The 57,671-nt window shown below is 41.8% G+C and carries 50 protein-coding genes (1 of these 50 running past the window's edge); 41 read left to right on the forward strand and 9 right to left on the reverse strand.

The features are described 5' to 3' along the window. From AB5Y61_RS07170 to AB5Y61_RS07235, 14 genes are all read left to right on the forward strand, one after another. Positions 1 to 256, forward strand: a 256-nt coding sequence (locus AB5Y61_RS07170; protein WP_368403674.1) for a DUF3290 family protein, incomplete at its 5' end; no start/stop codon positions are given. Further along, complete coding sequence (locus AB5Y61_RS07175) at positions 253 to 885, forward strand: DUF421 domain-containing protein (RefSeq protein ID WP_368403675.1); 633 nt, start codon at positions 253 to 255, stop codon at positions 883 to 885. The genes AB5Y61_RS07170 and AB5Y61_RS07175, both read left to right, overlap by 4 nt. A gap of 140 nt (positions 886 to 1,025) precedes the next feature. Further along, complete coding sequence (gene pbp2b, locus AB5Y61_RS07180; protein ID WP_368403676.1) at positions 1,026 to 3,077, forward strand: penicillin-binding protein PBP2B; 2,052 nt, start codon at positions 1,026 to 1,028, stop codon at positions 3,075 to 3,077. A 10-nt stretch (positions 3,078 to 3,087) separates the two neighbouring features. Continuing rightward, positions 3,088 to 3,684, forward strand: a complete 597-nt coding sequence (gene recR / locus AB5Y61_RS07185) for a recombination mediator RecR (protein ID WP_003002450.1) — start codon at positions 3,088 to 3,090, stop codon at positions 3,682 to 3,684. A 76-nt stretch (positions 3,685 to 3,760) separates the two neighbouring features. Then, the gene (locus AB5Y61_RS07190) at positions 3,761 to 4,807 is read left to right on the forward strand and encodes a D-alanine--D-alanine ligase (protein WP_368403677.1); all 1,047 of its coding nucleotides are present in this window, start codon (positions 3,761 to 3,763) and stop codon (positions 4,805 to 4,807) included. 277 nt (positions 4,808 to 5,084) lie between these two features. Beyond that, positions 5,085 to 6,452 carry a UDP-N-acetylmuramoyl-tripeptide--D-alanyl-D-alanine ligase gene (locus tag AB5Y61_RS07195; protein ID WP_368403678.1) on the forward strand — a complete coding sequence of 456 codons (1,368 nt, stop codon included), beginning with the start codon at positions 5,085 to 5,087 and terminating at the stop codon, positions 6,450 to 6,452. A gap of 56 nt (positions 6,453 to 6,508) precedes the next feature. After that, positions 6,509 to 7,204, forward strand: coding sequence for a YwaF family protein (locus AB5Y61_RS07200; RefSeq protein WP_024055152.1), 696 nt, complete (start codon positions 6,509 to 6,511; stop codon positions 7,202 to 7,204). A gap of 28 nt (positions 7,205 to 7,232) precedes the next feature. Continuing rightward, positions 7,233 to 7,919, forward strand: coding sequence for a TMEM164-related integral membrane acyltransferase (locus tag AB5Y61_RS07205; RefSeq protein WP_368403679.1), 687 nt, complete (start codon positions 7,233 to 7,235; stop codon positions 7,917 to 7,919). 13 nt (positions 7,920 to 7,932) lie between these two features. Beyond that, positions 7,933 to 8,613, forward strand: coding sequence for a TMEM164-related integral membrane acyltransferase (locus AB5Y61_RS07210; protein WP_368403680.1), 681 nt, complete (start codon positions 7,933 to 7,935; stop codon positions 8,611 to 8,613). 183 nt (positions 8,614 to 8,796) lie between these two features. Next, positions 8,797 to 10,344, forward strand: coding sequence for a peptide chain release factor 3 (locus tag AB5Y61_RS07215; RefSeq protein ID WP_023917622.1), 1,548 nt, complete (start codon positions 8,797 to 8,799; stop codon positions 10,342 to 10,344). Between the two features lie 77 nt (positions 10,345 to 10,421). Further along, the gene (locus AB5Y61_RS07220; protein WP_004219989.1) at positions 10,422 to 10,802 is read left to right on the forward strand and encodes a PH domain-containing protein; all 381 of its coding nucleotides are present in this window, start codon (positions 10,422 to 10,424) and stop codon (positions 10,800 to 10,802) included. Between the two features lie 41 nt (positions 10,803 to 10,843). Then, positions 10,844 to 11,752, forward strand: coding sequence for a magnesium transporter CorA family protein (locus AB5Y61_RS07225; RefSeq protein WP_368403681.1), 909 nt, complete (start codon positions 10,844 to 10,846; stop codon positions 11,750 to 11,752). Positions 11,753 to 12,557: 805 nt separating this feature from the next. Beyond that, positions 12,558 to 14,129: a DEAD/DEAH box helicase gene (locus AB5Y61_RS07230; protein WP_368403682.1), complete on the forward strand. Its 1,572-nt coding sequence runs from the start codon at positions 12,558 to 12,560 to the stop codon at positions 14,127 to 14,129. 354 nt (positions 14,130 to 14,483) lie between these two features. After that, positions 14,484 to 15,377, forward strand: coding sequence for an aldose 1-epimerase family protein (locus tag AB5Y61_RS07235; RefSeq protein ID WP_368403683.1), 894 nt, complete (start codon positions 14,484 to 14,486; stop codon positions 15,375 to 15,377). 16 nt (positions 15,378 to 15,393) lie between these two features. On the opposite strand, the gene AB5Y61_RS07240 is transcribed toward AB5Y61_RS07235, so the two are convergent. The 3 genes from AB5Y61_RS07240 to AB5Y61_RS07250 all read right to left on the reverse strand — a co-directional run bounded on the left by AB5Y61_RS07240 (position 15,394) and on the right by AB5Y61_RS07250 (position 18,814). After that, positions 15,394 to 15,657 carry a GIY-YIG nuclease family protein gene (locus AB5Y61_RS07240; RefSeq protein ID WP_049472126.1) on the reverse strand — a complete coding sequence of 88 codons (264 nt, stop codon included), beginning with the start codon at positions 15,655 to 15,657 and terminating at the stop codon, positions 15,394 to 15,396. After that, a complete protein-coding gene (locus AB5Y61_RS07245; RefSeq protein WP_021152863.1) occupies positions 15,647 to 16,393 on the reverse strand; it encodes a tRNA1(Val) (adenine(37)-N6)-methyltransferase in 747 nt (248 codons plus the stop codon). The genes AB5Y61_RS07240 and AB5Y61_RS07245 overlap by 11 nt, the downstream gene beginning before the upstream one ends. 81 nt (positions 16,394 to 16,474) lie before the next feature. Next, a complete protein-coding gene (locus AB5Y61_RS07250; RefSeq protein ID WP_368403684.1) occupies positions 16,475 to 18,814 on the reverse strand; it encodes a cation-translocating P-type ATPase in 2,340 nt (779 codons plus the stop codon). Positions 18,815 to 18,987: 173 nt separating this feature from the next. Here AB5Y61_RS07250 and AB5Y61_RS07255 point away from each other — a divergent pair, with 173 nt between their 5' ends. The 14 genes from AB5Y61_RS07255 to AB5Y61_RS07320 all read left to right on the forward strand — a co-directional run bounded on the left by AB5Y61_RS07255 (position 18,988) and on the right by AB5Y61_RS07320 (position 35,405). Next, on the forward strand, positions 18,988 to 19,734 hold the full coding sequence (locus tag AB5Y61_RS07255) for a lysophospholipid acyltransferase family protein (protein ID WP_003006324.1): 747 nt from the start codon (positions 18,988 to 18,990) through the stop codon (positions 19,732 to 19,734). A 65-nt stretch (positions 19,735 to 19,799) separates the two neighbouring features. Then, positions 19,800 to 20,468, forward strand: a complete 669-nt coding sequence (locus AB5Y61_RS07260) for a helix-hairpin-helix domain-containing protein (RefSeq protein WP_368403685.1) — start codon at positions 19,800 to 19,802, stop codon at positions 20,466 to 20,468. Next, positions 20,449 to 22,695, forward strand: coding sequence for a DNA internalization-related competence protein ComEC/Rec2 (locus AB5Y61_RS07265; protein WP_368403686.1), 2,247 nt, complete (start codon positions 20,449 to 20,451; stop codon positions 22,693 to 22,695). Before AB5Y61_RS07260 ends, AB5Y61_RS07265 begins: the two co-directional genes overlap by 20 nt. 75 nt (positions 22,696 to 22,770) lie before the next feature. Next, the gene (locus AB5Y61_RS07270) at positions 22,771 to 23,373 is read left to right on the forward strand and encodes a DUF805 domain-containing protein (RefSeq protein ID WP_368403687.1); all 603 of its coding nucleotides are present in this window, start codon (positions 22,771 to 22,773) and stop codon (positions 23,371 to 23,373) included. Between the two features lie 23 nt (positions 23,374 to 23,396). Then, on the forward strand, positions 23,397 to 24,431 hold the full coding sequence (holA, locus tag AB5Y61_RS07275) for a DNA polymerase III subunit delta (protein WP_368403688.1): 1,035 nt from the start codon (positions 23,397 to 23,399) through the stop codon (positions 24,429 to 24,431). A gap of 88 nt (positions 24,432 to 24,519) precedes the next feature. Then, entirely contained in the window at positions 24,520 to 25,125 is a 606-nt protein-coding gene (gene sodA / locus AB5Y61_RS07280; protein WP_061455362.1) for a superoxide dismutase SodA, read from the forward strand. A gap of 210 nt (positions 25,126 to 25,335) precedes the next feature. Further along, the gene (locus tag AB5Y61_RS07285) at positions 25,336 to 26,808 is read left to right on the forward strand and encodes a helicase HerA-like domain-containing protein (RefSeq protein ID WP_368403689.1); all 1,473 of its coding nucleotides are present in this window, start codon (positions 25,336 to 25,338) and stop codon (positions 26,806 to 26,808) included. Between the two features lie 98 nt (positions 26,809 to 26,906). Beyond that, complete coding sequence (locus AB5Y61_RS07290; RefSeq protein ID WP_368403690.1) at positions 26,907 to 27,974, forward strand: serine hydrolase; 1,068 nt, start codon at positions 26,907 to 26,909, stop codon at positions 27,972 to 27,974. Positions 27,975 to 28,136: 162 nt separating this feature from the next. Beyond that, positions 28,137 to 28,826, forward strand: coding sequence for a Crp/Fnr family transcriptional regulator (locus AB5Y61_RS07295; protein ID WP_070595138.1), 690 nt, complete (start codon positions 28,137 to 28,139; stop codon positions 28,824 to 28,826). Between the two features lie 234 nt (positions 28,827 to 29,060). After that, entirely contained in the window at positions 29,061 to 30,290 is a 1,230-nt protein-coding gene (gene arcA / locus AB5Y61_RS07300) for an arginine deiminase (protein WP_368403691.1), read from the forward strand. Positions 30,291 to 30,373: 83 nt separating this feature from the next. Continuing rightward, positions 30,374 to 31,390 (forward strand): ornithine carbamoyltransferase, encoded by a 1,017-nt coding sequence (gene argF / locus AB5Y61_RS07305; protein ID WP_003006350.1) that lies wholly within the window; start codon positions 30,374 to 30,376, stop codon positions 31,388 to 31,390. 82 nt (positions 31,391 to 31,472) lie between these two features. Next, positions 31,473 to 32,417, forward strand: a complete 945-nt coding sequence (arcC, locus tag AB5Y61_RS07310; protein WP_368403692.1) for a carbamate kinase — start codon at positions 31,473 to 31,475, stop codon at positions 32,415 to 32,417. 124 nt (positions 32,418 to 32,541) lie between these two features. Next, positions 32,542 to 34,053, forward strand: coding sequence for a YfcC family protein (locus AB5Y61_RS07315; RefSeq protein ID WP_368403693.1), 1,512 nt, complete (start codon positions 32,542 to 32,544; stop codon positions 34,051 to 34,053). A gap of 17 nt (positions 34,054 to 34,070) precedes the next feature. Next, the gene (locus AB5Y61_RS07320) at positions 34,071 to 35,405 is read left to right on the forward strand and encodes a dipeptidase (protein ID WP_368403694.1); all 1,335 of its coding nucleotides are present in this window, start codon (positions 34,071 to 34,073) and stop codon (positions 35,403 to 35,405) included. Positions 35,406 to 35,434: 29 nt separating this feature from the next. Here the strand turns inward: AB5Y61_RS07320 and AB5Y61_RS07325 are convergent, their stop codons facing one another. The 3 genes from AB5Y61_RS07325 to AB5Y61_RS07335 are packed head-to-tail and all read right to left on the reverse strand — an operon-like array spanning position 35,435 to position 37,127. Then, positions 35,435 to 35,905, reverse strand: a complete 471-nt coding sequence (locus AB5Y61_RS07325) for an arginine repressor (RefSeq protein WP_009732532.1) — start codon at positions 35,903 to 35,905, stop codon at positions 35,435 to 35,437. An 11-nt stretch (positions 35,906 to 35,916) separates the two neighbouring features. Further along, entirely contained in the window at positions 35,917 to 36,945 is a 1,029-nt protein-coding gene (queA, locus tag AB5Y61_RS07330; RefSeq protein WP_003006367.1) for a tRNA preQ1(34) S-adenosylmethionine ribosyltransferase-isomerase QueA, read from the reverse strand. 11 nt (positions 36,946 to 36,956) lie between these two features. Then, positions 36,957 to 37,127, reverse strand: a complete 171-nt coding sequence (locus AB5Y61_RS07335; protein WP_049483678.1) for a hypothetical protein — start codon at positions 37,125 to 37,127, stop codon at positions 36,957 to 36,959. A gap of 125 nt (positions 37,128 to 37,252) precedes the next feature. Between AB5Y61_RS07335 and AB5Y61_RS07340 the strand changes: the two genes are divergently transcribed. The 10 genes from AB5Y61_RS07340 (at position 37,253) to alaS (ending at position 49,502) form a co-directional block, all read left to right on the forward strand. Further along, complete coding sequence (locus AB5Y61_RS07340; RefSeq protein ID WP_368403695.1) at positions 37,253 to 37,960, forward strand: glucosamine-6-phosphate deaminase; 708 nt, start codon at positions 37,253 to 37,255, stop codon at positions 37,958 to 37,960. Between the two features lie 188 nt (positions 37,961 to 38,148). Beyond that, complete coding sequence (locus AB5Y61_RS07345) at positions 38,149 to 39,495, forward strand: DUF1958 domain-containing protein (protein ID WP_195529523.1); 1,347 nt, start codon at positions 38,149 to 38,151, stop codon at positions 39,493 to 39,495. A gap of 71 nt (positions 39,496 to 39,566) precedes the next feature. Beyond that, positions 39,567 to 40,739: an MFS transporter gene (locus tag AB5Y61_RS07350; protein WP_368403696.1), complete on the forward strand. Its 1,173-nt coding sequence runs from the start codon at positions 39,567 to 39,569 to the stop codon at positions 40,737 to 40,739. A 167-nt stretch (positions 40,740 to 40,906) separates the two neighbouring features. Then, a complete protein-coding gene (locus AB5Y61_RS07355) occupies positions 40,907 to 41,482 on the forward strand; it encodes a hypothetical protein (RefSeq protein WP_195529521.1) in 576 nt (191 codons plus the stop codon). Positions 41,483 to 41,555: 73 nt separating this feature from the next. Beyond that, the gene (locus tag AB5Y61_RS07360) at positions 41,556 to 42,506 is read left to right on the forward strand and encodes a competence protein CoiA family protein (protein WP_195529520.1); all 951 of its coding nucleotides are present in this window, start codon (positions 41,556 to 41,558) and stop codon (positions 42,504 to 42,506) included. Between the two features lie 72 nt (positions 42,507 to 42,578). Then, positions 42,579 to 44,381, forward strand: coding sequence for an oligoendopeptidase F (gene pepF, locus AB5Y61_RS07365; protein ID WP_368403697.1), 1,803 nt, complete (start codon positions 42,579 to 42,581; stop codon positions 44,379 to 44,381). 1 nt (position 44,382) lies between these two features. Next, the gene (locus AB5Y61_RS07370) at positions 44,383 to 45,102 is read left to right on the forward strand and encodes an O-methyltransferase (RefSeq protein WP_368403698.1); all 720 of its coding nucleotides are present in this window, start codon (positions 44,383 to 44,385) and stop codon (positions 45,100 to 45,102) included. Positions 45,103 to 45,174: 72 nt separating this feature from the next. Then, on the forward strand, positions 45,175 to 46,119 hold the full coding sequence (gene prsA, locus AB5Y61_RS07375) for a peptidylprolyl isomerase PrsA (protein ID WP_368403699.1): 945 nt from the start codon (positions 45,175 to 45,177) through the stop codon (positions 46,117 to 46,119). Positions 46,120 to 46,373: 254 nt separating this feature from the next. Continuing rightward, a complete protein-coding gene (locus AB5Y61_RS07380; RefSeq protein WP_368403700.1) occupies positions 46,374 to 46,859 on the forward strand; it encodes an LURP-one-related/scramblase family protein in 486 nt (161 codons plus the stop codon). Between the two features lie 24 nt (positions 46,860 to 46,883). After that, positions 46,884 to 49,502 carry an alanine--tRNA ligase gene (alaS, locus tag AB5Y61_RS07385; protein WP_368403701.1) on the forward strand — a complete coding sequence of 873 codons (2,619 nt, stop codon included), beginning with the start codon at positions 46,884 to 46,886 and terminating at the stop codon, positions 49,500 to 49,502. A 259-nt stretch (positions 49,503 to 49,761) separates the two neighbouring features. Here alaS and nrdF read toward each other — a convergent pair whose 3' ends face one another. From nrdF to nrdH, 3 genes are all read right to left on the reverse strand, one after another. After that, entirely contained in the window at positions 49,762 to 50,721 is a 960-nt protein-coding gene (nrdF, locus tag AB5Y61_RS07390; RefSeq protein WP_037608336.1) for a class 1b ribonucleoside-diphosphate reductase subunit beta, read from the reverse strand. 123 nt (positions 50,722 to 50,844) lie between these two features. Further along, positions 50,845 to 53,004, reverse strand: a complete 2,160-nt coding sequence (gene nrdE, locus AB5Y61_RS07395; RefSeq protein ID WP_368403702.1) for a class 1b ribonucleoside-diphosphate reductase subunit alpha — start codon at positions 53,002 to 53,004, stop codon at positions 50,845 to 50,847. A 114-nt stretch (positions 53,005 to 53,118) separates the two neighbouring features. Continuing rightward, the gene (gene nrdH / locus AB5Y61_RS07400; protein ID WP_368403703.1) at positions 53,119 to 53,337 is read right to left on the reverse strand and encodes a glutaredoxin-like protein NrdH; all 219 of its coding nucleotides are present in this window, start codon (positions 53,335 to 53,337) and stop codon (positions 53,119 to 53,121) included. 476 nt (positions 53,338 to 53,813) lie between these two features. Here nrdH and AB5Y61_RS07405 point away from each other — a divergent pair, with 476 nt between their 5' ends. The 3 genes from AB5Y61_RS07405 to glgB form a co-directional block, all read left to right on the forward strand. Continuing rightward, entirely contained in the window at positions 53,814 to 54,077 is a 264-nt protein-coding gene (locus AB5Y61_RS07405; protein ID WP_003006411.1) for a phosphocarrier protein HPr, read from the forward strand. A gap of 4 nt (positions 54,078 to 54,081) precedes the next feature. Then, on the forward strand, positions 54,082 to 55,815 hold the full coding sequence (gene ptsP / locus AB5Y61_RS07410; RefSeq protein ID WP_049474827.1) for a phosphoenolpyruvate--protein phosphotransferase: 1,734 nt from the start codon (positions 54,082 to 54,084) through the stop codon (positions 55,813 to 55,815). Positions 55,816 to 56,145: 330 nt separating this feature from the next. Further along, positions 56,146 to 57,671, forward strand: partial view of a 1,4-alpha-glucan branching protein GlgB gene (gene glgB, locus AB5Y61_RS07415; protein ID WP_368403704.1) — the 5' portion only. It continues 382 nt past the right edge of the window; only the first 1,526 of its 1,908 coding nucleotides appear in the window; it begins with the start codon at positions 56,146 to 56,148; its stop codon lies off the right edge, out of view.

The raw sequence follows: 57,671 nt of genomic DNA on the forward strand, positions 1-57,671 counted from the left end.
CAGCAATTTCCAAAATAGCCTAAGTAATAATGATCAGTTCCAACGCTCACTCCATTTTATTGAGGTCATCTCAAAGGAGTTGGATGTCAAAAAAGAAGACGTCTATGTCAATACTTCAGCAGCCACAGATGGGGCGATCCTGAAGGTTGGAGAGGTTTATTACCGAGCTATCGCAGGATCTGACCCAGATAGCTACCTATTAGAAAAGATGGATCTGTATAAAACAGACGTGGAACTTGTGGAGGTGAACAAATGATAGTAAATTTTTTAAACATCTTGATTAAATTAGCTTTGGGCTTGATTTCCTTGGTATTTGTCATCAATGTGACCGGGAAAGGAAACTTAGCACCAAATTCTGCAGTAGACCAGATACAGAACTTTGTTCTTGGGGGCATTATTGGTGGGGTCATCTACAATAGCTCCATTACCATTCTTCAATACATTGTGATTCTCTTAATGTGGACTATTTTGATCTTGCTCTTAAAATGGCTCAATACCAATGTTCGTTTTATGAAGCACATGATTGATGGAAAACCAACTGTCATCATTAAAAATGGGAAACTGGATCCGGAAGCGTGTCGTTCCAAAGGACTTTTTGCTTCAGATGTTGCTTTGAAACTACGTGGACAAGGGATTTTTCAATTAAAAGATGTGAAGCGCGCTGTTATTGAACAAAATGGTCAATTGATCGTTGTCCGTGCGGGGGATGAGAATCCTAAATACCCGATTATTACGGATGGAGTGATTCAGCTTGAAATTTTGGAAACAATTGGAAAAAGTGAAGAGTGGTTGTTGGCTGAATTGGAAAAAGAAGGCTATGATAATGTTTTGGATATTTTCATTGCGGAGTATGACAAAGGAAAAATCAATGTTGTGACCTATTAAAAGAAGAGATTGGACGAGCCTGTCCAATCTTTTTTCTTTATAAAATTCCAGGAAAGGGCTCTTCCTTTTCTTGAGATACTCTGGGAAAAATAGTAAAATGGAAGGTAAGTGTTCATTAGAAAAGAAGGATAGAAAATTTCATGAAGAAGAAAATACGGAAGTTTGAGAATCATTCGATTACACGCAGACTCTACCTGCTGTTTAGTTTGATTTGCCTTCTTTTTTTGGTGCTGATTGCCCGACTTGGCTATATGCAGATCACTCACCAAGCCTACTATACGGATAAATTGGCAAAAGCTACGAAAAAGACGGTCAAACAAGGAAGTGTGCGAGGGCAAATCTATGATGCTTCTGGTAAGCCCTTGGTGGAAAATGTGGGAAAACAAGTCCTGACCTTTACGCGCGATCGTAAAATGACGGCACAAGAAATGCGAGAGACAGCTGGGAAACTCCTGCAGTATGTCGACGTAGAAAATCCTCAAGTGACTGAACGACAAGAAGTGGATTACTATCTAGCCAATACCAAGGTCTACCAAGAGGTCGTGGAACACCTACCTGAGAAAAAGAAATTTGATACCGATGGCAACCGCCTGCCGGAAGCCAAGATTTATCAAGCAGTAGTGGATAGTATCGACCCTTCAAAACTCGGCTATACAGATGATGAGAAAAAGATTATTTATCTCTATAGCCAGATGAATGCGGTAGAGAATTTTGCGACGGGGATCATTACGACACAGGCACTAGGAGCTGAGCAGATTGCGACCATCGCAGCGGACAGTCAGGACCTTCCGGGGATTGCTATCACGACCAGCTGGGACCGCAAGGTTTTGGATACTCCTTTAGCCTCTATTATTGGAAATGTATCGACTGAGCAGGCGGGACTTCCAGCAGAAGAGGTTGAGGACTATGTCAAAAAAGGCTATGCTCTCAATGACCGGGTTGGTACCTCTTATTTGGAGAAAGAATACGAAAATGTCCTTCAAGGAAAACGCAGTGAAAAAGAAATTCTCCTAGATAAAAATGGCAACATGGAGAAAGTGGTCGACGTTTCAAAAGGGGCCAAAGGAGAAAACCTCAAGCTCTCGATTGATTTGGATTTCCAAAAAGGAGTGGAAGATATCCTTCGCTCCGCCTTTAGTGCAGAGTTGCAAGCTGGAAATGCGACCTACTCTGAAGGTGTTTATGCCGTAGCTCTGGAGCCCGATACAGGGAAGGTCCTTGCCATGGCAGGGATTAAACACCAGGCTGGTAGTCAAGATCTATCAGCAGATGCGTTGGGAACAGTGACCAACGTCTTCGTTCCAGGATCTGTGGTCAAAGGAGCAACCTTGACTTCTGGATGGGAAAATGGAGCCATTTCTGGGAATCAGGTTCTGACCGATCAGCCCATTGTTTTTGCAGGATCCGCTCCTATCAATTCTTGGTTTACCCAATACGGTAGTCGTTCCATCAATGCGGTAGAAGCTTTGGAATACTCTTCTAATACATATATGGTCCAAATTGCCCTTAAGATGATGGGGCAGCCTTACACTCCAAACATGACCTTACAAGTGGATCAGGTTGAACCTGCTATGAAAAAACTGCGCTCTACTTTTGCGGAATATGGTCTTGGAACGTCAACGGGGATTGACCTTCCCAATGAATCGACCGGTTTTATTCCAAAAGACTACACAGTCGGTAATTATTTGACCAATGCCTTTGGTCAGTTTGACAACTATACGCCTATGCAATTGGCCCAGTATGCGGCAACGGTAGCGAATGATGGGAAGAGGGTGAGTCCTCATGTCGTCGAAGGCATCTATGACAATAATGATCAAGGGGGGCTTGGTCAGTTGAAAAAAGCGATCGAAACCAAGGAGCTCAATCAGGTCCATATCTCTGCTGAGGACATGGCTTTGATCAAGCAAGGATTCTACCAGGTTGCCAATGGTACGAGTGGGTTGACGACAGGGAAAACTGTTGGTCAAGGTGCCAGTGTCTCCATTAGTGCCAAGACAGGTACGGCCGAAACCACAATCGATGGAGGCAAACAAGCCATTAATACCAATGTGGTGGCTTATGCACCGTCAAACAATCCAAAGATTGCAGTAGCAGTGGTTTTTCCACATAATACCAATCTACAAGCGACGGTCAGTCATTCCATTACGCGTGACATTATTAATTTATACAATCAGAAACACCCCATGAATTAGAGAGGAAACTATGCTTTATCCAGCACCTATTGCAAAATTAATTGACAGCTATTCGAAGTTGCCAGGAATTGGGATCAAAACAGCGACTCGTCTGGCTTTTTACACCATTGGTATGTCAGATGATGATGTGAATGAATTTGCTAAGAACTTACTCAATGCCAAGCGTGAGCTAGGGTATTGCAGTATTTGTGGCAATTTGACTGATGAAGAAACCTGCGAGATTTGTCGAGATGAAACGAGGGATCCATCTCTCATTCTTGTTGTAGAAGATAGCCGGGATGTATCTGCTATGGAAAATATCCAGGAATACCACGGTCGCTATCATGTCTTGCACGGCTTGATCTCGCCCATGAATGGCGTGGGACCTGATGACATCAATCTCAAGAGTTTGATTAGTCGCTTGATGGATGGAACAGTCACAGAGGTCATTGTTGCGACCAATGCGACGGCAGACGGGGAAGCGACATCTATGTATATCTCGCGTGTGCTCAAACCAGCAGGGATCAAAGTGACCCGTTTGGCACGGGGATTGGCAGTTGGAGCCGATATCGAGTATGCGGACGAAGTGACCTTGCTTCGCGCGATTGAAAATCGGACAGAATTATAAGAGAAGTTCTTTCGAAAGGGCTATCATTGTGGTATACTATCAAGTAAGAAATCAAGGGAACAATTAGGGAGAAACTATGAGTAAACAAGACTTAATCCTGTTGTATGGTGGACGTAGTGCAGAACGTGAAGTATCTGTTCTTTCAGCAGAAAGCGTGATGCGCGCGATTGATTACCAAGCATTTTCGGTTCAAACCTACTTTATTACGCAGTCAGGAGACTTCATCCAGACGCAAGCTTTTGAAGAAAAACCAGCAGATGATGAGAAATTGATGACCAATGATACAGTGGACTGGTCTAAAAAAGTGGCACCATCTGCGATTTACAAGGAAGGAGCAGTAGTCTTTCCAGTTCTTCATGGACCAATGGGAGAAGATGGTTCTATTCAAGGCTTCTTAGAAGTCTTGAAGATGCCTTATGTCGGCTGTGGCATCCTAGCTTCCAGTGTGGCCATGGACAAGATCACGACCAAACGGGTCTTGGAGTCTGCAGGAATTCCACAAGTTCCTTATGTAGCTGTAGTGGAAGGCGATGACGTGGATGAGAAAATTGCTACAATTGAAGCGACTCTCTCTTATCCGGTTTTCACCAAACCATCCAATATGGGTTCTAGCGTCGGCATTTCAAAAGCTGAAAACCAAACAGAGCTTCGGACTGCTCTCGAACTGGCCTTCAAATACGATAGCCGTGTCTTGGTAGAACAAGGGGTCAATGCGCGTGAGATCGAAGTTGGGCTCCTTGGAAACTATGATGTAAAAAGTACCTTGCCAGGTGAAGTTGTGAAAGATGTGGCCTTCTATGATTACGACGCCAAATACATTGACAATAAAATTACCATGGCCATTCCAGCTCAATTGGACCCTGAGGTTGTGGAAACCATGCGGACCAACGCAGAAAAAGCCTTTCGTGCGATCGGTGGTCTAGGCTTAGCTCGTTGTGATTTCTTCTATACGGATAAAGGAGAGATCTTCTTAAATGAGCTCAATACCATGCCAGGCTTTACCCAATGGTCTATGTATCCCTTGCTTTGGGACAATATGGGTCTCAACTATACAGATTTGATCACCAAGTTAGTAGAGCTCGGAAAAGAAGTCTTCCAAAAACACGAAGCGCATTTGTTGTAAGAAAAGAGAGAGTGGGACAGAAATCGGCAATTCGTTAGAATTCGATTTCGTCGTCCCACCTCCGCACAGTTGAGTAGGGCTGTAAAAGCTGATGAAATCAGCGTAGTAGAGCCCACTCAACCACTGCGTCTTGCTCGACAATCCTAAAACAATCAAGAGGCTAGGACTTCTGTCCCAGCCACTTTTTTTGTGGTCTAGAATATGGTATAATGAGAAGAATTTGAAACGAGCGTCAAGACCTTTGAGGATGACGCTACGGAGAACTGAGGAGTCGGATATGAATCTCACATTACATGAAGTTGCTCATCTAGTACATGCAAAAAATGATATCAGCCAATATGAAGATGTGGCCCTCGTCAAGCCTGAATTTGACAGCCGTTTGATTGGGCCTGGTGACCTTTTTGTTCCGTTAAAGGGAGCGCGTGATGGTCATGATTTCATCGAGACCGCTTTTGAAAATGGAGCCGTAGCCACTTTTTCAGAGAAAGTGATCGAAGGCCACCCTTATATTTTGGTGGAAGATGTTTTGAGCGCATTTCAAACATTGGCTGCAGCCTATCTTCAAAAGACAAAAGTGGATGTTTTTGCTGTGACAGGGTCAAATGGTAAAACAACCACAAAAGATATGTTGACACAGCTTTTGTCCACCACCTACCTAACCTATAAAACACAGGGGAACTATAATAATGAAATTGGTCTTCCTTATACGGTTCTCCATATGCCAGAAGGGACAGACAAACTCGTCCTTGAAATGGGGCAAGACCATCTAGGAGATATCCATCTCTTGTCAGAACTGGCGCATCCCAAGGCTGCTATTGTCACCTTAATTGGGGAAGCCCATTTGGAATTTTTCAAAGATCGAAGCGAGATCGCAAAAGGAAAACTCCAAATTGCGGATGGCATGCCAGAAGGTGGCCTTCTGGTGGTTCCAGCTGATCCGATCGTGAATGCCTACCTCCCTGAAAAACAAAAATTGGTCCGCTTTGGTCCAGACGAGGAGATTTTTATTACCGAGTTGGTAGAGCGAAAGGATAGCTTAACTTTCCGCGCTAATTTCTTAGAAGAAGCGATTGATCTACCAGTAACAGGAAAATACAATGCGACCAATGCCATGATTGCAGCTTATGTTGCCCTGCAAGAAGGAGTGAGCGAAGCGGCGATTCGTGATAGTTTTGCTACCTTGCAATTGACGCGCAACCGCACGGAATGGAAAAAGGCTAGTAACGGAGCGGATATCCTATCCGACGTCTACAATGCTAATCCGACGGCTATGCGCTTGATTTTAGAAACTTTCTCGACTATTCCTGCGAATCCAAATGGCCGAAAAATAGCCGTCCTTGCAGATATGAAAGAACTAGGGGAGCAATCTGTAGATCTGCACAACCAAATGATCCTCAGCCTCTCGCCGGATGTCTTGGATACGGTTATTTTCTATGGGCAAGACATTGCGGGCTTGGCCCAATTAGCGAGTCAGATGTTTCCACTCGGACATGTCTATTATTTCAAAAAAACAGTTGAGGAAGACCAGTTTGAGGACCTGGTCAAACAAGTCAAGGAAAGCTTAAAAGAGCAGGACCAAATCCTCATCAAGGGAAGCAATTCCATGAATCTAGCCAAATTGGTAGAGGAATTAGAAAAAGCCTAGCAAATGTGAAGGAAGTTCTACAAAAATAGGCTACTATAAACTAAAGGAATAGAAAAATGACACTTTGGGATTTATTGTTTACGAACCAAAAATCAGCCCCGCCTGAGTTTGGACTCTGGTATGTTTTCCTACCAGCTTCCTTGTTGGTGGTTGGCTACTTTTCCATCAAATATGCACAGTCTAAAAGCTACCAACGCTTTTGGTATTGGGCACAATTGATTCAAGTCTTGACCATCAATGCTTGGTATATTCTCGCCCACATGCCTTTGACAGACAATTTACCTTTTTATCATTGTCGCTTGGCTATGCTTGCGATCCTCTTTGCTCCTAGAGGGACCTATATCAAGCAATATTTTGCCTTGTTGGGTGTTCTAGGATCCATTGCGGCTTTGGTTTATCCGGCCTTTGATCCCTTCCCATTCCCTCATATTACTGTACTCAACCTGATTTTTAGTCACTGGGCCTTGTTTGCCAATAGTTTGATTTACCTACAGGATTTTTATCAGTCGGAAAAACAGGACACTTTACGAATTGTTAAGATCACATTTGGTATGAATGCAGTCATCTTTTTGGTTAATCTTTTGACCAGAGGAGATTACGGCTTCTTACGACGTCCACCAATCATTGGAGACCACGGTGCTCTTTTGAACTACCTCTTGGTCAGCATCGTGATGGTGGCTGGTATTTGCTTGGTCAACCAGCGCTACAAATACAAGATGGTTGAAGAGACTGTCGTTTCGCGTTCGGAATAGAAAAAAGAGTAGATGAGGGAAAGAAATCATGGCACTTTGGGACTTATTTTTCACTAGTCAACCAACCTCCCCTCCTCAATTGGGGGCCTGGTATTTCTTATTGCCGACTTCTTTGGTAGTGGTGGGAGTTCTGTCCGTTCGATTTGCTCACTCCAAAAGCTACCAAACTTTTTGGTATTGGGGGCAGTTGATCCAGTTGCTCATCATCAACTCTTGGTATTTAGCAGCTCGCTTGCCTTTTTCAGAGAGTCTTCCCTTCTATCATAGCCGGATGGCCATGTGGATTATCCTTTTGGCCCCCAAGGGAAACTTCAAGCAATATTTTGCCCTCGTGGGAGTCTTTGGCTCCATCATGGCCTTGGTTCATCCTGTTTTTTATCCCTACCCTTTTCCTCACGTTTCCTCGATCAACAATGTCTTTGGTCACTGGGCCCTCTTGGCCAACTGCCTAATCTATCTGGTTCAATCCTACCAGGTGGAAGAAGGGGCTGTTTGGAAGATCTGTCAGATGACTTTTGGAGTCAATGCCATTATTGTTCTAGCCAACCTTGTAACGGGCGGAAACTATGGCTTTCTGCGTTGCCCTCCTGTGTTAGGTGACCATGGCCTTGTGCTCAATTATTTGATCGTGACAGTCCTCATGACGGGGACACTGATCCTCATCAATACGATCGTTCAGTACAGTAAGAAAAGAAGAATACCTGAATCGGTTTAAATAAGGAGACTTTATGCATCATTTTTTCACTACAGAATCAACAGCACCACCAGCAATCTCAGCACTTTGGTATAGTGTGATGGTCTTGTTAATTGTGACAGCGATCGTGATGTCACTTCGCTATTATCAGAATGAGCAATTTCGCAAATGCTTTCAATACTTACAGGGCTTCCAGTTAATTTGCTTGTATCTTTGGTATTTTGCCTACCACATTCCTTGGTCCAACAGTTTACCTTTTTATCACTGTCGCTTGGCCATGTTTGCGGTCTTGTTTTTACCAGACAGATGGAAAAGCAAACAGTTCTTTGCCTTGATGGGAGTGAGTGGAGCCATCTTTGCTTTGGGCTATCCAGTCTTTGACCCCTACACTTTCCCTCATATTACGAGCTTTTCTTTCCTCCTCGGACATTACTGTCTCCTGATCAATTCCTTGATTTACCTCTTGAGATGGTATGATCGAAACATCTTAAAAAACAGTCAGATTGTTCTCTATACCTTTGTTTTAGATTTATTCCTGGTTGGAGTCAATCAATTGACGGGAGGTAATTATGGTTTGATGGCCCGCCCTCCGATTATGAGAGGGGATAAAGTGTGGCTCAACTACCTGGTTGTATCTAGTATTTTAGCCCTTGCTTTATTACTCTTTAATCAGATCTTCAGTCGCAGAAGTGAGCGGGTGAAAGTGAGAAAATAACCATGATTGAAGAAGACTAGAATCTACGGATTTTAGTCTTTTTTTGCTTCCCCAAAAAGATCCATCATTGAAAAAAGTGCCTCTTTTCGCTATAATAGAAAAGATAGAGAAATTGAGGAGAGATCCGATGTAAAGATGAATTTGTAAATTTGTCAGAAAATAAAAAGAGAAAGAATTAGGAACATGAACGTACAAGAAGAAATTAAAAAACGCCGTACCTTTGCCATTATCTCCCACCCGGATGCTGGTAAAACGACGATTACAGAGCAGTTGCTCTACTTTGGGGGAGAGATTCGGGAAGCCGGTACCGTAAAAGGGAAAAAAACAGGAAACTTTGCCAAGTCTGACTGGATGGATATCGAGAAGCAACGTGGGATTTCGGTAACCTCATCTGTTATGCAGTTCGACTATGATGGCAAACGGGTCAATATCCTTGATACGCCAGGGCACGAGGACTTCTCAGAAGATACTTATCGGACCTTGATGGCGGTGGACGCTGCCGTCATGGTAGTAGACTCTGCCAAGGGGATTGAGGCCCAAACCAAGAAATTGTTTGAGGTTGTCAAACACCGCGGGATTCCTGTCTTTACCTTTATGAATAAGCTGGACCGTGACGGTCGTGAGCCACTGGACCTCTTACAAGAATTGGAAGAAGTCTTGGGAATCGCCAGTTACCCAATGAACTGGCCGATTGGGATGGGGAAAGCCTTTGAGGGACTCTATGACCTTTATAACCAACGTTTGGAACTCTATAAAGGAGACGAGCGTTTTGCTAGTCTAGAAGATGGAGACAAGCTCTTTGCCAACAACCCCTTCTACGAGCAAGTGAAAGACGACATCGAACTCTTGCAAGAGGCTGGAAATGAATTTTCAGAAGAAGCCATCCTTGCGGGTGAATTGACTCCCGTCTTCTTCGGCTCAGCCTTAACCAATTTTGGAGTACAGACTTTCTTGGAAACCTTCCTCAAGTTTGCTCCGGAGCCACACGGCCACAAGAAGACAGATGGCGAACTTGTCGATCCTTATGACAAGGATTTCTCAGGCTTTGTCTTTAAAATCCAAGCCAATATGGATCCTCGTCACCGCGACCGGATCGCCTTTGTGCGGATCGTATCTGGCGAATTTGAGCGTGGCATGAGCGTCAACCTGCCTCGTACCGGTAAGGGCGCTAAGTTATCTAACGTGACTCAATTTATGGCCGAAAGCCGTGAAAATGTCAGCAATGCTGTAGCAGGAGACATCATCGGGGTTTACGATACAGGGACTTATCAGGTTGGAGATACTTTGACAGTGGGCAAAAACAAGTTTGAATTTGAACCACTGCCAACCTTTACGCCTGAAATCTTCATGAAAGTGTCAGCTAAGAACGTCATGAAGCAAAAATCCTTCCACAAAGGGATTGAGCAATTGGTGCAAGAAGGAGCTATTCAGCTCTATACCAACTACCAAACAGGTGAATACATGCTTGGTGCTGTTGGTCAACTTCAGTTTGAAGTCTTTAAGCACCGGATGGAAAATGAATACAATGCCGAAGTGGTCATGAGCCCAATGGGTAAAAAGACCGTTCGCTGGATCAAACCAGAAGACTTAGATGAGCGCATGTCTTCAAGCCGAAATATCTTGGCGAAGGACCGCTTTGACCAACCTGTCTTCCTCTTTGAAAACGACTTTGCCCTCCGCTGGTTTGCGGATAAGTATCCAGATGTTGAGCTGGAAGAAAAGATGGGATAAGGAACGATTCAAAACCGATCCATAACAAAAAATAAGAAAACGAAAATCTATCCGTTTTCGCTTTTAAAGGAGAAATGATGGGATTATTAAGTGGTTTGATGGGCAATGCCTCTCAAAAGAATGTTGATAAAGTAGAAAGAGATCTGGAAGATATCTTGGTGCCGGGAGAGCAAGTCACACTTGCTTTTAGCTTGATTCGTGATTTAATCGTCTTTACAGAATTTCGTTTGATCTTGGTGGATAAGCAAGGAGTAACAGGAAAGAAAACGTCCTACAAATCCCTTCCTTATCGCTCGATCTCTCGATTTTCAGTAGAAACTTCCGGTCATTTTGATTTGGATGCCGAATTAAAAATCTGGGTCTCTTCAGCAGTGGAACCTTCAGAAGTTTTACAATTCAAGAGTGACAGCAGCGTCATTGAAATCCAGCAAGCATTAGCCAGTGCAGTTTTTAAATAAAAAAATCATTTTGATAGAGAACAGTTGAGAAAGGAGACGGAATGTTTATCGATAAACAATTGGGTCAAGATCGGAAATGGATCAATATCGACTCGGATTTGATTGCTGAAAACTCATATCTTTATAAAAAATACGAGATTGACAAAGAAACCATTGAGTACGCGATGGATAAGAACGAACGTGCCCATATGGATTACAATCGAGAAAACGGTACGATCACCTTTATCTACAATGTATTGGATTTAGAAAAGGACAAGGAATACTACGAAACCATTCCTATGACCTTTATCGTTCAAGATACGCGACTCGTGACCATCAGTAACCAGGTCAATGCCTATATCATTGAACAAATGGTTCGCTATTTGGAAAGCCATGAGGAGTTGTCGATCTATAAGTTGCTTTTTGCAGGTCTTGAAATGATCAGTAATGCTTATTATCCGATTATTGATCGCTTAGATAAGCATAAAGATGAACTCAATCGTTTGCTTCGAAAGACAACGACGACCAAGAATCTCTATGCCCTCTCTGACCTAGAGACCGGTATGGTCTATCTAGTTGCTGCTGCCAAGCAAAATCGGATGTTGCTGGAACATATTAAAGCGCATGCCATTTATCGCAGGATGAATGATGTTGAAAAAGAACAGTTTGATGATGCTATGATTGAAGCGCGTCAGTTGGTTTCAATGACCGAGTTGATTTCCAATGTCTTGCAGCAGTTGTCTGGATCATACAATAATATCCTAAACAATAACCTGAATGACAACTTGACTACCCTAACCATCTTTGAAGCCTTGTTGGCTGTTTTAGCTGTGATCACCGGTTTCTTTGGAATGAATATCCCTCTTCCTATGACAGAGGATCCCAATGCTTGGATTTATGTATCGGTATGTAGCTTTATATTATGGCTCCTTTTGGCAAAGGTCATGCGGTGGATTGTGAAAAAAAGATAAAAAAAGAGGCTTGGAGAAATCCGAGCCTCTTCGTATCTAGAATAATCTGAGAAATAGGAACCATCTAGACACCTGCCCTCCTCTCCAAAGAAGGGGCAGTGTGAATAGTTCATCGACTGTACAAAATCTTCTTGGAAATAGTAGGAGTAGATTTAATAGTACTGAGTGGTTCTAAATAAATCAGAACGTAGAATAAACCGTTGAATCAGATAAAATGATCCTATTTCTTTATACAGAAATATTTTAGATACTACCTGTATTATACATATTTATTTGTAAAAACGCAAGATAAGAGTTACCAAAAAATAAAAGTTTTTCCGAAGTTTTTATACTCCTATGATGAAGTATATGAAATGGTTACAAGAAGAAAACCAGTCCTGGCTAGCTTTAGGGGCGCTTTTATAATCTTAAGCTATCTAAGATTTTTTCCTAAAAAATAAAATTAGTCTCCTGTGACTATCATTTACCTCTTCATTGTGTTATACTAGATAAGTTGCAAACTTGTATGAGAGAAATGGTAGGGAGGCAGAACAGATGGAAGGCTTTTGTTCAAAAGAAGACTCCCGCAAGTAGGATCATGTTGCCTATTTGTTTGAAAAAACGATTCTAGTCAACAACATCCGTTAGGACGCAAAACATTTTTCTCTAAAGAAAATGTAGTCTCAAACAGACAAACTGATTTTTTCTTTAGATGAGTCTTGCGACAGGTAACCGGGAAGGTGACTTCCTATGCAATCAGTGCGTTTTCGCATTGAAAGAAGTTTGATAAAGTGGCTTCGCACCACTTTTTAGAAAGAAGAAAGAATTGAAATTCAATGAATTTAACTTATCTGCTGAATTATTAGCAGAAATTGAAAAAGCTGGCTTTGTAGAAGCAAGCCCCATCCAAGAACAAACCATTCCGTTGGCTCTTGAAGGAAAAGATGTCATCGGTCAAGCGCAAACAGGGACTGGTAAAACAGCCGCTTTCGGTCTTCCAACTTTGGAGAAGATCGATGTCGATAACACAGTAATCCAAGCCCTTGTTATTGCTCCGACGCGTGAGTTGGCGGTTCAAAGTCAGGAAGAACTCTTCCGCTTTGGACGCAGCAAGGGTGTCAAAGTCCGCTCTGTCTATGGTGGATCAAGCATTGAAAAGCAAATCAAAGCCTTGAAGTCAGGCGCTCATATCGTTGTGGGAACACCTGGCCGTTTGCTAGATTTGATCAAGCGCAAGGCCTTGAAACTCGATCATATTGAAACCTTGATCTTGGATGAAGCAGATGAAATGCTCAACATGGGCTTTTTGGAAGATATCGAAGCTATCATTAGCCGTGTTCCAGAAACACGTCAAACCTTGCTCTTTTCAGCAACGATGCCAGAAGCCATCAAACGCATTGGTGTTCAGTTTATGAAAGAACCCGAACACGTTAAGATCGCAGCCAAAGAATTGACCACCGACTTGGTCGATCAATACTATATCCGTGTCAAAGAGGGCGAAAAGTTTGATACCATGACCCGCTTGATGGATGTCGAGCAACCGGAGCTTGCCATTGTCTTTGGTCGGACTAAACGTCGGGTCGATGAATTGACGCGTGGCTTGAAGATCCGTGGTTTCCGAGCAGAAGGGATTCACGGAGATTTGGATCAAAACAAACGTCTCCGTGTCCTTCGTGACTTTAAAAATGGGAACTTGGACGTCTTGGTGGCAACGGACGTTGCGGCACGTGGGTTGGACATTTCAGGTGTGACCCATGTCTACAACTACGATATTCCACAAGATCCAGAAAGCTATGTTCACCGGATCGGACGGACAGGTCGTGCTGGGAAAACAGGGCAATCCATTACCTTTGTTTCGCCAAATGAAATGGGCTATTTGCAAATCATTGAGAACTTGACCAAAAAGCGGATGAAGGGAATGAAACCTGCAACAGCAGCAGAAGCCTTCCAAGCGAAAAAACAAGTAGCGCTGAAGAAAATTGAGCGAGACTTTGAGGATGAAACCATCCGGACTAACTTTGAGAAGTTTGGTAAAGATGCTCGCAAATTGGCTGCAGAATTCACTCCTGAAGAATTGGCTATGTATATCTTGAGCTTGACCGTTCAAGATCCAGATAGTCTTCCAGAAGTTGAGATTGCGCGTGAAAAACCATTGCCATTTAAACCATCCGGTGGTGGCTTTGGTGGGAAAGGCAAAGGCGGCCGTGGAAATGGCCGTCGTGGAGACCAACGCCGTGATCGAAATCGCAGAGATGACCGTGAAGGTGGACGCCGTGATTTCAAACGCAAGTCAAATAAAAATAGCCGAGACTTTGAGGGCAAAGGTAATAAACGTCCTCATCGCACTTCCAATGAAAAGAAAAATGGCTTTGTCATCCGCAATAAAGGGGATAAATAAATTCTAAAGACGGTCTAGCAATAGGCCGTCTTTTTAATGAAAATCAAAAATACAAGGGTTAACTAGTTGTTAACCCTTGTATATTTATAAGGAGACCTAAATGATTACTGACTCTTTTAGAAAAAATGTATCATGATAAAGAGCATCCTAAAAAAGTCAGAAAACAGAAAGAACGGATTCCTAAAATGGAATATTTCTGTTAACATATTAAGTTTACAATTATTTCTAAGCTTTGTCAAGGTTTTTTTCTTATTTTTTTTAAAAATTTTTAACGAAAAAGATAAAAATTGACAATCTTAGCTAAAAGGTTATAATGAATATGGTAACTATATTAATTATAAAGAGGTGGCATCCATGGTGATTGCATTAAAAAATAATGATCTAGAAGTGCACTTTAAGACATTTGGAGGGGAATTGAGCTCCATTCGAAGTAAAGAAGGCATAGAATATCTCTGGCAAGGGGATCCAGAGTATTGGTCAGGACAAGCGCCGGTTCTGTTTCCGATTTGCGGGAGCGTTCGTAATGGCCAAGTGCAGTATCATCTGAAAGATGGAGTGAAGACAGGTCAGCTGCCAAGACACGGTCTCATTAGGAAGAGAGAGTTTGAACTCAAAGAACAAACAGACCATCGTCTTGTCTTTGAAATCACCTCAAACGACGAGAGCTTGCAAAATTATCCCTACCATTTTCGAGTGGAAATCGTTTATGAACTACAAGGGAAAGAAATCACCATCACCTATCGCGTGCAAAATCTAGAGTCGGATCAAGTCATGCCTTATTTCATTGGAGGGCATCCAGCCTTCAATTGTCCTCTTTTAGCAGATGAAGACTATGAAGACTACGAGTTGATTTTTGAAAAAGAAGAAACCTGCAGCGTCCCTCTCTTGTTCACAGAAACTGGATTGGTCGATCGCCTGCAGCGGACGCCATTTTTCGATCATAAGCGTAGCCTACCTTTGCGCCATGAACTGTTTGAAAAAGACGCCATTATTTTAGATCAATTAGCCTCTAAATTTGTGAAGCTTATCTCGAAAAAATCTGGTAAAGGTTTAAAATTTGACTTTGCAGATTTTGAGAATCTAGTCCTTTGGTCTACCAATAACAAGGGTCCTTTCATTGCCTTAGAGCCTTGGACGGGTATTTCTACATCTGCAGAAGAGGACGATTTCTTCGAAGACAAAAAAGGTGTGATCCAGTTGGCTCCTCAAGAGACACGGAGTCACCAATACCGTATCACCATTTTGTAAATGAAAAACCGTTGGACTATGGAGTCCGACGGTTCTTTTTGATATAGTTTAGTTTTGCTTGGCGGGATTTCTTTTTAAAGAGAGCTTCGGCAGACATCGCAGAGGGTTTATCTGGATAGGATTCTTTGTAAAGAAGTTTAACGGGAAGGCGAGCCCGTGTGTATTTGGCTCCTTTTCCAGCATTGTGAGTCTTCAGGCGTTTTTCGACATCAGTGGTATAGCCAGTGTAGAGAGAGCCATCCGCACACTCTAAAACATACATGTAAGCCTTAGTTTCCATAGTAGATCTCATGAATCTCGTCTGTATAGCTGCCATCTTCATTGTGAATAAAGAGAGGAGGTAGAATTTTTAAACCATCCAGTGAGCCATCCTTGATCGCCTCAATCAATAACATATTCGCCTCTTTGGTCACTTTTGGATAGACAAACTGGATCCGCTTAGGTGCAAGATTGTAGCGCTTCATGGTTTCGATGATATCTAAAAAGCGATCTGGACGATGAACCATCGCTAAGCGACCATTTGATTTGAGAACCCGCTGGGCCACATGGCAAATCTCATCTAAGTTGGTCGTAATTTCATGCCGGGCTAAGAGGTAGTGTTCACTCTCATTGAGATTGGAATGCTCATCCACCTTGAAATAAGGAGGATTGCAGAGGATAATATCCACCTTACTCCCCTTGATATGTTGGGGGAGATGCTTGAGGTCATCGGTGATCATGGACATTTGCTGGTTCAAGCCATTGAGGGCAATCGAGCGGGTAGCCATATCCGCCAGACGTTCCTGAATTTCGACACCAATAATCTGAGCTTCTGTCCGAGTGCTCGCAAAGAGTCCCACAGCCCCATTTCCAGCGCAGAGATCCACGATCAATCCTCGCTTGGGCAATTTTGGAAAACGCGAGAGCAGGACGCTATCCACGGAGTAACTAAAAACTTCCCGATTTTGTATGATTTTTACATCACTTGAAAAGAGTTGGTTGACGCGCTCGCCGTCTTTTAATTCGATATCTGTCATGGCTCTATTATAGCATGAAAAGAGTCTTGGGAAAAGGTGGGCAGAACAGAAAAAGTTGAGAGTTTTTACTCTCAACTTTTTTTAATCAAATTCATATTTTTGGAGAATCGTTGTGAGGATAAAGACTCCTGTAAAGATGGCCATCAATGCCAGATAAACTGGGAAAGTAGTGGCTGTAAGGAGGGAAATCTCGATCAAGTTTTTCAATACGACCGCAGATGCGTAGAATCCTACAACAGAGAAGAGAATGAGGAGGGCCCGCCAGATATTTAGTGGAAGGCAAGCACGGATGACGGATAGGAAACCGATGGATCCAAGTAAGTAATAGGATACAGTAGACATATCGGCTGCAGACCAACCATGGCTTGCTCCCCAAAGGCGAATGAACAAGACACTAAAGACGACCATCAAGGCGCTTGGTAAGGCTAACAGAAGGGAACGTCTTAAGAAGTGTTTTTCAACCGGTTTGATATTGCGTTCAAAGGTCAACACAAATGGTGGGAACCCTTCGACGAATTGGTCAATCAAGGTGATTTGAATAGGGATGAATGGAAAAACCAGCAAATAATTGACATTGAAGAAAAGGGCACTGGCGATACAGATAATAGACAAGAGGAAGGAATAGATCGTTTTGATGAAGAAAATCGGAGCGATTCGTCCAATGTTATTGACCACACGACGACCTTCGAATAGAATTTCTGGAACATCATTAAAGTCAGAGTTCAAAAGAACGATATTGGCAATTTGACGGGTTGCAGGATCTCCTTCAGCCATTACGATGGAGCAGTCTGCTTCACGAAGAGCGAGGATATCATTGACCCCGTCTCCAGTCATAGCTGTCGTTCGACCAGCTGCTTTCAAGGTTTGAATGAGCAGTTTCTTTTGGTGAGGGGATACGCGTCCAAAGATGGCTGTTTCCTCTGCTTGATCCACTAATTGATCATCAGAAATTTTGGAACAATCGATGTAGTTTTCGTAGTTTTTGAAGCCCGCTTGTTGAGCGATATAAGAGACCGTCACAGGGTTGTCACCAGAGATGATCTTAAGATCCACGCCTTCAGAGCGAAGATACTCGAGGGTATCAGAAGCCCCTTCACGAATGGGGTCTGTAATCTCAATAACGGCAATTCCTTCAAGATTTTCAGGCAGTTTCAATTCCTGCATGCTGATCTGTTCTGAACTGTGTGCTAAGACGAGAACGCGCGATCCACGGCCTTGTGCTTCGACGACAGCAGTTGGATTTTCTTGAAGGAGCATTTCAGGAGCACCGAGAAAGACGGTGCCAAGATTGGAGAGGTGCATGGCTCCCCATTTCCGATCACTTGAGAAAGGAATAATGTTTTCTGCAGTATAAGCATGCTCCAACTCCCCATAAGCCTTGCGAATAGCTTGAGCAGTAGGATTGGTGTCCTCACTATTTTGCATGTAAGCAGAGAGGATGACCTGGATCGTTTCCTCAGAAAAATGTTCGGATAAGCTATGGAGAGCTTCGACTGTCATCTTCCCTTGAGTGATGGTCCCGGTCTTATCTAGACACAAGGTATCCACACGCGCCAGGGTTTCGACGGAATACATTTCTTGAACAAGGACCTTGCGCATGCCGAGCTTAATAACCGCCGTCAAAAGAGACGTAACCGTCAGTAGGGCAATTCCTTTTGGCAACATTCCCAAGAGAGCTGTGGAAGAATTCACGACAGAATCCTTGATCGGTAGCATCTTGATCAACAATGCTTCAAAGAAGAGGGCAAGGCCAAATGGGATGATAATTTTCCCAGTAAAGCTAGAGATTTTCGCTAAGTTATAAAGAATACGCGAATTGATAGGCTTCAAGGTTTTGGCTTCCATCATCAGTTTGTTGGCATAGTTGTTTGCCCCAACTCGCTTGACACGGGCATAGACTTGACCACTGGCAATATAACTACCAGAAAGCAGTTCATCACCAACTTCTTTTAAGACCAGGTCACTCTCACCAGTCAGCATAGCCTCATTGGCTTCTGCAATACCGGACATGACTTCGGCATCACTAGGGATCTGCTCACCCGAAGACAGAAGCATTAAATCACCTAGAACAAGCTTTTCTGGTGGAATCGCATCTTTTTCCCCATCTCGAATGACAGTCACTAGCTCACGACTCATGAGGTTGAGTTTATCAATCATCCGCTTGGCGCGCATCTCGGTCATGATCCCTGTAATGGCATTGAAGCAAATGACTGCGAAAAAGATCATATTGCTCCAGGCCTGTACAGCAGCCAAGGCTAAGGCAATCACAAAGTTTAAGGTATTAAACAAGGTGAAGACGTTGCGCTTGATGATTTGCCAGGTACTGGTACTTGTATTCGTTGTAAAATCATTGGTTTGTCCGCGATCCATTTTCTTACGGACTTCACTGAGGGACAAGCCCTTTAAATCATTCGTTTCCATAGACAATATGATATCATTTTTTTGAGAAAAAGACTATCTAGAATCGGTCCGCTGAGTCAATTTTTATCTAAAAAAGGTTTGCGGTCAAAATCAGGATACGGTATAATAAGAAAGAACCTTTTACAGGATGGAATATCTTGTAAAGATTAATGAAATGGATTTGAGGAACAACTATGTTTTACACCTATTTACGGGGCCTTGTTGCCTTTATTCTTTGGGTTTTAAATGGGAATGCCCATTACCATCATAAGGACAATATTCCAGATCGGGAAGAGAACTACATCTTGGTATCCCCTCACCGGACTTGGTGGGATCCGGTCTATATGGCCTTCGCGACCAAGCCAAAGCAATTTATCTTTATGGCAAAAAAAGAGCTCTTTACCAATCGTATTTTTGGCTGGTGGATTCGCATGTGTGGTGCTTTTCCGATCGACCGTGAAAATCCGGGAGCAGAAGCTATTAAGTATCCTGTCAATATGCTGAAAAAGAGCAACCGTTCCTTGATTATGTTTCCAAGTGGAAGCCGTCATTCTCAAGACGTCAAAGGCGGTGTTGCCATCATTGCCAAAATGGCTAAGGTCCGTATCATGCCAGTGACATATACTGGTCCAAGAGACTTGAAAGGGTTGGCAACGGGTGAACGCATTGATATGAACTTTGGACATCCGATTGATATTTCGGATATTAAAAAGATGAATGACGAAGGAGTGGCAGAAGTTGCCCGTCGTATTCAAGAGGAGTTTGACCGTTTGGATGCGGAAGCGCAAGCGATCAACACTCCAACAAAACCGTTTATCTTGATTCGTTTGTTAAAAATCCTTTTGATTCCTCTTGTCTTAGTCGTGGGCATCTTGACCTTGCTCTTTAGTTATCTAGCAAGTTTTGTATGGGATCCAGACAAACATCGAAAAAACAAATAAAAAACTGAGAGTTTTTCTCAGTTTTTTTTATTTTTACGAATAATAAAAGTGAGAGGAGGTTTCTTATGGAGGATATCATAGAAAAAATCAAAGAATATAAGCTCTTTTTAGCACTTACAGCTATCGGACTCTTACTTGGAGGATATTTCCTTTTCCATCGACCTCAGTCAAATGCATCCACTATACCGGATCTTTATCAGGCTTCTAGTTCAACTTCGAGCAAAGAAAAGATATCTGCTTCTAGTTCAAGAGAAGAAAAGCCAGCTGCTTCAGTGTCTGATGCGCCCGAAATCATTACGGTCGATGTCAAAGGGGCTGTTAAACAACCAGGTGTCTATGAGTTACGCTCTGATAGCAGAGTTCACGATGCCATTCATAAGGCGGGTGGAATGACTGCGGAAGCCAATAGCCAATCGGTCAACTTGGCGCAAAAACTCTCTGATGAAGCAGTGATTTATGTTGCTAAAGAAGGGGAGGATGTTCCAGCACTTGGAAGTTCAGAAAGTTCTGCAACTTCGTCAGCGCCAGCAGAAAAAACAGGCAAGGTCCATTTAAATCGAGCGACCGAATCAGAGCTCCAAACCGTATCAGGCATTGGCCAGAAACGTGCCCAGGATATTATCGCCTATCGCGAAGCAAATGGTCCTTTTCGATCAGTGGATGATCTAAAAAATGTTTCAGGAATCGGAGAGAAAACACTGGAGAAACTAAGAGATGCTTTCACGGTGGATTAAAAACCTTCCTTTTTCGCTTGTCCATCTCGCCTTTTTGCTTCTATGGCTGTATTTTAGTATCTATCAACCATCTTGGCTTTCGATCAGCGGTCTAGTAGTAGTGGGAGTTTTAGCGGTTCATCACTATAAAGGGAAGCGCTCAAGTTTGCTATGTCTTGGTTTAGCAACACTTTGTTTTGCGGTCTTCTTTGTCTTTCAGCGACTACAGGATCATCCAGTACAAGTAGAAAGTCAGCCCCCACGCCACTTACTCCTGATTCCAGATACCATCAAGATCAACGGGGACGCCCTGTCTTTTCGTGCTAAAAATCAGGGAAGGACCTATCAAGTTTTCTATACTTTAAAATCAGAAAAAGAAAAACAGCAGTGGCAAAGTCAAACCCACTTGCTGGAGTTGACATATAAAGGTGTTATAGAAGAACCAGAAGGGCAGCGAAATTTTAGAGGTTTTGACTATCGAGCTTATTTGAAGACTCAGGGAATATATCACCAAATTAGAATTGAAACGATCCAATCTGCGCTTCCCATCCAAACGTGGAATGTTTTCGATTGGCTATCTCAATGGAGGCGTCAAGCCATTGTTTGGAGCAAGGAGAACTTTCCACATCCAATGAACCAGTATATGACCGGCCTTCTTTTTGGTTATTTAGATACGGATTTTGAGGAGATGGATCAGCTTTACACGAGTTTGGGAATTATTCATTTATTCGCCTTATCTGGGATGCAGGTTGGCTTTTTCATCAATGGGATCCGAAAAGCTCTCTTACGTCTAGGAATCTTGCAAGAGACAGTCGATATCTGGATGCTTCCAATCTCTTTGATCTATGCTGGCTTGACAGGTTTTTCTGTTTCAGTTGTTCGCAGTCTCTTACAAAAACTCCTCTCTCAAAAGGGCATACGAGGGATGGAAAATATGGCGATGACCTTGATGCTCTTAATGATTCTCATGCCCAAGTTTCTCCTGACAGCTGGAGGCGTCTTGAGTTGTGCCTATGCCTTTATTTTGACCTTGGTAGTTACTAATTCTTATTCAGGAATTAAAAAGGTGCTAGTGGAAAGTTTCTGGATTAGCCTGGGGATTTTGCCCCTTTTGACCTATTATTTTAGTGTCTTTCAACCCTGGTCACTCCCTTTAACCTTCCTCTTTTCTTTCTTATTTGACCTTGTCCTTCTTCCAGGTTTGACGGTGCTATTTATCTTATCGATTCTAAAGCCCCTTACAATTTTTAACAGTTTCTTTCTTCTCATAGAGGAGTGTATTCGTTGGATTTCAAAGCTCACGTCGCTGCCGTTGGTATTTGGTCAGCCGACGGGACCAGCTCTGATTGCTCTCTTCCTTCTTTTAGGGATCTTGTATGATCTTCGAAAGCAAAAAAAAGGTCGTTTCCTGTTCATAGGTATGATTCTACTCATCTTTTGTTGGACCAAGCATCCTTTAGAAAATGAGATCACCATGGTGGATATCGGTCAAGGAGACAGTATCTTTTTACGCGATTGGAAAGGAAGGACCATTTTGATTGATGTCGGAGGACGCGTCACTTTTAAAAGTGGAAACAAGTGGCAAGAGCGAAGTCAATCTGCCAATGCGGATCAAACCCTGATTCCTTATCTCAAGAGTCGAGGTGTTGGAAAAATCGATGCGCTGGTCTTGACTCATACAGACCAGGACCATATGGGCGATATGGTGGAGGTTGCCAAACAAATCCCAGTTAAAAAAGTCTATGTTAGTCCAGGTAGTCTAACCAATTCTCAATTTCGAGAGAAATTGAAACAGCTTCATAGCCCGATTAAAGTAGTCCAAAGAGGGGATCGACTTCCTATTTTTGATCATGATCTAGAAGTCTTATCCCCTGATGAAGTGGGAGATGGTAAAAATGATGACTCGATTGTCCTCTATGGGCAGTTCTATCAGAAACGATTTTTGTTCACAGGTGATCTGGAAGAAGCTGGAGAGAAAAAACTATTGGGAAACTATCCCCAATTACAAGTAGATATCTTGAAAGTAGGCCACCACGGTTCTAAAGGTTCCTCTAGTGGTGTATTTTTAGACCAGTTACATCCTCAATTGGCCTTAATCTCCGTTGGAAAGAAAAATCGCTACCAGCATCCTCATAAAGAATTGCTCGATCGTCTAGAGGAACGATCTATTTCTTATCTTCGTACCGATGAAAGAGGAGCGATTCGCTTGATTGGGTGGGATCATTGGAGGGTAGAAACGGTTCGCTAGAGATAAGGAGAGGTTTGCTTTCTATGCTGAAAATTGCTATTATAGAAGGTGAAATCAATGTAAAGGTAGAATCGTATGAACGCATTTAAGCAATTTTGGATACAGTATGCAGATTTTTCAAGTAAGACCAGTCGAGCCCATTTTTGGCTAGCTTTTTTCTGGAATTTCCTGATTTCTTTGCCTCTTTGGGTTTTTTACATCGTGACTTCTTTATCCCATCAAAATGCTCAAGAAATACTCAATTTTTCAACTGTTCATTCTAAAACAGGTCTATGGGCACTCGCTTTCTTAGCATTCTTTTACTTCCTCATTTTGGTACCCAGTCAAGCCATTTGTGTACGTCGCTTGCGGGATGCTGGGATCCATTGGTCTTGGATCTTTTTGAACCTTGGTCCGGTTTTACTCTATTTATTGTCAGGGCTAGATATTTTCCTATTTCTTTGGGTGATTACAGTTATTTCTCTCCTGATTCTCATGATGCTTCCAGGAAAAAATACCTTCCCACAACCAGTAGAAACTCCTATGGGAGTAACTTCTGAACCACAGGTCACCGCGACAGGGGGGAGCTTTGGAGGCAACTCGTTTGAGCAAATTCCTAATTTTGTAGGAGCACCTGATTTGTCCGATGAAAAACCACCATTGGAACAAAAAATGGCTGCTGAACACGAAATCCACTAAACGGATAAAGATAAGAGAGTTTCATGCAAGCAATTACCGACACTAAACATCTGACGGTTCAAACTCTGCCTTCTATTCTTGTCTTGACAGGCGAGGATGTAGGTCAATTTGAATGGTTAAAAAAAGACATTTTAAAAAAAATAGGCTATGATCCCTCAGATTTGAATTATTCTTATTTTGATATGAAGGAAGCCTCCTATGCTGAGGTAGAGCTGGATTTGGTCAGTCTTCCCTTTTTCGCTGATGAAAAAATTGTGATTTTGGATCACTTATTGGATCTGACTACTGCCAAAAAACGCTATTTAACAGATGAAGATCTGAAGCAATTTGAAAACTACCTGGAAAATCCTTCTGAATCGACCCATTTGCTGATCTTTGCAGAAGGAAAATTAGATAGTAAGCGTCGCTTGGTCAAACTCCTAAAACGGGATGCCCAAATCATTGAAGCAGCGACTCCTAAAGAGCAAGAGGTAAAGCGCTATTTTGCAAGCCAAGCCCAAGAATTGGCCCTGCAGTTTGTGGGCGATTCCTTGGACCAACTACTTTTAAAATCTGGCTATGATTTTGGAGAGTTACAGAAGAATCTCGCTCTTTTGCAGGCTTATAAAGAGGATGGTCAGATTACCCTCGAAGATATTGAGGAGGTTGTTCCCAAAACCTTGCAAGATAATATTTTTGATCTGACCCAAATGATTCTCAAACGCCAAATCGATCAAGCCCGGAATTTGGTGAAAGATCTCCGCTTACAAGGAGAAGATGAAATAAAATTGATTGCTATTCTGTTGGGACAATTCCGAATGTTTTCTCAAGTAAAAATATTTTCAGAAGAAGGTCAATCCGAAAGCCAAATCGTAGCGAGCTTGTCAGAGTTGTCAGGACGCAAGGTCAATCCATATCAGGTGAAGTTTGCCTTACGGGATAGCCGCAAGCTTTCCCTGTCCTTTTTGAAGCAGGCCATGATGACCTTCATCGAGACGGATTATGCAATTAAAAGTGGAACGTATGATAAAGACTACTTATTTGATGTGGCACTTTTAAAAGTGGCAAATAGCGTCTAAACATGAATGAAATTGCAAGCAGATTAGTTGAATAATTTAGCTGTTTGCGTTATCATCAAATCAGTAATAAAGAAAAGAGGACCATAAAATGGCTATCATTTTACCAGAATTACCATATGCTTATGATGCATTGGAACCTTATATCGATGAAGAAACCATGCATTTGCACCATGATAAACACCATCAAACATATGTAAACAATGTGAATGCAGCTCTTGAAAAACATCCTGAAATTGGAGAAGACCTTGAAAGCTTGTTAGCTAATGTTGAATCCATTCCAGCTGACATTCGCCAAGCTGTGATCAACAATGGTGGTGGTCATTTGAACCACGCTCTTTTCTGGGAATTGATGACTCCAGAACAAACAGCTCCTTCAGCAGAACTTGCTGCAGCTATTGATGCCACATTTGGTTCATTTGAAGACTTCAAAGCAGCCTTCACAGCAGCAGCAACGACACGTTTTGGTTCTGGCTGGGCATGGTTGGTTGTCAACAAAGAAGGTAAACTTGAAGTCACTTCAACAGCAAACCAAGATACACCAATCTCTGAAGGAAAAACACCAATCCTTGGTTTGGATGTTTGGGAACATGCCTACTACGTAAAATACCGTAACGTACGTCCTGACTACATCAAAGCTTTCTTCTCAGTGATCAACTGGAATAAAGTTAATGACTTGTTTGCAGCAGCAAAATAATAAAATAAAGGAATCTATAAGAGCGACAATTGGCTCTTATAGATTTTTTTGTTTGTATCCGGAAAATCGGAGTATAATTTCTTGCGTTTGGACAGGAAAATGATACACTAATAGGAGTGTGTCTTACTTATCAGAAGCCCAGTTTGAAGGGCCTAGGCAAGGAAAAGATGACCGTTAAAATGAAAACTGAAACATTCAGGGAGAAATAAAATGACTAGTATTACCATTACCAAAGGAGCAGTTGAGACGCCTATCTATTTACGGATGTTGAATCGTCATGGCTTGATTGCAGGAGCAACAGGGACAGGGAAAACAGTTACCCTCAAGGTCCTCACAGAAAAATTAAGCAAAGAGGGCATTCCGGTCTTTCTAGCTGATATCAAGGGAGATTTATCTGGTTTAGCCAAAGCGGGGCAATGGACTCCAAAACTGGAAGAACGCTACAAACTGCTTGGTCTCACAGATCCGTTTGAGCCGCAAGCCTTCCCTGTTCGATTGTGGGATGTCTTTGGCCAAGCTGGTCACCCTGTTCGTGCGACTGTCGAAGGAATGGGGTCATTGCTTCTTTCTCGTCTGCTTGATTTGAATGAAACTCAATCAGGAATTCTTGCAATTGTCTTTAAAGTGGCTCAAGAGAAAGATTGGCCTTTGATTGATTTGAAGGACCTGCAAAGCCTTTTAAAGGAAGTCTATGAACACAGCTCAGACTATTCTGCCCAATATGGTAATATCACCAAACAATCTGTCGGTGCGATCCAAAGAAGCCTCTTGGTTCTTGAAGAAGAAGGAGCGGATCAGTTTTTCGGAGAGCCTGCACTTGATTTAAATGACTTTATGCAACTCGATGCATCAGGGCGTGGGTATATCAATATTCTTTCGGCTACAAAGCTCTTTCATTCACCAAAATTGTATTCAACCTTTTTAATTTGGATGTTGTCTCGCCTCTTTGAAACACTTCCCGAGGTTGGGGATCCCGAAAAGCCAAAACTGGTTTTCTTCTTTGATGAAGCCCATCTCCTCTTTAAGGATGCAAGCAAGCTCTTTCTTGAGAAGGTCGAGCAAGTGGTTCGATTAATTCGTTCAAAAGGGGTGGGGATTTACTTTATTACCCAAAATCCTCAAGATCTACCAGAATCTGTTTTGGCACAGCTTGGAAATCGTGTACAACATGCTCTTCGAGCTTATACACCAAAAGAAATGAAGGCCATCAAGGTGGCTGCCCAAAGTTTTCGTCCGAATCCAGACTTTGATACAGAAACAGTGATCACAGAATTAGGGACAGGGGAAGCCTTGGTTTCTTTCCTGAATGAGAAGGGGCAACCTAGTGTTGTTGAGCGTGCTTATATTCTCTCTCCTCAATCGAGTTTTGACCTCTTAAATGAAAGTGAACAATTGGCCTTAATCACGACATCGCCTTTCCATCAAAAGTATGCGACGACGATTGATCGGGAATCTGCCTATGAAAAATTAGCAGCTAAAGCAAGCAAGGAAGCACAAGAAGAGGAGAAAAAAGAAGCAGAAAAAGAACGAGCTACGGCGGAAAAAACAGAGCAAAAGCGCAGTCCAGGTCGCCCAAGAAAATCCAGTCTTGAAAAAGCTAAGGATTCCTTCTTGAGTTCCTTATTCCGGACGATTGCGCGTGAGATCGCTAAGCTCATTATGGGCTCCTTTAAACGAAAATAAGCCTTTGATGAAAAGAAATAAACTTTTTAAAAAGAAATCGTTTTCTATTTCTGATAATTCTTGTTATTTTCAGTAGAATCTTTTATAATTAATCTCGTATGAAAAAATATTTTAATCTACGCTCGATCATGATTGCGATCAGTATTCTATTGTGCTTAGTGGGAACAAGCGCACTGGGCTACTTGCATGTTACGCAACCAACAGCATCAGCAATTGAAAAAAAAGCAAAGAAAACAAAAGAAGTAAAAGAAAAAGATATAGAAAAGTCTACGCCTGAGACGAAAAAACCACGTGTCAAATCTCCTGAAGCCAAGCAAGCAGTAGTAGACGCAGACATGGAAACGATGAGTGCTTATGGCCTTGTCTATGATTATGCTAATAAGGGGTTGGTAGAGGTTGTCCAGGATTTCCTAGCGGAAAGTGGAATTGATCCGTCACAAGTTGCCTTCACGTATCGCAATGCCATTACAGGAGAGCAATTTGCCATGAATGATCTTCAACCAATGACGGCAGGAAGTACCTATAAGCTACCGTTGAACATGTTGGTGGTGGATGAGGTCACAAAGGGGAAACTCAATTTAACAGATCGGTTTGACATTACCAATACCTACTATGAATATGTAGGGGAACATGACAATTACGTTGCTGCCTTTGATGGAGCCATGTCTATCCCTGATATGCAACGCTATTCATTAGTTTACTCTGAAAATACCCCAGCCTATGCCTTGGCAGATCGTTTAGGGGGAATGGAGCAAGCGCGCAAGTTATTCAGTCGCTATGGTCAATCTCGCTCACCAGAAGTCAAAACCTTTAGCGAAGATAATAAAACGACAACGGATTATTATATCCATGTCTTGCAATATCTTTGGAATCATCAAGAAAAATATGCAGATTTGTTGGAATTGATTGGGGAATCTTTCCCAGGTGAGTACTATAAGAAATTCTTGCCAGATTTGGTCATTCAACAAAAACCGGGCTATGTTGCGGAAGCGCTCAATGTGGATGCCATTGTCCATGAATCGACCCCTTATTTGGTTGCCATCTATACTGCAGGACTGGGTGGAACGACCCCAGAAAGTTCTGAAATCAGTGGTGTTGGTCTTTATCAGTTGGGAGAACTAGCTTATGTCATCAATGAATGGCATCGTGTGAATATGAATGAATAATTGACGGAAGGTCTGAGGGTTGCTCAGACCTTTTCTTCTATCACAGTAGCATAAAATTCACTTGGTGTTTCGAAATACTTTTCTGTTTTAAAGAGGCTTCTTTCCCTCTTCTATCAAAAAAATATGTTATACTAATTAATAGTAATAAGAGGAAGTATAAACATGATTACAAAGGAAGATTACCAGTTGGTCCGCTCGCATCCAGCCTTCTCTGCGTTGCCAGTGGAGCTATTTGATAAATTAGCTGTTGAAATTCATGCTAGGGATATCCAAAAAGGACAAATTTTATTTTATGCAGGAGATAAGCGGGATCGCATTTTTCTTCTTTCAAAAGGCTTTGCTCGCATTGAGCAATTCGATTCGTCTGATCAATTTTCCTATATGGATTATATCAAGAAAGGGGCCCTGTTCCCTTATGGAGGGATGTTTCAGGATGAGCGTTACCACTATACAGCTAGTGCGGTGACAGATTTGCGTTGTTTCGTTATCCCCGTCAACCTCTATGAATCATCTGCCCAAGAGAGTAAGGAGCAGTTGCTCTTCATTACGAGAAAGCTCTCGTCAATTTTAGAATTTCAAGAGTTGCGTCTACGTAATGTCGTGACAGCTAGTGCCAGTGAGCGTGTGGTTCAATCTTTAGCTATCTTGTGTAAGGACTATGAAAGTTTAGGAAATCAACTTCCATTTCCAATCAGTATGAAGGAATTGGCCAAATTAGCGGCCACAACCCGAGAAACCGTCAATCAAGTTTTAAAGAAACTCATCGATTCTCATAAGATACAATATGAAAGAAAACAATTAACCTTTCTAGATACAGCCTACTTTTTAAATAGTTTTAAAGAGATCAATTAATTTGTTGATCTTTTTTATTTTTTTAAAAAAATATATATTCATAAAAATAATATAAAAGACAAAATATGCAAAGAAAACGCTTCATATTAACTAAAAAATAGGAATAATTCAAAATAATGCCAAATTCTTTGCATTAAAAAAGTAGAATCCTTCATGAAAGCGGTAACAATAAAGAATATAATAACAATTGTAATAAAGCTTGTGAACAAGCTCGAAGAAAAAGGAGGATGACAGATGTCAACTAAACCAATTCATGTTTTCTCAGAAATTGGAAAACTGAAAAAAGTAATGTTGCACCGTCCGGGTAAAGAGTTGGAAAACTTGATGCCTGACTATCTAGAGCGTCTTCTTTTTGATGATATTCCTTTCTTGGAAGATGCTCAAAAAGAACACGACAATTTTGCTCAAGCGCTTCGTAATGAAGGAATCGAAGTACTTTATCTTGAAAAATTGGCAGCTGAGTCATTGACTACTCCAGAAATTCGCGAACAATTTATCGAAGAATATCTTGATGAAGCGAACATTCGTGGACGCCAAACTAAAAACGCTATTCGCGAAATCCTTCGTGGTATTAAAGACAACCAAGAGTTGGTTGAAAAAACAATGGCTGGTTTCCAAAAAGCTGAGCTTCCAGAAATTCCTGAAGCTGACAAAGGATTGACAGACCTTGTTGAATCTGACTATCCATTTGCGATTGATCCAATGCCAAACTTGTACTTCACACGTGACCCGTTTGCTACAATTGGTAATGCAGTATCATTGAACCACATGTACGCAGATACACGTAACCGTGAAACTTTGTATGGTAAATACATCTTCAAATACCACCCAGTTTATGGTGGAAAAGTTGAACTTGTCTACAACCGTGAAGAAGATACTCGTATCGAAGGTGGAGATGAGTTGGTGCTTTCTAAAGATGTATTGGCAGTTGGTATCTCACAACGTACAGATGCTGCATCAATCGAAAAATTGTTGGTAAACATCTTCAAGAAGAACGTTGGCTTCAAGAAAGTATTGGCCTTCGAATTTGCGAACAACCGTAAATTCATGCACTTGGATACAGTATTCACAATGGTGGACTACGATAAATTCACAATCCACCCAGAAATCCAAGGGAACCTTCGCGTCTTCTCTGTAACCTATGAAAATGAAGCATTGAAGATTGTTGAAGAAAAAGGTGATTTGGCTGAATTGCTTGCTGAAAACCTTGGTGTTGAAAAAGTTACATTGATCCCTTGTGGCGATGGCAATGTGGTTGCTGCTGCTCGTGAACAATGGAACGACGGTTCAAATACTCTTACAATCGCACCTGGTGTGGTAGTCGTATACGACCGTAACACTGTTACGAACAAGAAATTAGAAGAATACGGGCTTCGTTTGATCAAGATCCGCGGAAGTGAATTGGTTCGCGGTCGTGGTGGACCTCGTTGTATGTCAATGCCATTTGAACGTGAAGAAATCTAATGTAGAAGACCGAGAGCTGGTCTTGAGGGATCAGCTCTTCCTTCTTACTGATCAATACTAGAAAGAAATAGGAGACAAATAGAATGACAAATTCAGTGTTCCAAGGACGTAGCTTCTTGGCAGAAAAAGACTTTACACGCGCAGAGTTAGAATACCTCATCGGACTTTCAGCTCACTTGAAAGACCTTAAAAAACGCAACATTGAACACCACTATCTTGCTGGTAAAAACATTGCGCTTTTGTTTGAAAAAACTTCAACTCGTACTCGTGCTGCCTTCACAACAGCAGCTATCGACCTTGGTGCTCACCCAGAATACCTAGGTGCAAACGACATCCAACTTGGTAAAAAAGAATCTACAGAAGATACTGCTAAAGTTCTTGGACGTATGTTTGATGGTATTGAATTCCGTGGTTTCAGCCAACGTATGGTTGAAGAATTGGCTGAATTCTCAGGTGTTCCAGTATGGAATGGTTTGACTGACGAATGGCACCCAACTCAAATGCTTGCAGACTACTTGACAGTTCAAGAAAACTTTGGACGTTTGGAAGGCTTGACACTTGTATATTGTGGTGATGGACGTAACAACGTTGCGAATAGCCTTCTTGTAACAGGTGCTATCCTTGGCGTGAACGTACACATCTTCTCACCAAAAGAACTCTTCCCAGAAAAAGAAATCGTTGAATTGGCAGAAGGATTTGCAAAAGAAAGTGGCGCTCATATCTTGATCACTGAAGATGCTGACGAAGCAGTGAAAGGTGCAGACGTACTTTACACTGACGTTTGGGTATCAATGGGTGAAGAAGACAAATTTGCAGAACGTGTTGCCCTTTTGAAACCTTACCAAGTAAACATGGATTTGATTAAGAAAGCTGATAACGAAGACTTGATCTTCTTGCACTGCTTGCCAGCCTTCCACGATACAAACACTGTTTACGGTAAAGATGTTGCTGAAAAATTCGGCGTAGAAGAAATGGAAGTTACTGACGAAGTGTTCCGCAGCAAATATGCTCGTCACTTTGACCAAGCTGAAAACCGTATGCACACTATCAAAGCGGTTATGGCAGCTACTCTTGGTAACTTGTACATTCCAAAAGTTTAAGACTTAACCGTATACCAACAGCTATAGGGGCTGGACTGCTAGCTTTAGTCCTGCCCCTATTTTTTATAGAAAGGGAAAATTCATGTCAAGAAAAATCGTCGTTGCTTTGGGAGGAAATGCTATTCTCTCATCTGATCCTTCTGCGCAAGCTCAACAAGAAGCACTTGTAGAAACAGCTAAACACTTAGTTAAATTAATCAAAAATGGGGATGAGTTGATCATCACTCACGGAAATGGTCCTCAAGTAGGGAACCTCTTGCTCCAACACTTGGCTGCAAATTCTGAAAAGAACCCAGCTTTCCCATTGGATTCATTAGTTGCTATGACCGAAGGAAGCATTGGTTACTGGCTTCAAAATGCTCTTCAAAATGCTCTTCTTGAAGAAGGAATTGAAAAAGATGTGGCTTCTGTTGTGACACAAGTCGTTGTTGATAAGAACGACCCAGCTTTTGTTAACCTCAGCAAACCAATTGGTCCATTCTACTCAGAAGAAGAAGCAAAAGCAGAAGCTGAAAAATCAGGTGCAACCTTTAAAGAAGATGCTGGTCGTGGCTGGCGTAAAGTTGTGGCTTCACCAAAACCAGTGGATATCAAAGAAATCAATACCATTCGTACTTTGTTGAACGACGGTCAAGTGGTTGTAGCTGCCGGTGGTGGCGGTATCCCTGTTGTGAAAGAAGCTGATGGTAGCTTGACAGGTGTTGAAGCGGTTATCGATAAAGACTTTGCATCTCAACGTTTGGCTGAATTGGTAGAAGCAGACCTCTTCATCGTCTTGACTGGTGTCGATTATGTCTTTGTGAACTACAACAAACCAGACCAAGCGAAATTGGAACATGTGAATGTGGCTCAATTGGAAGAATATATCAAACAAGACCAATTTGCACCAGGAAGCATGCTTCCTAAAGTAGAAGCTGCCATCGCTTTTGTAAATGGTCGTCCAGAAGGAAAAGCAGTCATCACTTCACTTGAAAACCTTGGAGCTTTGATTGAGTCTGAAAGTGGAACAATCATCCAAAAAGACTAATGGAAAATTAGGAAAAAACTAGTATTTTAAAGCTTATTGTGATAGAATAAGTCTATAGGTAAGCGTTTTACAAGATCCTCTTGTAAAACATCACTCACACTTTGTTGCGTTAGGAGGAAGACAAATGAGTGAAAAAACAAAAAAAGGATTTAAGATGCCTTCATCTTTTTCCGTATTGTTAATTATCATTGCTATTATGGCAGTGTTAACTTGGATTATTCCAGCTGGTCAATACAAGGTTGACGATGCAGGTGCTATCATTGCAGGTAGTTATGAATCTGTAAAAGCACATCCTCAAGGGATTTGGGATATCTTGATGGCTCCAATCAATGCCATGCTTGGTAAAGCACCAACCAGTGCAGCGATTGACGTAGCCTTCTTCATCTTGATGGTCGGTGGTTTCCTTGGAGTTGTGAACGAAACAGGTACCCTTGATGTAGGGATTGCTTCTATCGTTCGCAAATACAAAGGCCGCGAAAAAATGTTGATCTTGATCTTGATGCCATTGTTTGCCCTTGGTGGTACAACTTATGGTATGGGTGAAGAAACTATGGCCTTCTATCCACTTCTTGTTCCTGTTATGATGTCTGTTGGTTTTGACAGCTTGACAGGGGTGGCTATTATCCTCTTAGGATCACAAATCGGATGTTTGGCGTCGACATTGAACCCATTTGCGACAGTTATCGCTTCTGATACTGCAGGTATCTCAAGTGCTTCAGGTCTCTTGCTCCGCGTAATCTTCTGGATCGTATTGACAGGACTTAGCACCTACTATGTATACCGTTATGCAGATAAGGTTCAAAAAGACCCAACCAAATCTCTCACTTATGCAACTCGTGAAGAAGATTTGAAACACTTCAACGTAGAAAGTGGCGAAGAAATCCCTTCACAAATGAACAAGAAACAAAAACGTGTCTTGCTCGTCTTCATTTCGACATTCGTCATCATGGTTGCTGGATTTATCCCATTCAAAGATTTGGGTATTACATTCTTTGAAAACTTTAACGAATCTCTTCATAAAGTTCCAGTGCTTGGTCAATTGATCGGTAACACAGATGCTCTTGGTACATGGTACTTCCCTCAAACAGCTATGCTCTTTGCCTTCATGGGAATCCTTGTTGGTATCATTTATGGCTTGAAAGAAGATAAAATTATTTCATCCTTCATGAATGGTGCAGCTGACCTCTTGAGTGTTGCTCTTATCGTAGCAGTAGCACGTGGTATCCAAGTCATCATGAACGACGGTATGATCACTGCAACAATTCTTCACTGGGGTGAAGAAGGACTGAAAGGTCTTTCATCTCAATTGTTCATTGTTTTGACTTACATTTTCTACTTGCCAATGTCATTCTTGATCCCATCATCATCTGGTCTTGCCAGCGCAACAATGGGTATCATGGCACCTCTTGGTAAGTTCGTCAATGTACCAGGTAGCTTGATTGTTACAGCTTACCAATCTGCATCTGGTGTCTTGAACTTGATCGCACCAACTTCAGGTATCGTTATGGGAGCTCTTGCTCTTGGACGTGTTGACTTGAGTGCATGGTGGAAATTCATGGGTAAATTGGTCGTAGCGATTGTTGTGATTACTATTGCCCTTCTTCTACTAGGAACTGTGGTTCCATTCTTGCAATAGAATAAAGTAGGTGTTTCATGAAAAAAAGAATTAAGGACGATGTGAAAGAGCAGTTTTTAAACTCTCTTCAAACCATCATTTCTTACCCTTCTGTGTTAAATGAAGGGGAAAATGGAACACCGTTTGGACAAGCTATCCAAGATGTCCTAGAAAAAACCTTAGAGCTTGCTCAAGAATTAGGTTTTCAAACTTATATAGATCCTGAAGGATACTATGGATATGCAGAGATCGGTCAGGGGGAAGAACTCCTGGCCGTTCTTTGTCACTTGGATGTTGTTCCAGCCGGTGATCTAAAAGATTGGCAAACGCCACCCTTTGAAGCAACCATTGTCGGTGATTATTTGGTAGGTCGTGGTGTGCAGGATGATAAGGGGCCGTCACTTGCTGCTCTCTATGCAGTTAAGAGTTTGCTGGATGATGGCATCCAGTTTACCAAACGAATCCGCTTTATCTTTGGGACGGATGAAGAAACCTTGTGGCGGTGTATGAACCGCTACAATCAAATGGAAGAACAAGCAGATCTTGGGTTTGCACCAGATTCTTCTTTCCCATTAACCTATGCTGAAAAGGGCTTGTTACAAGTGAAATTGCATGGTCCGGGTTGGGATGATCTTCCCTTACAGGCTGGTCAGGCCCTCAATGTTGTTCCAGATAAAGCGACCTATGCAGGTCATCGTTTAGAAGAATTGCTTCCCGTTTTGGATCAAAGTGGGGTTCAGTATAGCCAAACAAAAGATTCTGTAACGGTTATGGGTGTTTCCAAGCACTCCAAAGATGCAGCCGAAGGAGTGAATGCCATTGTCGGTTTAGCGGAAAGTCTGTCCCTCATCCAACCCCACCCAGCCTTGCTCTTTATTGCAGATGCTGTTGGTGAGGATGCAACTGGAGAAGCCCTATTTGGAAAAATTACAGATAAACCAAGTGGGGATCTTTCCTTCAACCTTGCGACCCTTGTGATCGATCAAGAGCAATCGGAAATTGGAATTGATATTCGAATTCCAGTCCTTGCAGATAAGGAGAATTTAGTGGCTCGTCTGCAAGAAATTGCGGCTAGCTATCAGTTGGAGTATGAAGAATTTGACTATTTGGCTCCTTTATATGTACCGCTAGATAGTCCTTTAGTCAGCTCTTTGATGGCCGTCTACCAGGAAGAAACCGGGGATAGGACACCAGCCATGTCTTCAGGTGGTGCGACATTTGCGCGAACTATGGAAAACTGTGTCGCTTTCGGCGCTCTTTTCCCAGGTGCAGAACAGACCGAGCACCAGGCCAATGAACGAGCAAAAATTGACGATCTCTACGCTGCGATGGAAATCTATCGAGAAGCCATTCAGCGCCTAGCGACAAAATAAAAAGTTTGGAAACTAAGTTTCCAAACTTTTTATTTGCTAAAGAAGAAGGGTGGGGTGAATTCTTTTAATTTTTCAAAGCAATCCAAAGCTCCTTGGTTGTCTTCACAGATGACCAAGCAGACATCGTCCCCACAGATAGTAGCTACAATTTGATCCAGTTCCAGTGCATCTAAGATAGCTCCAAAGGATTGGGCAAGCCCTGGAAGAGTTTTTACAACGACCTGGTTTTGGACCGGACGCAACATGACTAAGGCATCTTCCATATACATTCGCAGGCGCTTTTCCCAACGGGAAGGAGCGATAGTATTCATCGCATAGTAGGAACTATCCCCCTCGTTAATTTTTACCAAATTCAAGGATTTGACATCCCGTGAAAGGGTGGACTGGGTAACGAGAACACCATTGGCTTCTAAGGCTTCTTGAAGTTCTTGTTGGGTATGAATCCTACGCTCAGAAATGATAGAGCGGATCAAGCGGTGGCGGCTTTCAATTTTATTCATGAGAGACTCCTTTACTTGATGAACATAGCATCCCCAAAGCTGAAGAAGCGGTACCGTTCCTGAATAGCATGATGGTATGCTTCTAAGGTTAATTCACGGCCAGCAAAGGCAGAAACCAACATGACCAGAGTTGATTTTGGAAGGTGGAAGTTGGTTGAAAAGGCATCGACGACTTTCCATTCATAACCTGGTTTAATGAAAATATTGGTCCAGCCGGAATCGGCTTGGATATCTCCATCAAATTTGTTTCCAATCGTTTCAAGGGTTCGAATAGAAGTCGTTCCAACAGCTACGATGCGTTTTCCTGCAGCTTTTACTTGACGAAGGGTCGCAGCCGCCTCTTCAGAAAGTTGGTAAAATTCAGAGTGCATCTCATGGTCTTCAAGATTGTCCACTGATACTGGACGGAAGGTACCAAGCCCTACATGAAGGGTCAAGTAAACAAGATGAACACCCTTTGCTTCAATCTTTTGGAGCAATTCTTGGGTGAAATGTAGGCCTGCTGTTGGGGCTGCAGCAGAACCGTTTTCTTTAGCATAAACGGTTTGGTAGCGTTCGCGGTCAGCAAGCTTTTCGTGAATATAGGGAGGGAGTGGCATTTCGCCAAGACTTTCCAAGACTTCTAAAAAGATGCCTTGATAGTGGAAGCGAACGATACGGCCTCCGTGTTCCAATTCTTCTTCGACGGTTGCGGTCAAGCGACCATCTCCAAAGCTGACTGTGGCCCCTACCTTTAATCGTTTTGCAGGTTTTGCCAAGACTTCCCAACAGTCGTCTTGGGTATTTTTAAGAAGAAGGAATTCGACGTGACCACCTGTTTCTGGTTTTACCCCATGAAGGCGGGCTGGTAGAACGCGCGTATTGTTCATGACAAGAGCATCTCCTGGCTCCAATTCATCCAAAATTGCATCAAAATGACGGTCTTGGAATTGCCCTGTTTTTCGATCCAGGATCAAGAGTTTAGAGGCATCTCGTTTTTCAAGAGGGGTTTGGGCAATTAGTTCTTCAGGCAAATCAAAGTCAAAGTCGTTGGTATTCATTTGCGCTCCTTTTATAATAAATTTGTGAGTAGATAGATGGTTGTACCGATAGCTAAAAGCATCAGGACAGTTCCCATCAAAAAGATCAGGACCTTGAGAATCTTTCTTTGATGAATCAAGAAAGATAAGAGAAAGACAAGGAGTCCGATCAAAAAAATGATGAATAATAATGATACAATCATACCTTCCATTATATCACGAATCGACTTGAAAATGAAAAAAACGCCAGAAAAAGATAGCGGTTCCACTTGACAAAAATTGGTCTATACCATATAATAAAAGCATAGAGAAATAGGAGGTCTATCCAATGAAAATTATTGAAGTAAAGGACCAAATTGAGGGTGGAAAAGTTGCCTTTGATATATTGAAAGAAATATTAAAGGAAGGTGCGCAAACCTTAGGTCTTGCGACTGGAAGCAGTCCCCTTGAGTTTTATAAACAAATTCGTGAAAGTGATTTAGATCTTTCTAATCTAATCAGTGTTAACTTAGATGAATACGTAGGGTTGACGGGAGATGATCCTCAATCTTATCGGTATTTCATGGAAAAAAATCTCTTTGATGCCAAACCATTCAAAGAAAGCTATCTCCCATCTGGTGTAGAAGAATCTGCCGATCAAGAAGTGATCCGGTATAATAAAATACTAGAAGACCATCCAGTGGACCTTCAAATCTTAGGGATTGGACGCAATGGGCATATCGGTTTTAATGAGCCGGGAACTTCCTTTGATAGTCAGACCCACTTAGTTCAGTTGGATGCCTCTACGATTGAAGCCAATTCTCGTTTCTTTGATAAGATCGAAGATGTACCAACCCAAGCCATTTCGATGGGGATTGCTAATATCTTAGCTGCGAAATCAATTGTCTTGTTTGCCTATGGGGAATCGAAAGCCCAAGCGATCAAAGGTACGGTAGAGGGTGAAAGGACAGAAAAAGTGCCAGCTAGTGCCCTTCAAGGACATCCAAATGTGACCATTATTGCGGATAAGGAAGCTTTGAGCTTGTTAAGTCGATAAAAAACAGGACCTATCGCCGATTTATTCGGGCCAGATAGGTTTTTTTCTGCTTCAAAGTATGGTACAATACAAGTAATTAACTGCTGGGATTGGCTCTTTTCATCTACTGGGAGACAAGAAGAAAGAGCATGAAGGTTAGAAGCTTGTTTCAATCTCCAGCTGATTAGTCTGTTATAAAGGAAAAGTTTATGATAAAAAAATATTTGATGTCTATTTGCCTCCTTCTGAGTCTCTTATGCCAGCCAATTCTAGCGAGTGCGGATGAGTTGGTGGATATGGCGCAAAAGATGTATCCAAATGACAATGTCCAAGCCATTAACCGTCCACACTCTTCGCTCATAATTGACGGCAATACGGGAAATGTTCTTTGGAAAGACAATATCGATGAAGTCAGAGATCCGGCCAGCATGAGTAAGCTCATGACGCTCTATCTCTTGTTTGAAGATATGGCAAATGGCAAGATCAGTAAAGATACAGTGATCAAGGCGACTGCTTCAGATCAAGCGATCGGTAAGATCTATGAAATCTCAAATAATAATATTGTTGCAGGAGTAGACTATACCATTCCTGAGTTGATTACCATGACCGTGGTTCCATCCTCAAATGTATCGACCCTTATGTTGGCCAATCTTATGTCCAACAATGATCCAGATGCCTTTATCGAGCGCATGAATGCCAAGGCTAAGGAATTGGGGATGACTAATACGGTCTGGAATAACCCAAGCGGGGCTGCCATCTCAACCTTGCAAGGCTACTATCAGGTAAACAATTATCCAAATGATGCGGCTAACCAGACAACTGCGCGTGATTTGGGAATTTTGGTCTATCATTTTATCAATCAATACCCAGATATCTTAAGCTATACCAATCAAGCACAAGTAACGGTCAAAAAAGGAACTCCGTATGAGGAAACCTTTGATACCTATAATTATTCATTGCCAGGGGCCAAGTATGCCTTAAAAGGTGTGGATGGTTTGAAAACGGGATCAAGCCCTCGTGGAGCCTTCAACTATATTGCAACCATCAAACGGGGCAATCAGCGTTTAATTGCTGTGATTATGGGGGTTGGAGATTGGGCAGACCAAGATGGAGAATATTACCGTCATCCATTTGGGAATGCCTTGATCGAAAAAGCCTATAAAGATTTTGGCTATAAGAAATTATTGGATGCTGGTGTCCAGCAGATTGATGGCAAGACCTATACACTCGAAAAACCATTCTATGCAACGGTGAAAAAGGGAGCTAAAGAGCCCACACTTGCAGTAAAAGATGGGTATTTGACAGTGGATAATGGTCTCTATACTCTGTCTGAAGGAATCCGAGATGATATGAAGGTGGAAGAAGGGGCCAAGCCAGAACTGGTCAAAGAAACAGCAAGTGGAAAAAAGGCGACTGCCAAGCAAAGTAAATGGCTTTCGCTAGATCACTTCCTGATTTTAATTCCGATTCTCATTCTTGTCATCATTCTCTCGATTGAAAAACAAAGTCGAGATCGACGCAAAAGAGACGCCCAAAAGCGCTATTATAAAGATTAAGAATAAAACCTAACTGATTGTCGGTTGGGTTTTGTCATTGTTCCATTAGGATACTTTTAGAAAGGATGTAAATGAAAAAATTCCGTAATTCTTATGCAGCTTATATGCTACTCTATAGTTTTTATTTTATGTCTACCTCCCTCTTTACGACCTTAATTTCTGTCTATTTAATGGGGAAACACTATAGTGCCACCCAAGTATCGACCTTGGTATCTGTTGCCTTTTTCTTATCCATGGTAGCCCAACCCTTCTTTGGGTATATCAATGAACGATTTGGAATCGTAAAAATGACAACCCTCAGTCTGAGCATTATCATAGGTGGAGTCTTAGGTTTTCTTTGGGCTCCCAATCTCTTTTGGCTGACAGCTTTTTATGGAATCGTTCTAGTCTGTTTGAATGGAACAGCTCCCATGATGGAAGTTTTTGCAACGCAAAGTCCATACGCTTTTGGGAAGATTCGCGTTTGGGGAACGATTGGCTACTCAGTTGGAGTACAAATAGCTGGCTGGGTCTATCATCAGTTTAGTCCCCAAGCAGTCTATTATACGGTCTTAATCACGATTGTCCTAAGTATTTTCTGTCTGAGTGCCGTTCGAATGAAGAAAAAAGAGACAGTTATAGAAAAGGAAAAAGAGCCCGTTTCTATTTGGCCTCTCCTTCACAACGGTCCTTATCTCTTCTTTATTATTCTGATTGGCTTGGCTTCAGGGGTTGGTAATATCGGTCACACCTATATTCCTGAGTTGCTGATGGATAGTGGTCTACCGGTTCATATTGCCTCTACGGTTGTGGCTATCTCAGTTGTAGTAGAAGCTCCTTTGATCTTTTTCTCCGATCGATTCATGGACCACTGGCCTTTACGGGTTTTGATCGCACTTCCAATCGGGATTATTTTCGCTCAATATGCCGTCTATGCTCTTCCAAGTCCTGTCTTCTTAAAAGTGCTCCTGACACTCTTAGCCAAGCATACGACAGGCATGGTTTTGGTTATGGTTTCCTTGCGGTTTATTGCCCAACAGGTGAAGGGGGAAGACTTGGTTCTTGCCATGGCTATTGTACAGGGGGCGCGCTACCTAGGTACGATTCTATTACAACCACTGGCTGCAAACTTTATTGAATACGGCGGCTATCAACTTATGAGCCTCTTTTTAGCAGGAGTAGTAGGAATCGTTTTTGTAATGACCTTTGCCTTAAAAATGCCCCAAGGAAGATCTCACAGCCTTTTTGGTGGCAATGTAGAATAATTTATTTGCTAGAATTGTACGACTAGCTACAGAGGAATTGGACAGAAACACTGATTTCATCGTGTTCTGCCCAATTTTTTTGCTATTATCAAGAACTAGTGATTAATTTGACAATCAAAGTATTCGGTGATAGAATGAGGTAAAATAAAAATAAAGGAGACCATTTTATGAAAAAAATGATCTTATCGACAGCTGCTCTTTTGACGATTGTTTCCCTAGCTGCTTGTTCAAATAAGCAAGAAACAAAGAAGGAAACTTCAAATAGTCAATCAACTACTAAAGTGACGAGCAAATCTGCCAACACTACAAAAAGTAAGGATACTTCAACAGATTCAGAAAAAGGGTCAACTTCAAGTGTCGTTACAGATGAGGACATCAGTAAGGCAAAAACAGTGGGCGACTTCAAAAAGTTGTATGCAAAATTAATGGATCAGACAGTTTCTCTTACGGAAGAAGCAGGCTCTTCAGTAACAGGTTCCGCAAAAGAACAATACGATGCAACGATTAGTGCCTTGAAGCAAGAATTAGAAAACCAAAAAGATATCTTTAATGAAGGTTTGGAAAGCATCGGTTCAGATAGCACGGTTGTCCCTAAAGAAGACCGTGAAGCTTTGATCGAAAGCTTGAAAGATGCTCGAGAAGAGTTGGAAAGTACTCGTAAAGAAATGAAAGATATGCAGAAAGAATTGAGTAAATCTCCTGTTGCAGATGACGACAGTGATGATTCAGATTCTGAAGAATAAAAGGAAGAAAAGGTTGGAATTTCCAGCCTTTTTCTTATTTTTTTTCGAATGATATAGATGAGGAGGTGGGGCTATGTTTATTGCCATGGATAAGAATCAAAAGCGGTGGAACTGTATCGAAGAGATCCCAGATGTGACAGAAGGTCCCTTCTATTGCTTAGCTTGTCATAGTCCAGTGCGTCTAAAAAATGGCTCGGTTCTACGGGCTCATTTTGCTCATGTAGAATTACAGTATTGTCCCTATCATCACGAAGCTGAGAGTTTTGAACATCTGGAATTGAAAGCTTGTCTTTATAACTGGGCCTCCAAGGAGTCTAATACAGAAGTCGAAAGTTATTTAGCAGATTTTCAGCAAATTGCAGATCTCTTAGTAGTAGATAAGAAGTTAGCTTTGGAAGTGCAGTGCAGTTCCCTATCTTTAGAACGCTTGAAGGAGAGAAGCGATGCTTATCGATCCCATGGTTACCAGGTCTATTGGTTACTTGGTAAAAAATTGTGGCTCAAAAACAGACTAACAAAGCTGCAGGCTGGCTTTCTTTATTTTAGTCAGAATCGTGGGTTCCATCTTTGGGAATTGGATCTTTCAAAGAAAGAGCTACGTTTGAAATACCTCATCCATGAGGATTTACGAGGGCGATTGCATTATCAAACAGAAATTTTCCCTTTTGGCCAAAGGTCCTTACTAGAAGTCTTACGGACCCCTTATCTTTCGCAACCCATGCAGCAAATGGAAGTCGAGCTCGATCGGACATTTTTAACGTTTATACAGCAGCAGCTCTTTTATCGTCACCAAAAGTGGCTGAAGCTTCAGGAAGAACTCTATTTGCAGGGACACCATCTGATGGAACTGGGGCTGGATTTCTTTTATCCTCTTTGTCGTCCGATCCTTTCACAGAACTTGCTTCAAATTGAAGAGGATGTAGAAGATTACTACCAGCAGTTTATGACCTATTATCAGTCGCAAGGGATCCAACCTGTTCAGATCCTTTATCCCCCACGTTTTTATGCTCAGCAGAAAAGCTAACTTTCTAAGATAGAAATCCTCCCGAAATGTTCATTTTTATGCTAAAATAGTACCATTGGAGGTTTAATCGAAATGGTAAAACAACGTAATGAAATTGATGAAAAATACCAATGGGATTTGTCGACAATTTTTGCGACAGATCAAGCTTGGGAAGAAGAAGCAGCTAGCTTAGCTTCAGATATTAAAGCAACTAGCCACTATGCTGGCCATTTGTTGGATTCAGCGCAAACGCTTTTGGAGACAACCAATGCATATTTGGAATTGAGCCGTCGTTTAGAAAAGGTTTACGTCTATGCTCATATGAAAAATGACCAAGACACACGAGTGGCTAAATACCAAGAGTACCAATCAAAAGGGATGTCGCTTTATAGCTTGTTTGGTGAAACCTTTGCCTTCTATGAGCCTGAGTTCATGGCTATTACGGATGAGCAGTACAAAGCTTTTGTGAGTGAGGTTCCAGCCTTGGAACAATATGGTCATTATTTTGATCGTTTGCTAGAGAAAAAAGAACATGTCTTGTCCCAAAAAGAGGAAGAATTACTTGCAGGAGCTGGTGAGATCTTTGCTGCTGGTGGGGAAACATTTGAAATTTTGGACAATGCAGATATTGTTTTTCCAACTGTGCATGATGACAAGGGTGAAGAAGTTCAATTAACACATGGAAACTATATTTCTTTGGTAGAGTCAAAAGATCGTGCCGTTCGTAAGGAAGCTTATGAAGGTCTCTACAAGGTCTATGAACAGTACCAACATACCTATGCGAAAACCTTGCAAACCAATGTAAAAGTTCACAACTTCAATGCCAAAGTTCGCAAATTCTCATCTGCCCGTGAAGCAGCCCTTTCTGATAACTTTGTACCAGAAAGTGTTTATGATAGCTTGGTAGCAGCTGTGAACAAACACTTGCCACTCTTGCAACGTTACGTGCAATTGCGCTCAAAAATTCTAGGAATCTCAGACTTGAAGATGTACGATATGTATACGCCATTATCCGATACAGACTACAAGTTTACTTATGAAGAATCATTGGCCAAAGCAGAAGAAGTCTTGGCTGTTTTGGGTGAGGACTATCTTTCTCGTGTGAAACGTGCCTTTAGTGAACGGTGGATCGACGTGCATGTCAACCAAGGAAAACGCTCAGGAGCCTATTCAGGTGGTTCTTATGATACCAATGCCTTCATGTTGTTGAACTGGCAAGATACATTGGATAATCTCTTCACCTTGGTGCATGAAACTGGTCATAGTATGCATTCTAGCTATACCCGTGAAACCCAGCCGTATGTTTATGGAGACTACTCTATTTTCCTTGCTGAAATTGCCTCTACAACCAATGAAAATATCTTGACAGAACGTCTCCTAGAAGAAGTAGAAGACGATGCAACTCGTTTTGCTATTTTGAATCACTTCTTGGATGGCTTCCGTGGAACCGTCTTCCGTCAAACACAGTTTGCCGAATTTGAGCATGCTATCCATAAAGCAGACCAAGAAGGTACTGTTTTGACTAGTGAATTCTTGAACAACCTCTATGCAGAACTCAATGAGAAATACTACGGTCTTTCAAAAGAAGACAACCCTGAAATCCAATATGAATGGGCACGTATTCCTCACTTCTACTATAACTACTACGTTTTCCAATATTCAACTGGTTTTGCAGCAGCTTCAGCTCTAGCTGAAAAAATCGTTCATGGAACCCAAGAAGATCGTGACAAATATATCGACTACTTGAAGGCTGGAAACTCTGATTATCCACTCAATGTTATCCGCAAAGCAGGTGTGGATATGGAAAAAGAAGACTATTTGGACGCAGCCTTTGCGGTCTTTGAACGTCGTTTGAATGAATTTGAAGCCCTAGTGGAAAAATTAGGACTCGCATAAGATGGTAGAGTCTTATAGTAAAAACGCCAACCACAATATGCGCCGGCCAGTCGTTAAAGACGAGATCGTTGACTTTATGCGGACCCGTCAAAAACCGGTAGCTGGTGCCCTGAAGGAATTAGAAGCATTCGCCCGCAAGGAAAATATTCCCATCATCCCGCATGAAACGGTAGCATACTTTAGACTACTCTTGCAAGCTTTACAACCAAAGAAAATCCTTGAAATTGGGACAGCAATTGGATTTTCAGCTCTCTTAATGGCTGAACATGCTCCCCATGCACAAATTACCACTATTGATCGGAATGAAGAAATGATTGGTTTTGCCAAGGAAAATCTGGCTAAATACGATCAGAGAAAGCAAATCACCTTGCTTGAAGGAGATGCTGTAGATGTCTTACAGGATTTAACAGAGACCTATGACTTTGTCTTTATGGACTCAGCCAAGTCTAAATACATTGTCTTTTTGCCACGGATTCTCGAACTCTTAGAAGTTGGAGGCATTGTGGTACTGGATGATATTTTCCAAGGGGGAGATGTTGCCAAAGACATCATGGAAGTTCGTCGTGGGCAGCGAACCATTTATCGTGGGCTTCAGAACCTCTTTAATGCAACTCTTAATCATCCAGATTTGACCGCTAGTTTGGTGCCACTTGGTGATGGTATTTTGATGATTCGTAAAAATGCAGAGACGGTAACCTTGCCAGATCCTAGCTCATTTTAGGTTAATTTAAGGTATTCTCTCTAATTTGTGGTAAAATAGAAGAAGTTTAAAAAGGAACGGAGAATAATTTTCATGAAGAAAAAACTTGTAGCAGGTGCCGTGACCTTGCTATCAGTCCTAACTTTAGCAGCATGTACAAATGGTACAAACAAAGACGTCGTGACCATGAAAGGGGACACGATTACGGTTTCTGATTTCTATGATGAAATCAAAAACAATCAAGGAGCTCAACAAGTTCTTTTCCAAATGACTATTAATAAAGTCTTTGAAAAAGAATATGGATCAAAAGTTTCTGATAAAGAAGTCGATAAAGAATTGGCTAAACAAAAGAAACAATTGGGGAATCAATTCGATGCTTATTTGGCGCAACAAGGCTTGACGGAAGAAACAGCTAAGAAACAAATCCGTAGCAATATGTTGTTGGAATATGCAGTCAACCAAGCGGCTAAGAAAGATATCAAAGAATCTGACTATAAGGCGGCTTTTGAATCATATACACCAGAAGTAACAGCGCAAATTATCAAGTTGGATTCAGAAGATAAAGCAAAAGAAGTGTTGGAAGCAGCTAAAGCAGAAGGTGCAGACTTTGCCCAAATCGCCAAAGACAATTCGACAGATACAGCTACCAAAGATAAAGGTGGCGAAGTCAAATTTGATTCAGGAACAGCGGATATTCCATCTCAAGTCAAAGAAGCTGCCTTTAAGTTGGATGAAAACGGGATTTCAGATGTCATCACAGTTTCAGCAGGTCAAAACTATTCTGCTAGCTACTATATTGTCAAATTAAACAAGAAGACAGAAAAAGGTTCTGACTGGAAGAAATATGAAAAACGTTTGAAAGAGATCATTGTTGATGGTCGTAAGCAAGATACTAACTACATCCGTAGCATTATTGCAAAAGCGATGACCAATGCCAATATCAAGGTCAAAGATGATGCCTTCAAATCAACATTCAACCAATATTTGCAAAATATCGGTGTTCAAACAAGCGATAGCAGCTCATCATCTAAAAAATAGTTGACGGTTCCTTTTGGAACTTGTATAATGAAATAGTTGAGAATAAATTATTTAGAATCGGATGCAGAGAAGTGGCGGGGGTGCGAGCCATGGAAGAGAAATAATTTTGCTACTCGGCTGAGACAATTGCATATAAAATGAAGAATGACAAGTTCATTGAATGAAGGTGGTACCGCGGTTTCTCGCCCTTCGTGATATGAGCTTGTCTTTTGCTTATGAGCAGTTACCTGGGGTTTTTCAAAGGAGATCAAAAGATGAGAACCTATCAAGTAAAACAAAAGTTTCGATTGGGCGGTGAACGGTTCGATATTAAGGATGAGTTAGGAAATGTTGATTACCAGGTCGAGGGATCCTTTCTTAAAATTCCTAAGACTTTTACCATTTATGATAAGAATGGAGAAGTAGTCAGTCAGATCACTAAAAAACCAGTCAGTCTTCTTCCAAAGTTTGTGGTTGAGTTGAAAAAAGGGAATCGCTTTTTTATCCATAAAAAGTTGACGGTCTTTAGGGACAAATATGATATTGAAGATTTAGGCCTTCGGGTACAAGGAAATATCTGGGATCTAGATTTTAAACTATTCGATGATCGGGATCAAATCGTCGCTGAGATTAGCAAAGAACTCTTTCATCTCACCTCGACCTATCAAGTATCGGTCTATGAGGACGAGTATGCGGATTTAGTCATCTCGCTTTGTGTCGCCATCGATTACGTCGAAATGTTGGAAACTGGCGCCAATTAGTTAAATAAGAATTAGGAGAAAAACATGAAACAATTATCTAGTGCACAAGTCCGCCAAATGTGGCTTGATTTCTGGGCTACAAAAGGCCACTCAGTAGAACCATCCGTTAGCTTGGTTCCTGTAAATGACCCAACCCTTTTGTGGATCAACTCAGGGGTTGCCACTCTTAAAAAATACTTTGATGGAACCATCATTCCTGAAAATCCACGGATTACCAATGCTCAAAAGGCTATCCGTACCAACGATATCGAAAACGTAGGGAAGACAGCGCGTCACCACACCATGTTTGAAATGTTGGGGAACTTCTCAATTGGAGATTACTTCCGTGACGAAGCCATTACCTGGGCTTATGAACTCTTGACAAGTCCTGAGTGGTTTGACTTCCCTAAAGACAAACTTTACATGACTTATTATCCAGATGACAAGGATTCATACAACCGCTGGATTGAAGTGGGAGTAGATCCAAGTCACTTGATTCCAATCGAAGACAACTTCTGGGAAATCGGTGCGGGACCTTCTGGACCAGATACTGAAATCTTCTTTGACCGTGGGGAGGCCTTTGACCCTGAAAATATTGGTCTTCGTCTTCTTGCAGAAGATATCGAAAACGACCGTTATATCGAAATCTGGAACATTGTCTTGTCACAATTTAACGCAGACCCAGCTGTACCTCGTAGCGAATACAAGGAATTGCCACACAAGAACATTGATACGGGCGCTGGTCTAGAGCGTTTGGTAGCGGTGATCCAAGGGGCGAAGACCAACTTTGAAACGGACCTCTTCATGCCGATCATTCGCGAAGTGGAGAAATTGTCTGGTAAAGTTTATGACCAAGATGGCGACAACATGAGCTTTAAGGTCATCGCTGACCACATCCGTTCTCTTTCATTTGCTATTGGCGACGGTGCTCTCCCTGGAAATGAAGGTCGTGGTTATGTCCTTCGACGTCTCCTCCGTCGTGCTTCTATGCATGGTCAAAAATTGGGTATCAATGAGCCTTTCCTTTACAAACTGGTTCCAACTGTTGGAAAAATCATGGAAAGCTACTACCCAGAAGTGCTTGAAAAACGTGACTTTATTGAAAAGATCGTGAAGAGTGAGGAAGAGTCATTTGCTCGTACCCTTCACTCAGGTCAACACTTTGCCCAAGGCATCGTAGCAGACTTGAAAGAAAAAGGTCAATCTGTCATCGCCGGTCAAGATGTCTTTAAACTCTATGATACTTACGGATTCCCAGTGGAATTGACAGAAGAAATCGCTGAAGAAGCTGGTATGACTGTAGACCGTGAAGGCTTCGAAGCAGCTATGAAGGAACAACAAGAACGTGCGCGTGCATCTGCTGTCAAAGGTGGATCCATGGGGATGCAAAATGAAACCCTTCAAAACATCACTGTAGAAAGTGTCTTCAACTACAATGCTAGCCAATTGCCTTCTAAGTTGGTGGCTATCGTAGCTGACAATGCAGAAGTAGAAGGCGTATCTGAAGGGACTGCATCACTGATTTTTGCAGAAACACCTTTCTACGCTGAAATGGGTGGACAAGTTGCGGACCATGGTCAAATCTTAGATGCTCAAGGAAACGTGGTAGCGACTGTGACAGACGTTCAAAAAGCACCAAACGGACAAGCATTGCACACCGTTGAAGTTCTTGCTCCTCTTGCATTGAACCAAGAATACACTTTGGCTATCGATAGCAATCGTCGTCATCGTGTCATGAAGAACCACACAGCCACTCACTTGCTCCATGCGGCTCTTCACAACATCCTTGGCCACCATGCTACTCAAGCAGGATCACTTAATGAAGTAGAATTCCTTCGTTTTGACTTCACTCACTTCCAAGCTGTCACTCCTGAAGAATTGCGTGCTATTGAGCAACAAGTCAATGAGAAGATTTGGGAAGCCATCGCAGTGGAGACAGTTGAGACTGATATTGACACCGCTAAAGAAATGGGAGCTATGGCCCTCTTTGGTGAGAAATACGGTAAGGAAGTTCGCGTAGTCACTATCGGTGACTACTCAGTGGAACTCTGTGGTGGTACCCACGTAGGTAACACTTCTGAGATTGGTCTCTTCAAGATTGTCAAAGAAGAAGGTATTGGATCAGGAACTCGTCGTATCTTAGCAGTGACTGGTAAGGAAGCCTTTGAAGCTTATCGTGAACAAGAAGATGCACTGAAAGCAGTCGCAGCAACCTTGAAAGCTCCTCAACTCAAAGAAGTACCTCACAAGGTTGAAGGACTTCAAGAACAACTCCGTCAATTGCAAAAAGAAAATGCTGAATTGAAGGAAAAAGCAGCAGCAGCAGTGGCAGGTGATGTCTTCAAACATGTTCAAGAAGCAAACGGACACCGTTACATTGCTAGTCAAGTTTCTGTATCAGATGCAGGTGCCCTTCGTACCTTTGCGGATAACTGGAAACAAAAAGACTACTCAGAAGTCCTTGTTCTTGTCGCAGCTATTGGTGACAAGGTCAACCTTCTCGTAGCTAGCAAGACTAAAGATATCCACGCAGGTAACTTGGTTAAAGAATTGGCTCCAATCGTCGATGGACGTGGTGGTGGAAAACCAGACATGGCCATGGCAGGAGGAAGCAACCAAGCCAAGATCCAAGAATTGTTGGATGCAGTAGCAGGTAAATTGTAATAATAGGAGAGAGTGGGACAGAAATCGGACATTCGTTAGAATTCGATTTCGTCGTCCCACCTCCGCACAGTTGAGTAGGGCTGTAAAAGCTGATGAAATCAGCGTAGTAGAGCCCACTCAACCACTGCGTCTTGCTCGACAATCCAACAACAAAAAGAGACTAGGACTTTTGTCCCAGCCTCTTTTTTCAAAAAAGAAGTAGCTTCAATCAGAAAAAGATTGCAACGAAAAAACCTTTCCGTCTGGAAAGGTTTTTGACTTATAATCCGTAGTTGTAATCGTCATCCTGCATGGCTTCTACTTCACCGAGAAGGTATCCATTTCCGACTTGAGAGAAGAAGTCGTGGTTGGATGTACCGGTTGAAATCCCGTTCATGACGATCGGGTTGACATCATCTGCAGAGTCAGGGAAGAGTGGATCTTGTCCCAGGTTCATGAGGGCTTTATTAGCGTTGTAACGAAGGAAAGTCTTGACTTCCTCTGTCCAGCCAACACCGTCATAGAGGCTCTCTGTATAGCCTTCTTCGTTTTCATAGAGGGTGTAGAGTAAGTCATACATCCATTCTTTGAGTTTTTCTTGTTCGTCTTCTGGTAATTCGTTAAATCCGAGTTGGAATTTATAGCCGATATAGGTTCCGTGAACAGATTCGTCCCGAATGATCAACTTTATGATCTCAGCCACGTTGGCCAACTTGTTGTTTCCAAGATAATAGAGCGGTGTGAAGAAACCAGAGTAGAAGAGGAAGGTTTCAAGAAAGACGCTAGCTACTTTCTTTTCTAGAGGAGTACCATTGAGGTAGATTTCATTGATGATTTCTGCCTTCTTTTGAAGGAAAGGATTGGTATTGGTCCATTCGAAAATCTCTTCGATTTCTGACTTGGTATTCAAGGTCGAAAAGATAGAAGAGTAAGACTTAGCGTGGACAGATTCCATAAATTGGATGTTGTTAAAGACGGCTTCTTCATGAGGCGTACGAATATCTGCACGAAGAGCTTGTACACCCGTTTCAGACTGCATGGTATCCAAGAGCGTCAATCCACCAAAGACTTTACCAACTAGGTCTTTTTCTTTATTAGACAACTTTCTCCAGTCATCCAAGTCGTTTGACAAAGGAATTCGTGTATCCAACCAAAATTGTTCGGTTAGCTTTTCCCAAGTAGATTTATCGATGACATCCTCGATGGCATTCCAGTTAATGGCTTTGTAGTAAGTTTCCATTTGAAATCTCTTTCTTTTTCTAATTCATTCGATCATACAATCATTATTATTCTATCACAATTGTTAGAATACCGCACAAAAAGTCGGCGAACCGACTTTTTGGTAGCAATGGATCAGAGTGTCTTAGATGACACAGCTTTCACATTGGTTGGCGCCAACTTCTCCACCGTCATCTGTAAAGGTACGGACGTAGTAGATAGACTTGATTCCCTTGTTAAAGGCGTAGTTGCGAAGGATAGACAAGTCACGAGTGGTTTGTTTGTTTTCAGTTTTCCATTCGTAAAGCCCTTTTGGAATATCACTGCGCATGAAGAGGGTCAGTGAGAGTCCTTGGTCTATGTGCTCAGTTGCGGCAGCATAGACATCGATGACTTTGCGCATATCCATGTCGTAGGCAGAAGTGTAGTATGGAATGGTATCTGTTGACAATCCAGCTGCAGGGTAGTAGATCTTCCCGATTTTCTTCTCTTGGCGTTCTTCAATCCGTTGTGTGATTGGGTGGATAGAAGCAGATACGTCATTGATGTAGCTGATAGAACCATTTGGTGCAACAGCCAAGCGATTTTGGTGGTAAAGACCATCTGCTTGAACCTTCGCACGCAATTCTGCCCAGTCTTCTGCACTAGGGATGAAGATATCTTTAAAGAGTTCTTTGACGCGATCAGATTTTGGTACAAATTCTCCAGTCGTGTACTTATCAAAGTAGCTACCGTTGGCATAGTCTGATTTTTCAAAGTTGTGGAAGGTAATGCCTCGTTCACGTGCGATATTGTTTGATTCTACGAGAGTCCAGTAGTTCATGAGCATGAAGTAGATGCTCGTAAACTCAACAGATTCAGGTGATCCATATTCAATCAATTGTTGGGCAAGGTAGCTATGAAGTCCCATGGCTCCAAGACCAAAGGTATGCGCAAGGCTATTTCCGTGGTCGATAGTAGGAACAGCGACGATATGAGAACTATCAGTGACGAAGGTCAAGGCACGGACCATGGCACGAATAGAACGTCCAAAATCAGGTGAAGTCATCATGTTAACCACGTTGGTGGAACCAAGGTTACAGGAGACGTCTGTTCCCATTTGGACAAATTCTTGGGCATCGTTGATCAAGCTTGGCTCTTGAACCTGGAGGATCTCTGAACACAAGTTACTCATGATGATTTTCCCATCAACTGGATTTGCCCGGTTAGCAGTATCGATGTTAACTACATATGGGTAGCCAGATTCTTGTTGCAATTTTGAAATTTCAGTTTCCAAATCACGGGCCTTGATTTTTGTCTTGCGGATGTTTGGATTAGCAACCAACTCATCGTATTTTTCAGTGATGTCGATGTAGTTGAATGGCACTCCGTATTCACGCTCTACAGAGTATGGGCTGAAGAGATACATTTCTTCATTCTTACGAGCCAACTCGTAGAACTTGTCTGGTACGACGACGCCAAGTGAAAGAGTCTTAACCCGAACTTTTTCATCGGCGTTTTCTTTCTTAGTTGAAAGGAAGGCGATGATATCTGGGTGGAAGACATTGAGGTAAACCACCCCAGCCCCTTGGCGTTGTCCCAATTGGTTAGAGTAAGAGAAGCTATCTTCGAAGAGTTTCATAACTGGAACGACCCCAGAAGCGGCTCCTTCATAGCCCTTGATCGGTGCTCCAGCTTCGCGAAGATTGCTGAGGGAGATTCCAACCCCACCACCGATACGTGAAAGTTGGAGGGCAGAGTTGATAGAGCGTCCGATTGCATTCATGTCATCGGTTACTTGGATCAAGAAACAGGAGACCAATTCTCCACGGCGGGCACGTCCAGCATTCAAGAAAGAAGGAGTAGCTGGTTGGTAGCGTTGGTGGATAATTTCGTTTGCAATGTCTCGTGCGATAGCTTCATTTCCATCCGCAAAATAAAGAGCATTAAAGAAGACGCGGTCTTCCATACTTTCAAGATAATATTCTCCATCGTTTGTTTTCAGAGCGTATTGGTTATAGAATTTATAAGCCGCCATGAAGGACTTGAATTGGAAGTTTTGGTCTTTGATAAATTGGGCCAATTCCTCTAAAAATTCAGGACGATATTTCTCGATAAAAGCTCTCTCAATGTAATTGTGCTCGAGAAGGTACTGAATCTTGTCTGTAATCGAGTCAAAGGCTTTTGTATTTGGTACAACATTTTCTTTAAAGAAAGCATCTAAAGCTTCTTTATCTTTATGAAGCATGATTTGGCCGTTTACTGGACGGTTGATTTCATTGTTAAGACGAAAATACGTCACATCTTCAAGAGATTTTAATCCCATAATAATCCTTTTCTAGTTCAAAAAAATGAAGAGGAGAAGTCCTCTCTTTACAAGTAAAAAGTCTAGTGTTAGGTTGCTAACGCTAGACCCTATTTAAGCAAAATCCTATGTTTATTAAGAAAGTTTCTTCAACTTAGCTGGTTGAAAACCAGAAAATACTTCATCCGGTGTTTGAATAACTGGAGCAGCATTGAAGCCAAGGTTTTTAACATGTTCTACAAATTCTGGCTGTTCATCTAAGTTAATTTCGCGATATTCTACTTGATTGCTATCAAGAAAGCGTTTGGTCATTTTGCACTGAACACAATTATTTTTTGAATAAATGGTTACCATTTCTTTTTCGTTCTCCTATCGAAATATAAATCTGTAAACAGTATAAACAAAATCCAGCAACTTGTCAACAAAATAAAACTAAATATTGTGCAAAGATATGAAATGGGGTTTTTAAAACACAATATATTGTGGTGAATGGAAATTGAGAAATTCCAAGAAATGGGATAGGAATAGGCTTTAAAGCATCTTTAATTAGTTATAATTTTTTGGTGAATCAATATCCTGTGGTACAGTTGCTTCTTTTTATTTGAAAGCGGAGGAAAATGTTACTTATAATATAGTAGAAAATTGAAAAGATTTTTTCTCCATTCTTCAGTAGCTTCTTAGAATGTATCTAAATTGGGATTTTTCGCAGTCTTTTTCTGTAAGTCAGTGATAAAAATCTTGAAAAAAATTTCAAAAGATGATATAATACCAAATTGTAAGGGTTATCAAAAGGTAACTCAAAAACTATTTTTTAAAAGGAGAGTCCAATTATGGCTTCTAAAGATTTCCACATCGTGGCAGAAACAGGTATCCACGCACGTCCAGCAACTTTGTTGGTTCAAACTGCTAGCAAATTTGCATCAGACATCACTCTTGAATACAAAGGTAAATCAGTTAACTTGAAATCAATCATGGGTGTTATGAGCCTTGGTGTTGGTCAAGGTGCTGACGTTGTAATTTCTGCTGAAGGTGCTGACGCTGATGATGCGATCGCAGCTATCTCAGAAACAATGACTAAAGAAGGATTGGCTTAAAAATATGACAAAAATGCTAAAAGGAATTGCAGCATCTGACGGTGTTGCCGTTGCTAAGGCATATTTGCTCATTCAACCAGACTTATCATTTGAGACTGTTTCAGTCGAAGATACAAGTGCAGAAGAAGCTCGTTTGGATGCAGCTCTTGAAGCTTCACAAAACGAGCTTTCTCTTATTCGGGAGAATGCAGTAGCAAGCCTTGGTGAAGAAGCAGCGCAAGTTTTTGATGCGCATATGATGGTTCTCGCTGACCCTGAAATGATTGGTCAGATCAAAGAAACGATTCGTACGAAAAAAATCAATGCAGAAGCTGGCTTGAAAGAAGTCACTGACATGTTCATTGCAATCTTTGAAGGAATGGAAGACAATCCTTACATGCAAGAACGTGCAGCGGATATTCGTGACGTTACAAAACGTGTGCTTGCTAACTTGCTTGGTAAGAAATTGCCTAACCCTGCTTCGATCAATGAAGAAGCAATCGTGGTAGCGCATGACTTGACACCATCTGATACAGCTCAGTTGAACAAAAAGTACGTAAAAGCCTTTGTTACTAACATCGGTGGACGTACCAGTCACTCAGCTATCATGGCGCGTACACTTGAAATCGCAGCTGTTTTGGGTACAAATAACATTACAGAACTTGTCAAAGATGGTGATGTTTTGGCTGTTTCAGGGATCACTGGTGAAGTGGTGATCAACCCTACTGAAGAACAAATCGCAGCCTTCAAAGCAGCTGGTGAAGCTTATGCCAAACAAAAAGCTGAATGGGCTCTCCTTAAAGATGCTCAAACAGTGACTGCTGATGGAAAACACTTCGAGTTGGCTGCCAACATCGGTACCCCTAAAGACGTTGAAGGTGTAAACGATAATGGTGCAGAGGCAGTTGGTCTCTATCGTACAGAATTCTTGTACATGGATTCTCAAGACTTCCCAACAGAAGATGACCAATACGAAGCCTACAAAGCTGTTCTTGAAGGTATGAACGGTAAACCTGTTGTCGTTCGTACAATGGATATTGGTGGGGATAAAGAACTTCCTTACTTCGATCTTCCTAAAGAAATGAACCCATTCTTGGGTTACCGTGCTTTGCGTATTTCTATCTCTGAAACTGGTAATCAAATGTTCCGTACACAATTGCGTGCTTTGCTTCGGGCATCTGTTCACGGTAAATTGCGGATCATGTTCCCAATGGTTGCTTTGTTGACGGAGTTCCGTACAGCTAAAGGTATTCTTGAAGAAGAAAAAGCGAAATTGCTTGCTGAAGGTGTTGCTGTGGCAGATGATATCCAAGTAGGGATCATGATTGAAATCCCAGCTGCTGCGATGCTTGCGGACCAATTTGCCAAAGAAGTTGATTTCTTCTCAATCGGTACAAATGACTTGATCCAATACACAATGGCTGCTGACCGTATGAACGAACAAGTTTCATACCTTTACCAACCATATAACCCATCTATCCTACGTTTGATCAACAACGTGATCAAAGCGGCTCACGCTGAAGGCAAATGGGCTGGTATGTGTGGTGAAATGGCCGGTGACCAAACTGCCGTTCCACTTCTTGTCGGAATGGGCTTGGATGAGTTCTCTATGTCAGCTACATCTGTCCTTCGTACACGTAGCTTGATGAAGAAACTCGACACAGCTAAAATGCAAGAATACGCTAACCGTGCTCTTACTGAATGTTCAACAATGGAAGAAGTTCTTGAACTTTCAAAAGAATATGTGAACGTAGACTAAGAATTCAACAAGACTAAGACAAATCTGTCTTAGTCTTTTTTTACATTGTTCATAAAAATGTTCATTTTATTCGTAATAAACTAGTTAGTAATAAAAATAGTGGTTTAAATGTTCGGTTTTTTCTTTAATTTTCCTCGTATATATAGTATAATCGTAAGTAAGATTAGGAGGAAAGCGAAGGAATGCAGTAAAAGGTTCGGAAAAGAAAATGAAAGAACTTTTCCTGATAATTTTACATGATTTTACAGGAATCAACTTGAAAATTAAGTGATTTTATAGTAAAATAAGACCAAATAGAAAACGCTTTCAAAAAAACAAAGAGGTGAGTATATGGATAGAAGCACAGACTTATGGACATTTGGAAGAGGGGATAATTTCCATCTTCAAGAGTACTTAGGAGCTCACAAGGAAACAAGGGGAGAACAAGAAGGTTTTACCTTCCGTGTTTGGGCTCCCAATGCTCAGGCGGTGGATCTGATTGGTGATTTCACTGATTGGGAAGCCTGTAGAATTCCAATGGTTCGTAATGAAGGAGGCGTCTGGGAAGTCTTCTGTTCAGATGCAAAAGAGGGAGATATATACAAATATTTGGTGACACGAAATAATGGTCATCAGGTTCAAAAAATTGATCCTCTAGCGTTATGGATGGAAAAACGACCCAATACAGGGTCTATCATTAAGACCATTCCGGAAAAGAACTGGAAAGACGGTCTTTGGAGAGCACGCCGTAAAAAACTTGGTTTTAAGGAACGACCTGTTAATATCTATGAGGTTCACGCAGGATCTTGGAAACGAAATGACGATCACAGTTCCTATACCTTCAAACAACTAAAAGAAGAATTGATTCCGTATTTAGTGGAGATGAACTACACCCACGTGGAATTTATGCCAGTGATGGCCCATCCATTGGGTTTGAGTTGGGGCTATCAGCTCATGGGCTATTTTGCACTCGAGCAAACTTATGGTAGTCCAGAAGAGTTTCAAGACTTCGTTGAAGAATGTCACCTCAACAATATCGGAGTGATCGTGGATTGGGTACCAGGACATTTCATTATCAATGATGATGCCTTGGCTTATTATGATGGAACACCAACCTTTGAATACCAGGATGAACATCGAGCTCATAACTATGGTTGGGGAGCCTTGAACTTCGATTTAGGGAAGAATCAAGTCCAGTCATTTTTGATTTCTAGTTTGAAGTTTTGGATTGATACCTATCATTTAGATGGGATTCGGGTCGATGCTGTGAGCAATATGCTCTATCTTGACTACGATAGTGGTCCATGGACACCAAATATTGATGGTGGAAACCTCAACTACGAAGGCGTTCATTTCCTTAGACGTTTGAATGCGATTATTAAGAACGAACACCCAGATGTCATGATGATTGCAGAAGAAAGCTCTGCTGGTCAAAAGATCACAGGACCTGAAGAAGAAGGTGGTCTTGGCTTTGACTATAAATGGAATATGGGGTGGATGAATGATATCCTTCGATTCTACGAGGAAGACCCAGTCTACCGGAAATTTGATTTTAACCTGGTAACCTTCAGCTACATGTATGCATTTTCTGAAAACTTCTTACTACCATTTTCACACGATGAAGTGGTGCATGGTAAGAAGAGTTTGATGCACAAGATGTGGGGAGATCGTTACAATCAATTTGCTGGGCTTCGTAATCTCTTAACTTATCAAATCTGCCATCCAGGTAAGAAATTGCTCTTTATGGGTTCAGAATTTGGTCAATTTTTGGAATGGAAGTCAGAGGAGCAACTGGAATGGGGCAATCTAGAGGATGAAATGAATGCTAAGATGCGTCGTTTCACTTCTCAGCTCAATCATTTCTACAAAGAACACAA

The sequence above is a fragment of the Streptococcus parasanguinis genome (genome assembly GCF_040908565.1).
GTDB classification, from domain to species: domain Bacteria; phylum Bacillota; class Bacilli; order Lactobacillales; family Streptococcaceae; genus Streptococcus; species Streptococcus parasanguinis_AC.

Coding starts and splice junctions, on each gene's coding strand:
- AB5Y61_RS07175 (WP_368403675.1), top strand. CDS start 253: ATGATAGTAAATTTTTTAAACATCTTGATTAAATTAGCTTTGGGCTTG.
- pbp2b (WP_368403676.1), top strand. CDS start 1,026: ATGAAGAAGAAAATACGGAAGTTTGAGAATCATTCGATTACACGCAGA.
- recR (WP_003002450.1), top strand. CDS start 3,088: ATGCTTTATCCAGCACCTATTGCAAAATTAATTGACAGCTATTCGAAG.
- AB5Y61_RS07190 (WP_368403677.1), top strand. CDS start 3,761: ATGAGTAAACAAGACTTAATCCTGTTGTATGGTGGACGTAGTGCAGAA.
- AB5Y61_RS07195 (WP_368403678.1), top strand. CDS start 5,085: ATGAATCTCACATTACATGAAGTTGCTCATCTAGTACATGCAAAAAAT.
- AB5Y61_RS07200 (WP_024055152.1), top strand. CDS start 6,509: ATGACACTTTGGGATTTATTGTTTACGAACCAAAAATCAGCCCCGCCT.
- AB5Y61_RS07205 (WP_368403679.1), top strand. CDS start 7,233: ATGGCACTTTGGGACTTATTTTTCACTAGTCAACCAACCTCCCCTCCT.
- AB5Y61_RS07210 (WP_368403680.1), top strand. CDS start 7,933: ATGCATCATTTTTTCACTACAGAATCAACAGCACCACCAGCAATCTCA.
- AB5Y61_RS07215 (WP_023917622.1), top strand. CDS start 8,797: ATGAACGTACAAGAAGAAATTAAAAAACGCCGTACCTTTGCCATTATC.
- AB5Y61_RS07220 (WP_004219989.1), top strand. CDS start 10,422: ATGGGATTATTAAGTGGTTTGATGGGCAATGCCTCTCAAAAGAATGTT.
- AB5Y61_RS07225 (WP_368403681.1), top strand. CDS start 10,844: ATGTTTATCGATAAACAATTGGGTCAAGATCGGAAATGGATCAATATC.
- AB5Y61_RS07235 (WP_368403683.1), top strand. CDS start 14,484: ATGGTGATTGCATTAAAAAATAATGATCTAGAAGTGCACTTTAAGACA.
- AB5Y61_RS07240 (WP_049472126.1), bottom strand. CDS start 15,657: ATGGAAACTAAGGCTTACATGTATGTTTTAGAGTGTGCGGATGGCTCT.
- AB5Y61_RS07245 (WP_021152863.1), bottom strand. CDS start 16,393: ATGACAGATATCGAATTAAAAGACGGCGAGCGCGTCAACCAACTCTTT.
- AB5Y61_RS07250 (WP_368403684.1), bottom strand. CDS start 18,814: ATGGAAACGAATGATTTAAAGGGCTTGTCCCTCAGTGAAGTCCGTAAG.
- AB5Y61_RS07255 (WP_003006324.1), top strand. CDS start 18,988: ATGTTTTACACCTATTTACGGGGCCTTGTTGCCTTTATTCTTTGGGTT.
- AB5Y61_RS07260 (WP_368403685.1), top strand. CDS start 19,800: ATGGAGGATATCATAGAAAAAATCAAAGAATATAAGCTCTTTTTAGCA.
- AB5Y61_RS07265 (WP_368403686.1), top strand. CDS start 20,449: ATGCTTTCACGGTGGATTAAAAACCTTCCTTTTTCGCTTGTCCATCTC.
- AB5Y61_RS07270 (WP_368403687.1), top strand. CDS start 22,771: ATGAACGCATTTAAGCAATTTTGGATACAGTATGCAGATTTTTCAAGT.
- holA (WP_368403688.1), top strand. CDS start 23,397: ATGCAAGCAATTACCGACACTAAACATCTGACGGTTCAAACTCTGCCT.
- sodA (WP_061455362.1), top strand. CDS start 24,520: ATGGCTATCATTTTACCAGAATTACCATATGCTTATGATGCATTGGAA.
- AB5Y61_RS07285 (WP_368403689.1), top strand. CDS start 25,336: ATGACTAGTATTACCATTACCAAAGGAGCAGTTGAGACGCCTATCTAT.
- AB5Y61_RS07290 (WP_368403690.1), top strand. CDS start 26,907: ATGAAAAAATATTTTAATCTACGCTCGATCATGATTGCGATCAGTATT.
- AB5Y61_RS07295 (WP_070595138.1), top strand. CDS start 28,137: ATGATTACAAAGGAAGATTACCAGTTGGTCCGCTCGCATCCAGCCTTC.
- arcA (WP_368403691.1), top strand. CDS start 29,061: ATGTCAACTAAACCAATTCATGTTTTCTCAGAAATTGGAAAACTGAAA.
- argF (WP_003006350.1), top strand. CDS start 30,374: ATGACAAATTCAGTGTTCCAAGGACGTAGCTTCTTGGCAGAAAAAGAC.
- arcC (WP_368403692.1), top strand. CDS start 31,473: ATGTCAAGAAAAATCGTCGTTGCTTTGGGAGGAAATGCTATTCTCTCA.
- AB5Y61_RS07315 (WP_368403693.1), top strand. CDS start 32,542: ATGAGTGAAAAAACAAAAAAAGGATTTAAGATGCCTTCATCTTTTTCC.
- AB5Y61_RS07320 (WP_368403694.1), top strand. CDS start 34,071: ATGAAAAAAAGAATTAAGGACGATGTGAAAGAGCAGTTTTTAAACTCT.
- AB5Y61_RS07325 (WP_009732532.1), bottom strand. CDS start 35,905: ATGAATAAAATTGAAAGCCGCCACCGCTTGATCCGCTCTATCATTTCT.
- queA (WP_003006367.1), bottom strand. CDS start 36,945: ATGAATACCAACGACTTTGACTTTGATTTGCCTGAAGAACTAATTGCC.
- AB5Y61_RS07335 (WP_049483678.1), bottom strand. CDS start 37,127: ATGATTGTATCATTATTATTCATCATTTTTTTGATCGGACTCCTTGTC.
- AB5Y61_RS07340 (WP_368403695.1), top strand. CDS start 37,253: ATGAAAATTATTGAAGTAAAGGACCAAATTGAGGGTGGAAAAGTTGCC.
- AB5Y61_RS07345 (WP_195529523.1), top strand. CDS start 38,149: ATGATAAAAAAATATTTGATGTCTATTTGCCTCCTTCTGAGTCTCTTA.
- AB5Y61_RS07350 (WP_368403696.1), top strand. CDS start 39,567: ATGAAAAAATTCCGTAATTCTTATGCAGCTTATATGCTACTCTATAGT.
- AB5Y61_RS07355 (WP_195529521.1), top strand. CDS start 40,907: ATGAAAAAAATGATCTTATCGACAGCTGCTCTTTTGACGATTGTTTCC.
- AB5Y61_RS07360 (WP_195529520.1), top strand. CDS start 41,556: ATGTTTATTGCCATGGATAAGAATCAAAAGCGGTGGAACTGTATCGAA.
- pepF (WP_368403697.1), top strand. CDS start 42,579: ATGGTAAAACAACGTAATGAAATTGATGAAAAATACCAATGGGATTTG.
- AB5Y61_RS07370 (WP_368403698.1), top strand. CDS start 44,383: ATGGTAGAGTCTTATAGTAAAAACGCCAACCACAATATGCGCCGGCCA.
- prsA (WP_368403699.1), top strand. CDS start 45,175: ATGAAGAAAAAACTTGTAGCAGGTGCCGTGACCTTGCTATCAGTCCTA.
- AB5Y61_RS07380 (WP_368403700.1), top strand. CDS start 46,374: ATGAGAACCTATCAAGTAAAACAAAAGTTTCGATTGGGCGGTGAACGG.
- alaS (WP_368403701.1), top strand. CDS start 46,884: ATGAAACAATTATCTAGTGCACAAGTCCGCCAAATGTGGCTTGATTTC.
- nrdF (WP_037608336.1), bottom strand. CDS start 50,721: ATGGAAACTTACTACAAAGCCATTAACTGGAATGCCATCGAGGATGTC.
- nrdE (WP_368403702.1), bottom strand. CDS start 53,004: ATGGGATTAAAATCTCTTGAAGATGTGACGTATTTTCGTCTTAACAAT.
- nrdH (WP_368403703.1), bottom strand. CDS start 53,337: ATGGTAACCATTTATTCAAAAAATAATTGTGTTCAGTGCAAAATGACC.
- AB5Y61_RS07405 (WP_003006411.1), top strand. CDS start 53,814: ATGGCTTCTAAAGATTTCCACATCGTGGCAGAAACAGGTATCCACGCA.
- ptsP (WP_049474827.1), top strand. CDS start 54,082: ATGACAAAAATGCTAAAAGGAATTGCAGCATCTGACGGTGTTGCCGTT.